The sequence below is a fragment of the Streptomyces sp. NPDC058534 genome, from assembly GCF_042717365.1.
Taxonomy (GTDB): domain Bacteria; phylum Actinomycetota; class Actinomycetes; order Streptomycetales; family Streptomycetaceae; genus Streptomyces.
Genome location: NZ_JBHXNW010000009.1, coordinates 1 through 48727 on the forward strand (window position 1 = coordinate 1; position 48727 = coordinate 48727).

The 48727-nt window shown below is 70.1% G+C and carries 40 protein-coding genes, 2 pseudogenes and 1 riboswitch; of the genes and pseudogenes, 33 read left to right on the forward strand and 9 right to left on the reverse strand.

From position 1 onward, the window contains the following. Positions 1 to 705 precede the first annotated feature (705 nt). The 9 genes and pseudogenes from ACFWR9_RS07255 to ACFWR9_RS07295 form a co-directional block, all read left to right on the forward strand. Positions 706 to 3234 (forward strand): Pls/PosA family non-ribosomal peptide synthetase, encoded by a 2529-nt coding sequence (locus ACFWR9_RS07255; RefSeq protein ID WP_383836868.1) that lies wholly within the window; start codon positions 706 to 708, stop codon positions 3232 to 3234. 73 nt (positions 3235 to 3307) lie between these two features. Beyond that, on the forward strand, positions 3308 to 6598 hold the full coding sequence (locus tag ACFWR9_RS07260) for an amino acid adenylation domain-containing protein (protein WP_383836871.1): 3291 nt from the start codon (positions 3308 to 3310) through the stop codon (positions 6596 to 6598). Between the two features lie 35 nt (positions 6599 to 6633). Next, a complete protein-coding gene (locus ACFWR9_RS07265) occupies positions 6634 to 7641 on the forward strand; it encodes a TauD/TfdA family dioxygenase (protein ID WP_383836874.1) in 1008 nt (335 codons plus the stop codon). Continuing rightward, complete coding sequence (sbnB, locus tag ACFWR9_RS07270; protein WP_383836877.1) at positions 7638 to 8726, forward strand: 2,3-diaminopropionate biosynthesis protein SbnB; 1089 nt, start codon at positions 7638 to 7640, stop codon at positions 8724 to 8726. The genes ACFWR9_RS07265 and sbnB overlap by 4 nt, the downstream gene beginning before the upstream one ends. A gap of 137 nt (positions 8727 to 8863) precedes the next feature. Then, positions 8864 to 9949 (forward strand): 2,3-diaminopropionate biosynthesis protein SbnA, encoded by a 1086-nt coding sequence (gene sbnA, locus ACFWR9_RS07275; RefSeq protein WP_383837193.1) that lies wholly within the window; start codon positions 8864 to 8866, stop codon positions 9947 to 9949. A 648-nt stretch (positions 9950 to 10597) separates the two neighbouring features. Further along, a complete protein-coding gene (locus tag ACFWR9_RS07280) occupies positions 10598 to 11137 on the forward strand; it encodes a YkgB family protein (protein WP_383836880.1) in 540 nt (179 codons plus the stop codon). A 311-nt stretch (positions 11138 to 11448) separates the two neighbouring features. After that, positions 11449 to 12744 (forward strand): molybdopterin-dependent oxidoreductase, encoded by a 1296-nt coding sequence (locus ACFWR9_RS07285; protein WP_383836883.1) that lies wholly within the window; start codon positions 11449 to 11451, stop codon positions 12742 to 12744. Then, a complete protein-coding gene (locus tag ACFWR9_RS07290; RefSeq protein WP_383836885.1) occupies positions 12741 to 13253 on the forward strand; it encodes a hypothetical protein in 513 nt (170 codons plus the stop codon). The genes ACFWR9_RS07285 and ACFWR9_RS07290 overlap by 4 nt, the downstream gene beginning before the upstream one ends. A gap of 49 nt (positions 13254 to 13302) precedes the next feature. Further along, a pseudogene (locus ACFWR9_RS07295) lies at positions 13303 to 13515 on the forward strand (trehalase-like domain-containing protein); the annotation flags it as partial. 197 nt (positions 13516 to 13712) lie between these two features. Here the strand turns inward: ACFWR9_RS07295 and ACFWR9_RS07300 are convergent. From ACFWR9_RS07300 to gcvT, 4 genes are all read right to left on the reverse strand, one after another. Beyond that, positions 13713 to 15080 (reverse strand): L-serine ammonia-lyase, encoded by a 1368-nt coding sequence (locus ACFWR9_RS07300; RefSeq protein WP_383836888.1) that lies wholly within the window; start codon positions 15078 to 15080, stop codon positions 13713 to 13715. A gap of 98 nt (positions 15081 to 15178) precedes the next feature. Then, on the reverse strand, positions 15179 to 16459 hold the full coding sequence (glyA, locus tag ACFWR9_RS07305) for a serine hydroxymethyltransferase (RefSeq protein ID WP_383836891.1): 1281 nt from the start codon (positions 16457 to 16459) through the stop codon (positions 15179 to 15181). 14 nt (positions 16460 to 16473) lie between these two features. Beyond that, entirely contained in the window at positions 16474 to 16851 is a 378-nt protein-coding gene (gene gcvH, locus ACFWR9_RS07310) for a glycine cleavage system protein GcvH (protein WP_122617587.1), read from the reverse strand. 110 nt (positions 16852 to 16961) lie between these two features. Further along, the gene (gene gcvT, locus ACFWR9_RS07315; RefSeq protein WP_383836894.1) at positions 16962 to 18095 is read right to left on the reverse strand and encodes a glycine cleavage system aminomethyltransferase GcvT; all 1134 of its coding nucleotides are present in this window, start codon (positions 18093 to 18095) and stop codon (positions 16962 to 16964) included. A gap of 160 nt (positions 18096 to 18255) precedes the next feature. Continuing rightward, positions 18256 to 18350, reverse strand: a riboswitch (glycine riboswitch). A gap of 178 nt (positions 18351 to 18528) precedes the next feature. On the opposite strand from gcvT, the gene ACFWR9_RS07320 reads away from it, so the two are divergent. The 9 genes from ACFWR9_RS07320 to ACFWR9_RS07360 all read left to right on the forward strand — a co-directional run bounded on the left by ACFWR9_RS07320 (position 18529) and on the right by ACFWR9_RS07360 (position 28590). Next, positions 18529 to 19197, forward strand: a complete 669-nt coding sequence (locus ACFWR9_RS07320) for an AAA family ATPase (RefSeq protein ID WP_383836897.1) — start codon at positions 18529 to 18531, stop codon at positions 19195 to 19197. 74 nt (positions 19198 to 19271) lie between these two features. Next, entirely contained in the window at positions 19272 to 20048 is a 777-nt protein-coding gene (locus tag ACFWR9_RS07325; protein ID WP_383836901.1) for an enhanced serine sensitivity protein SseB, read from the forward strand. Between the two features lie 319 nt (positions 20049 to 20367). After that, positions 20368 to 21165, forward strand: a complete 798-nt coding sequence (locus tag ACFWR9_RS07330; protein WP_383836903.1) for an enhanced serine sensitivity protein SseB C-terminal domain-containing protein — start codon at positions 20368 to 20370, stop codon at positions 21163 to 21165. Between the two features lie 315 nt (positions 21166 to 21480). Continuing rightward, positions 21481 to 22488, forward strand: coding sequence for an ABC transporter permease (locus ACFWR9_RS07335; RefSeq protein WP_383836906.1), 1008 nt, complete (start codon positions 21481 to 21483; stop codon positions 22486 to 22488). 71 nt (positions 22489 to 22559) lie between these two features. Then, complete coding sequence (locus ACFWR9_RS07340) at positions 22560 to 24353, forward strand: ABC transporter substrate-binding protein (protein ID WP_383836909.1); 1794 nt, start codon at positions 22560 to 22562, stop codon at positions 24351 to 24353. Positions 24354 to 24461: 108 nt separating this feature from the next. After that, positions 24462 to 25460: an ABC transporter permease gene (locus tag ACFWR9_RS07345; RefSeq protein WP_383836912.1), complete on the forward strand. Its 999-nt coding sequence runs from the start codon at positions 24462 to 24464 to the stop codon at positions 25458 to 25460. Then, positions 25457 to 26554: an ABC transporter ATP-binding protein gene (locus ACFWR9_RS07350; protein ID WP_383836915.1), complete on the forward strand. Its 1098-nt coding sequence runs from the start codon at positions 25457 to 25459 to the stop codon at positions 26552 to 26554. The genes ACFWR9_RS07345 and ACFWR9_RS07350 overlap by 4 nt, the downstream gene beginning before the upstream one ends. Positions 26555 to 26583: 29 nt before the next feature. After that, positions 26584 to 27855: an ABC transporter ATP-binding protein gene (locus ACFWR9_RS07355; protein ID WP_383836918.1), complete on the forward strand. Its 1272-nt coding sequence runs from the start codon at positions 26584 to 26586 to the stop codon at positions 27853 to 27855. Between the two features lie 75 nt (positions 27856 to 27930). Next, positions 27931 to 28590, forward strand: coding sequence for a trimeric intracellular cation channel family protein (locus ACFWR9_RS07360; protein ID WP_383836920.1), 660 nt, complete (start codon positions 27931 to 27933; stop codon positions 28588 to 28590). 4 nt (positions 28591 to 28594) lie between these two features. On the opposite strand, the gene ACFWR9_RS07365 is transcribed toward ACFWR9_RS07360, so the two are convergent. After that, a complete protein-coding gene (locus ACFWR9_RS07365; RefSeq protein WP_383836923.1) occupies positions 28595 to 29815 on the reverse strand; it encodes an erythromycin esterase family protein in 1221 nt (406 codons plus the stop codon). Between the two features lie 58 nt (positions 29816 to 29873). On the opposite strand from ACFWR9_RS07365, the gene ACFWR9_RS07370 reads away from it, so the two are divergent. Further along, on the forward strand, positions 29874 to 30614 hold the full coding sequence (locus ACFWR9_RS07370) for a TioE family transcriptional regulator (RefSeq protein WP_383836926.1): 741 nt from the start codon (positions 29874 to 29876) through the stop codon (positions 30612 to 30614). Positions 30615 to 30662: 48 nt separating this feature from the next. Continuing rightward, positions 30663 to 31517, forward strand: a pseudogene (locus ACFWR9_RS07375) (thioesterase family protein); the annotation flags it as partial. 51 nt (positions 31518 to 31568) lie between these two features. Here the strand turns inward: ACFWR9_RS07375 and ACFWR9_RS07380 are convergent. After that, positions 31569 to 32195 carry a TetR family transcriptional regulator gene (locus tag ACFWR9_RS07380; RefSeq protein WP_383836929.1) on the reverse strand — a complete coding sequence of 209 codons (627 nt, stop codon included), beginning with the start codon at positions 32193 to 32195 and terminating at the stop codon, positions 31569 to 31571. 103 nt (positions 32196 to 32298) lie between these two features. Between ACFWR9_RS07380 and ACFWR9_RS07385 the strand changes: the two genes are divergently transcribed. From ACFWR9_RS07385 to ACFWR9_RS07395, 3 genes are all read left to right on the forward strand, one after another. Further along, positions 32299 to 32466, forward strand: a complete 168-nt coding sequence (locus ACFWR9_RS07385; RefSeq protein ID WP_383836932.1) for a hypothetical protein — start codon at positions 32299 to 32301, stop codon at positions 32464 to 32466. A gap of 43 nt (positions 32467 to 32509) precedes the next feature. Beyond that, positions 32510 to 32785, forward strand: coding sequence for a DUF4190 domain-containing protein (locus tag ACFWR9_RS07390; protein WP_383836935.1), 276 nt, complete (start codon positions 32510 to 32512; stop codon positions 32783 to 32785). Between the two features lie 113 nt (positions 32786 to 32898). Beyond that, a complete protein-coding gene (locus ACFWR9_RS07395; RefSeq protein WP_383836938.1) occupies positions 32899 to 34068 on the forward strand; it encodes a cysteine desulfurase family protein in 1170 nt (389 codons plus the stop codon). Between the two features lie 96 nt (positions 34069 to 34164). Here the strand turns inward: ACFWR9_RS07395 and ACFWR9_RS07400 are convergent, their stop codons facing one another. Beyond that, entirely contained in the window at positions 34165 to 34905 is a 741-nt protein-coding gene (locus ACFWR9_RS07400; protein WP_383836941.1) for an N-acetylmuramoyl-L-alanine amidase, read from the reverse strand. A gap of 61 nt (positions 34906 to 34966) precedes the next feature. Here ACFWR9_RS07400 and mnmA point away from each other — a divergent pair, with 61 nt between their 5' ends. After that, positions 34967 to 36097 (forward strand): tRNA 2-thiouridine(34) synthase MnmA, encoded by a 1131-nt coding sequence (mnmA, locus tag ACFWR9_RS07405; protein ID WP_383836944.1) that lies wholly within the window; start codon positions 34967 to 34969, stop codon positions 36095 to 36097. 524 nt (positions 36098 to 36621) lie between these two features. Here the strand turns inward: mnmA and ACFWR9_RS07410 are convergent. Both ACFWR9_RS07410 and ACFWR9_RS07415 read right to left on the reverse strand, forming a co-directional pair. Continuing rightward, on the reverse strand, positions 36622 to 37401 hold the full coding sequence (locus ACFWR9_RS07410) for an alpha/beta fold hydrolase (RefSeq protein ID WP_383836947.1): 780 nt from the start codon (positions 37399 to 37401) through the stop codon (positions 36622 to 36624). A gap of 37 nt (positions 37402 to 37438) precedes the next feature. Continuing rightward, positions 37439 to 37762, reverse strand: coding sequence for a DUF427 domain-containing protein (locus ACFWR9_RS07415; protein WP_383836950.1), 324 nt, complete (start codon positions 37760 to 37762; stop codon positions 37439 to 37441). 90 nt (positions 37763 to 37852) lie between these two features. Between ACFWR9_RS07415 and ACFWR9_RS07420 the strand changes: the two genes are divergently transcribed. The 9 genes from ACFWR9_RS07420 to gatB all read left to right on the forward strand — a co-directional run bounded on the left by ACFWR9_RS07420 (position 37853) and on the right by gatB (position 48617). Beyond that, on the forward strand, positions 37853 to 38392 hold the full coding sequence (locus ACFWR9_RS07420) for a TIGR00730 family Rossman fold protein (protein ID WP_383836953.1): 540 nt from the start codon (positions 37853 to 37855) through the stop codon (positions 38390 to 38392). Between the two features lie 18 nt (positions 38393 to 38410). Then, on the forward strand, positions 38411 to 39109 hold the full coding sequence (locus ACFWR9_RS07425; RefSeq protein ID WP_383836956.1) for an SDR family oxidoreductase: 699 nt from the start codon (positions 38411 to 38413) through the stop codon (positions 39107 to 39109). A gap of 30 nt (positions 39110 to 39139) precedes the next feature. Further along, entirely contained in the window at positions 39140 to 40150 is a 1011-nt protein-coding gene (locus ACFWR9_RS07430) for a methionine synthase (RefSeq protein ID WP_383836959.1), read from the forward strand. A gap of 9 nt (positions 40151 to 40159) precedes the next feature. Further along, entirely contained in the window at positions 40160 to 42364 is a 2205-nt protein-coding gene (gene ligA / locus ACFWR9_RS07435) for an NAD-dependent DNA ligase LigA (RefSeq protein ID WP_383836962.1), read from the forward strand. 257 nt (positions 42365 to 42621) lie between these two features. Beyond that, entirely contained in the window at positions 42622 to 44859 is a 2238-nt protein-coding gene (locus tag ACFWR9_RS07440; RefSeq protein WP_383836965.1) for a putative bifunctional diguanylate cyclase/phosphodiesterase, read from the forward strand. Between the two features lie 196 nt (positions 44860 to 45055). Next, a complete protein-coding gene (gene gatC, locus ACFWR9_RS07445) occupies positions 45056 to 45352 on the forward strand; it encodes an Asp-tRNA(Asn)/Glu-tRNA(Gln) amidotransferase subunit GatC (protein WP_003973500.1) in 297 nt (98 codons plus the stop codon). A 5-nt stretch (positions 45353 to 45357) separates the two neighbouring features. Further along, on the forward strand, positions 45358 to 46851 hold the full coding sequence (gene gatA, locus ACFWR9_RS07450; RefSeq protein WP_383836968.1) for an Asp-tRNA(Asn)/Glu-tRNA(Gln) amidotransferase subunit GatA: 1494 nt from the start codon (positions 45358 to 45360) through the stop codon (positions 46849 to 46851). Next, complete coding sequence (locus ACFWR9_RS07455) at positions 46848 to 47087, forward strand: hypothetical protein (protein WP_383836971.1); 240 nt, start codon at positions 46848 to 46850, stop codon at positions 47085 to 47087. The genes gatA and ACFWR9_RS07455 overlap by 4 nt, the downstream gene beginning before the upstream one ends. Positions 47088 to 47102: 15 nt before the next feature. Continuing rightward, positions 47103 to 48617, forward strand: coding sequence for an Asp-tRNA(Asn)/Glu-tRNA(Gln) amidotransferase subunit GatB (gene gatB, locus ACFWR9_RS07460; RefSeq protein ID WP_383836975.1), 1515 nt, complete (start codon positions 47103 to 47105; stop codon positions 48615 to 48617). The last annotated feature ends 110 nt before the right edge of the window (positions 48618 to 48727 follow it).

Consider the following 48727-nt stretch of genomic DNA (forward strand, 5'->3'; position numbering starts at 1 on the left):
TGTGCTCGTCGGAGACGACGTGCACCTGGCTGCCCAGGGCTTCCATCATCAGCCGGGTGGTCAGGTTGCAGCGGGAGTCCGTCACGCAGACGAACGGCATGAACCGGCGCAGCCGGCTGTCGCACGCTCCGCGGGGGGGCGGCCGGGCTACCCGGTGACGCACCCACACACTGTTGGCGCACGACACATCGCTTCGTGGCCTGAGGACATCGCCGCATCCGCGGTTCGGCCGCTATGTGTCGCAGGGCAGAGGACTCTCGGGCCAGCCCTCAAGCGCCCCATCGCCCGCAATTCTGCCTGGGCCGACGGCCTGTCCTTGCTTACGGGTTCGCACATGTCGACCAGGCAGTGGAGAGTCCAGCCGCGACTTTGGAAACAGCGTGGCTGTCCTGCCGCGCGGCTCTACTCACCCATAAGCAGTAACAGCGCCTGGACCACTCGCCCGGCGCCGAGGCCCGTGTAACTGCGCCTGCCGATGCCGTCACGCCCTCGGCTTGTGCTGCCGGCTCCGAGCCGAGTGGCGCCCCGACAGAGGACAAAGGAGACTGAAGCGGGATGTTTCGGGAGCGTGAATACGCGCTCCCGGCGTCCGAATTTCCCCGTCTGCTGCGCTGACTACTTGGCGCTGGGCGCGGCGCTTCGGCGACGAATGCGGGGCTTCGGTCGCATCGGCCGGTGATGATCACGCCTTTTCAAGGAGCCCGCATGCTGGAGAACCCTGCCGAATCCCTGACGGCTGTGCCGGACCGACCGTCGAAAGACATCGAACGGATCTTCGCCGAGGTGCTTGCGGATGTTGTGTGCGTCGAGCACGTATCGGTCGACAACCATTTCTTCGATGACCTTGGCACCAACTCACTGGTGATGGCGAAGTTCTGTGCACGCGTCAGGAAGCGGGCGGACTTGCCTGCAGTGTCGATCAAGGACATTTACCGCTACCCCACGATCCGCGGTCTGGCGGCGGCGCTCACCGACACCGCCACCCACGGAACCGTTTCCGCACCCGCACCCGTCAATCCGCCGGCCTCGGCACCGGCATCGTCGGAAGCGGTGACTGCCCTCGGTACGCGTCACTACACACTCTGCGGAATCCTTCAGTTCTTGCTTTTCCTGGGATATTCCTTCCTTGCTGGACTTGTTGCCGCCCGCGGCTATGCATGGGTGTCCGCCGGCTCGAATATGACGGAACTCTACCTGCGGTCGGTCATCTTCGGTGGGAGCGCCTTCGTCGGCGCATGCACTTTCCCGATCGCGGCGAAATGGATCCTTATCGGTCGGTGGAAATCACGCGAATTCCCGGTCTGGGGTTCCGAATATCTGCGCTTCTGGACCGTCAAGGTACTGCTCCACGCCAACCCGATGGTCTTCTTCGTCGGCAATCCCCTGTACGTGCTCTACCTCCGGGCCCTGGGTGCACGAATCGGCAAGGGTGTCACGATTCTCTCCCGCAGCGTCCCGGTCTGCACCGATCTACTGACGATCGGTGCCGGCACGGTGATCCGAAAGGAGTCGTACTTGCTCTGCTACCGGGCGCACGCCGGCCGTATCCAGACGGGCTCGGTCACCCTTGGTCGGGATGTGTTCATCGGTGAGAAGACCGTGCTCGACATCGGCACGTCGATGGGCGACGGGGCGCAGCTGGGCCATTCGTCCTCCCTGTACAGCGGCCAGTCGGTTTCGAGCGGTCAGCGGTGGCACGGGTCCCCGGCGCAGCGCACGGATCTCGACTACGTGAGGGTCCCACCTGCCAAGTGCGGCACCCTGCGGCGGGTCGGTTTCGGCCTCACCACGGTAGGTCAGCTGTTCTTCCTCGCTGTGCCGCTTGTCGTCGGAGCCCCGTACATTCTGCTGACGCAGGCTCCGGGGATGAGCGATCGGCTTTCCGGCGCGGCTGGGCTCGCGTCGGCGGCGCTTTACGTTGATGCGCTGATCGTGTCCTGTGTTGGATTCTTCGGCTTCGTCGTTGTTGGGCTTGTCGTTCTGTTCACCGTTCCGCGTCTGCTCCATCTGGTCATCAAGCCGGACAAGGTTTATCCGTTGTACGGTTTCCATTACTCGACACACCGGGCGATCGCACGCATCACCAACGTGAAGTTCTTCAAGTGGCTCTTCGGTGACAGTTCCTACATCGTTCATTATCTGCGCGGCCTCGGGTATGACCTGTCGCGTGTGGAGCAAACCGGGTCGAATTTTGGCACGGAGGTGCAGCACGAGACGCCGTATCTGTGCTCTGTGGGCAGCGGCACGATGGTCGCGGACGGCCTGTCGATCGTCAATGCCGACTTCTCGAGTACGTCTTTCCGTGTGTCCAGGGCCTCGATTGGGCGGCGCAACTTCCTTGGGAACAACATTGTCTATCCTTCGGGAGCCAGGACGGGTGACAACTGCCTCCTCGCGACGAAGGTGATGGTTCCGCTCGATGGGCAGATACGCGAGGGTGTGGGACTCCTGGGCTCACCGTGCTTCGAGATTCCCCGGTCGGTGGAGCGTGACTCCAGGTTTGATCACATGCGGACCGGGGACGAGATTTCCCGTAACCTCGCCGCCAAGAACCGCTACAACATCCGGTCGATGGTTCTCTTCCTGTTCGTGCGGTGGTTCTATGTCTTCGTTCTCACGGCTGTCGCTTTCGCGGATGTCGAACTGTATGGCTCCCTGGGATACTTGGCGGTCGCGGGGTTCCTGGTTTTCGGTCTGTTCTTCACCCCTCTCTATTTCGTGCTGGTGGAGCGTGCCATCGTGGCCTTCCGCGGGCTGCGACCACACCTGTGCTCCATCTACGACCCGTATTTCTGGTGGCACGAGCGCCTTTGGAAGGTGCCTGACGAGTACCTCAACGTCTTCAACGGCACCCCCTTCAAGAACGTGATCTGGCGGCTCCTGGGTGTTCGGCTCGGCAGCAGAGTCTTCGACGACGGCTGCTATCTGACGGAGCGGATGCTCACCACCATCGGGGACGACTGCACCCTCAATGCCGGGAGCAAGATCCAGTGCCACTCGCAGGAGGACGGCACCTTCAAGTCCGACCGCAGCACGATCGGCGACGGGTGCACGGTCGGTGTCGGCGCCCACGTTCACTACGGCGTGACGATGGGTGATGGCGCTGCGCTCGCTCCCGACTCCTTCCTTATGAAGGGCGAGGAGGTCCCGGAGCACGCGCGGTGGGGCGGAAACCCCGCTACGGAAATGAGAGAGGCCCCCGGGCAGCAGGCGGCGCCGGCCCGGCAGGTGTAGCAGGACCAGCCCGGTCGGCGGACGGTCTGGGCGACAGACATGGTGGCTACGGCAAGCGAGAGGGGACCGATCGATGGGAACGCGAGTGGATGGGGACCGGGAGTTCTGGCGCAGTGTGCTCGTCGCCGGCGGATCCACCACGATCCCCCGGTGGACGCTCCGTCCGACGGCGGGCATGGACGAACACGTGGCCACGGTCCCGGATGACGTCATGGACGCCTTGCGCCGGTTGGCGAAGGACCTCACGGTGCCGCTCGGCTCCGTGCTGCTGGCTACGCACGCCAAGGTCCTCGCCGCGCTGTCCGGCGAGCACGACGTCATCTCCGGTTACCTCGCCGATGAGGGCGGCCGACCGCTGCCCTGCCGGCTGACGACAGCGCCAAGGTCATGGCGGGCGCTGCTGGTGGGCACCCAGCGCGCCGTGTCGGAACTGCTGTCGCACAAGGACTTCCCGGTCGAAGAACTCATGCGGGAACTGAACCTGACCGAACCGTCTCTGGAAACCGTCTTCGATCCACGTGGCGCCTTCGATCCCGGTCCGACGGGCGTAGGGGCCTGTCCGGCCGGAGACACCGTGCTGTGGGTGGGGTTCTCGGAGCCCGGTGGCAACCCCACGCTGCGACTGCGATATCGGACCGATGTTCTCGACGCTGACTGCGCCGCCAGGATCGCCGGCTACTACCTCACCGTGCTCGCGCTCATCGCCGCAGACCCGGACGCCGAGCACGCGCGGCAGAGCCTGCTGTCCGCCGAGGAAGTCCGCTTCCAGCTCGAAGGCCTGGCCGGACCGCGCCGTGCCCTGCCGAACGCCCGGGTGCACGAGCTGTTCGAGCAGCGGGTGAGGGTACACCCGGATGCCGTGGCTGCCGTTCACGGCGACCGGCAATGGAGCTACCGGGAGCTCGACGCACGCGCCAACCAGCTGGGGCGAGCCTTGTTGGCGCGGGGGCTGCGGCGTGAAGGTGCCGTCGCGGTGGTGACCGAGAGGAACCTGGACTGGATGGCGGCCGTCCTCGCGGTGTTCAAGGCCGGAGGCGTGTACCTGCCCGTCGAGCCGCATTTCCCGGCCGATCGCATCGCGGCCATGCTCTCCCGCGCCGAGTGCGGGCTCGTGCTCACCGAACCCGGGAGCGCCGACTCGCTCGACCAGGCCCTGGAGTCGCTGCCTGGAGTCGCAAAGCTCCTCACCGGCACGGCGTACGACGAGGGCCATGCCGACGACGACCTGGGCATCGCCGTCGGACCGGACCAACTCGCCTACATCTACTTCACCTCCGGCTCCACGGGAGAGCCCAAGGGTGCGATGTGCGAGCACGCGGGCATGCTCAACCACCTCTACGCCAAGATCGACGACCTGGAGATCGACGAAGGGCAGGTGGTCGCCCAGACCGCCCCCCAGTGCTTCGACATCTCGCTGTGGCAAGCGTTGTCCGCACTCCTGGTCGGCGGGCAGACCCTCCTGGTCGAACAAGAGGTGATCCTGGACGTCCAGCGATTCGTCGACACGATCGAGCGTGGCCGGGTCGCTGTGCTTCAAGTCGTACCCTCGTACCTCGAAGTCGTCTTGACATACTTGGAACAGCACCCGCGCGAACTGCCTGGTCTGCGCTGTGTGTCCGTCACCGGTGAGGCTTTGAAGAAGGAGCTCACGCAGCGCTGGTTCGCGGCAGGACCCGACATCAAGCTGGTCAACGCGTACGGGCTGACTGAGACCTCCGACGACACCAACCACGAGGTCATGTCCCGGGCGCCGGACCGCGAACGGGTCCCGCTCGGTCCCCCCGTCAGCAACGTGCACGTCTATGTCGTCGACGAGCAGCTGTCACCGGTACCGCTCGGCGCCCCCGGGGAGATCGTCTTCTCCGGCGTCTGCGTGGGTCGTGGATACGTCAACGACCCTGACCGGACCCGGCAGGCGTTCATGCCCGATCCGCATCGCGCGGGAGCCCGGCTCTATCGCAGCGGCGATCACGGCCGCTGGCTGCCCGAGGGAAAGCTGGAGTTCCTCGGACGTCGTGACAGCCAGGTCAAGATCCGCGGCTTCCGAATCGAGATCGGCGAGATCGAGAACACCCTGCTGCGGGTGCCCGGTGTCCGCGACGGCGCGGTGGTGATTGCCGAGCGGCCCGACCGGAGCAAGCATCTTGTGGCCTTCTACTCAGCCCCCGGGTCGCTACCGGTCGAGGACCTGCGGGACCGGCTGAGTGAGTCGCTGCCGCAGTACATGGTGCCGTCGGCCTTCCACTGGCGCGAAGGACTGCCGCTGACCGCCAATGGCAAAATCGACAAGAGAGCCCTGACTGCGCTACTGGACGGCGAACTCCACGCGGACGAGGACTGCGAGGAAAGCCGCCATGCGCCGGATACGCCGACCGAGCAGCGCCTGGCGGTCGCCTGGACGCAGGTGCTCGGGATCCCGCAGGACCAGATCGATCGACGGGACCATTTCTTCGACCTGGGCGGCACATCGCTGTCTGCCGTGAAACTGGCGATCACCCTGGACCGCGTGGTGTCGCTCAAGGACGTGACCCGTCATCCGGTTCTCGCCGATTTGGCCGCGCTGGTTGACGGCAGGACCGATCGGCGAACCGGGCTGCTTCAGTCCCTGAGCGAACCGGATGATGCGCCGACCCGTGCCCTGGTGTGCTTCCCCTACGCCGGCGGCAACGCCGTGAACTTCCAGCCGATGGCCAGGGCGATGCGGGACAGCGGAATCGCTGTCCACGCCGTTGAGCTGCCCGGTCACGACTATGCCGCCGAGCGTGAGCCGTTCGTACCGATGGCGGATGTGGTGGCGCAAGTCGTCGCCGAGATCACCGGACGTCACCTGCCCGGAATCCTGCTGTGGGGTCATTCCTCGGGCGCGGCCTTCGCCCTGGAGACAGCCAGGCAGCTCGAAGAGGGTGGGGTCAACGTGGAGCGAGTCTTTGTCGGGGCGCAATTGCTCGGCACAGCCTCTGAACGACACGACGCCGCAACGGAGCTGACGAGGCGGAGCAGCGCAGAGATCGCCACGAAGCTGGGCGCGGACAGCGGCTACATCGGACTCCATGAGCTGGACGCGCAGCACGTCGAACATGTCAGTGATGCCTACCGGCATGACTGTGTGTCCGCACACCTCTATTTCGCGGACCTCCTCGACACTCCACCCTCGGCCAGGCTGTCCGCACCGGTCACCGTGATCGTCGCCACCGACGACCCGGTCACCGCTGATCACCAGCGGCGCCACCGCGACTGGGAGCTCCTCGCGGCACGCGTCGATCTCCACGAACTGGCGGAGGGCGGCCATTACTTCCTGCGCACGCGTCCGACCGAGACAGCACAGGCCGTGCTCCACGCCGCCGAACTACTGCCCTCTTCCTGAGCGGCACCCACAGCCGCCCACCGAAAGGAAACGAGATGCCCTCCACATCCCCGGCGTCGCCGCTCGACGACATCGAGTTCCTGCCCGGCCGGCCTCCGATACTGAGGACCGAGAACCCCGGCTCCGCGCCGAGCTGGGCAGCCAAGCACCGGGAGGCGCTACGCGCCGTCGTCGCCGAACACGGCTGCGTCCTGATCCGTGGCCTCGGGCTCCGTGACGTGGCCGGGACCAGCGCCGTCTTCGAGCGGCTGAGCACCGGGCTGATGACGGAGCGGGAGGCCTTCGCACCCCGACGGACCTACGCGGACCGTGTGTACTCCTCGGCGCAGTGGCCGCCGAACCAGCCGATGTGCATGCACCACGAACTGAGTTACACGATGGAAGTCCCCGCCCTGATGCTGTTCGCCTGCCTGACCGCGCCCGACGAGGGCGGGGCGACCGGAGTGGCCGACGCGGCGACCGTCCTGGAGCAACTACCCACCGAGTTGGCCGACCGCTTCGAGCGGGAGGGCTGGCTACTCACCCGCAGCTACAACGACGAGATCGGCTCGTCCGTCTCCGAGGCTTTCGGCACCGACGACCGGGGTGCCGTCGAGAGCTACTGCCGGGCCAACGCCATCGAGCTCGACTGGCAACCTGACGGCACGTTGCGCACCAGGCAGCTTCGGAGCGCCGTGGTACGCCATCCGATCACCGGTCGGCGCTGCTGGTTCAACCAGATCGCGTTCCTCAACGAGTGGACGATGGCCGCTGAAGTCCGCGAGTACCTGGTCGAGGTCTACGGCGCCGACGGGCTGCCCTTCAACACGCGCTTCGGCAACGGCGACCCGATCGGCGAGGACGTGGTCCAGCTGCTCAACAAGGTCTACGAGGCCAACACCGCACGCGAGCCGTGGCAGGCCGGCGACCTGATGCTCGTCGACAACATCCGCACCGCGCACAGCCGGGAGCCCTTCGAGGGGTCGCGCGACGTGCTCGTCGCTATGGCCGACCCGGTGCGACTCCCCGACCGCACGCCGACCTCCGAGGTGACCGCCCGATGACCATCAGCCGCCCTGCAGCCGCCGCCCCCACCGCCGTGCCGACGTCCGCGACAGCCGAGCCTCACGTCGTGCCGCCCTTCGCAGTGATCTCCGGTGTCCAGGTCCAGCAGGCGCTCCAGGGGCACGAGAAGCAGATCATCGAGTTGGTCGGAGCGGCCTACCGGCTGCATGGCGCCGGTGACTCGGTGAACCCTCCGTCGTACTTCCTGCGATTCCCCGATCGCCCGTCCTCCCGGATCATCGCGCTGCCCGCGTCGATCGGCGGAGACCTGCGGGTGGACGGCGTGAAGTGGATCTCCAGCTTCCCGGAGAACGTACAGGCAGGCATCCCGAGGGCGTCCGCCGTGCTGATCCTCAACGACCAGGACACCGGCTATCCCTTCGCCTGCCTGGAGAGTTCCATCATCAGCGCCACCAGGACGGCCGCGTCAGCGGCTCTGGCCGCAGATCAGCTCACCCGGAACCGGGACCGGCCCACGCGCATCGGGTTCTTCGGAACGGGCCTGATCGCCCGCTACATCCACACGTTCCTGGCCGGCAGCGGCTGGTCGTTCGACGAGATCGGCGTGCACGACCTCTCCGCCGACAGCGCGGCCGGGTTCCGCTGCTACCTCGAGCAGTCGGGCACCACAGGCCGGATCACGGTGCACGACAGCGCCGAGGGACTGATCCGCGGCAGCGACCTGGTGGTCTTCGCCACCGTCGCAGGTGCGCCGCACGTCAGCGACCTCGCGTGGTTCTCGCACAATCCCGTGGTTCTGCACGTGTCGCTGCGCGACCTCGCACCGGAGATCATTCTCGCCTCGGCCAACATCGTCGATGACGTCGAGCACTGTCTGAAGGCCAACACCTCCCCCCATCTGGCCGAGCAGCTCACGGGCGACCGCAGCTTCCTGCTGGGCACGCTGGACGACGTGATGGCCGGGCGGGTGACGCTGCCGGATGGCCGGCCGGTGGTGTTCTCGCCCTTCGGCCTCGGGGTGCTCGACCTCGCGGTCGGCAAGTACGTCTACGACGAGGTGGTCCGCTCCGAAGAACTGCACGTCATCGACGACTTCTTCCACGAACTGCGCCGGTACGGGTAACCGTCAGCGCCTTCAGCTCTGGCACCGGAAATCCGGCCGGGCCGGCGCCGTCCACGACGAAACCCGGACGCATGAGTCCACCCCGCGGCCTGAAGCACGGTTCCCAACGTGCCGATGCAGATGAGGAGAAGAACCTCGTGCCAGTCATATCGGCTCCCCACGCCTTCAACGAACCCGAGCTCTATGTCGACCTTCTGCCGACCTTCGGGCACTCGCTGTTCCTGAAGTGTGAGGGCTTCAATTTCGCCGGCTCGATCAAGCTGAAGGCCGCCGTCGAGATGGTGGAGGCCGCCGAGCGGGACGGACTCATCAAGCCGGAGTCGATCCTGGTCGAATCCTCGTCAGGCAACCTCGGCGTGGCGTTGAGCGTGATCGCGGCGAGCAAGGGCTACCGGTTTCTGTGCGTGACGGACTCCCGATGCAACCTGTCGACCAGGCTCCTGATGGAAGCACTGGGCAGCCGGGTGCACACCGTCGCCGACCTGGGTGCCAACGGCGGCTTCCTGGCCGCACGAATCGACCACGTCCGGGCGCTGTGCGCTTCCGACGACCGTTACGTGTGGCTCAGCCAGTACACGAATCCGAACAACTGGAAAGCGCACTACCGCAAGACGGCGCCGGAGATCGCCCGGCACTTCCCGCGCCTGGACGTCCTGTTCGTCGGCGTGGGCACTACCGGGACTCTGATGGGTTGTGCACGCTACTTCCGCCAGTGGCACCGGCCGGTGCGGATCGTTGCCGTGGACAGCGCAGGCTCGGTGATCTTCGGTGGTACGCCGGGCCGCCGCCTGATTCCCGGACTCGGCATGAGCATGCGTCCGCCGTTGCTCAACGAGTCCTACGTGGACGAGGTGATACACGTGGAAGAGACGGACACCGTCCGTGCCTGCCACCGGCTGGCCAGACGTGGGTTCCTGTTCGGCGGCTCCACCGGCACGGTCGTCAGCGGCGCCATGCGTTGGCTGGCCGACCACGAATCACGTGATCTGACAGCGGTGGCCATCGCTCCGGACCTCGGCGAGCGCTATCTCGACACCATCTATCAATCCAACTGGCTGCGGGATCTGTACGGCGAGAATGTACTCGACTTCGATGCCGCGACTGATGCTTCCTGGGCAGCCGGAGCTCTGCCAACGAGCCACGCAAGCCATCCAGGCCACCACCGGCAGACCAGCGACGGCGGCGGTGATCAGCATCATGGGCACCCAGACCGAGAAGCCTAGGTTGTACAACGCATCGTCTCAGGACCAGGTTCGGAGCCGGCTCAAGCAGCAGATCCGGAGTCGCCTGAACGGGAAGGGCAGACCGACTGGCGACTCGTGGCGCTCATGCCGGCCGAGCGCTGCCGTCTGCTGGCAGCTGTTCCCTGCCGCCGTCCTGCGCACCGTGACCACTCGGTGAACCGTTCCGATGGCGGCGCCACCAGGCCCGTGCTCGGCGCTGTCGCTACACGAGGCGCGGATACACGATGACGGGACAACCGGTACAAGACCGCGCCGGGCACTCGAAGTAGTCGCCCGCGCGCGTGATGAGCCGCACCTCGGGCCGGGCCGGGCGGCTGGTGCCGGGGGAAGCTCAGCACGCCGGCGCAGGCCGACGAGGCCCACACGCGGACCGTACTGGAGCGCTTCTCGGTGAGGCTCATGCTGCGCGACCGGGCCTTGGCGGTGCCCGGCGTGCAGTCGGCACGGCGCTTCTCGCGGGCTTGACGGTTGCGGGGACGCGGCGGGTGCCAGGTCTTCCTGAGAAGGCGTCCTGCTCCTGAAACTCCCGTTGGTCGTCATGGCGTACACCCGCAGCGCTCCGCCTTGCGGGGGTGGGCGGGCGGCGTAACGCTGGGTGCGACTGCCGGCTCCGGCGGAGGGAGGTTCATGGCCCTCGACCTCACTACCCGGCAGCTTCGGCGCCGCACGTATGCACTGCCGACATCCGATGGCCACGAAAGGACAATCATGGGAACACGACCCTCCACGTTGCAGTCCGTGGGCGCCTGGACTCTGCGCTCCGCGCTGGTGGGGAACCTCGTATGGATCGGGGCGCTCAAGTTCGAGGACTACGAGGTGGAGAACATCCATCCTCTGGTCTCGTCGAGTCCGCTGTTCTCGCCGCTCGTCAACAAGCTCGGCGAGCAGAAGACGGCACGACTCATCGGGGTGACGGAGATCGCGATCGGCTCGCTGATCGCGGCCAAGCCGTTCGCACCCCGAGCCTCGGCGCTCGGCAGCCTCGGGGCCGTTGGAATGTTCGCCACCACTCTCAGTTTCCTGGCGACCACGCCGGAGGCCTGGCAGGAGAACCGCAAGACTCCAAAGCTCTCCATGGTCGGGCAGTTCCTTCTCAAGGACACCGTGTTTCTCGGAGCTTCCCTTCTGACGCTCGCCGAATCGCTGCGAGCCGCCGGTCGCTCTTGACGCGACGTCGCCCGCCGTGCGGCCGGTTCCGGGCGACGCCGCGGTCTCACGGTGACAGATGACGCCGACACGCAGGATAGGGGTATATCATCCGATTTCATTCGTTACCTTCGGCTTCAATGAACCACTGAGGAGTCCACATGGGTGACGAAGACGGCAGGAATGACGAACCGCACCGGGCAAGTCCTCGCCCCGACGCCTCTCCGGGCCGGCGTCGGGACGAGGCGGGCGGCGCGACACCGGATGCGGGGCGTGAGCGGGGCGGTGGCCGAGGGTCGACGGCCCCGCCTGCCTCGGGTGGTGTGGGAGTGATGCTGAGCTCGGTGCTGCGGGAGGGGCCGCCGGCCGGGCCCTCCCGTCCGGAGTTCTGGCGTAGTCCGCTGCGGGGGCCGTGGCTGACATCGGTTCTGGGTGCGGTCCTGCTGGCCGGTATCACGGTACTGTTCGTGACCGGGCTGCTCTCCTATGCCGCTTACAACCCGGATCTGGCGCCCAGCAATGACCAGACCCCCGACAAGGGGTGGCTCGGCTTCTACCTGTTCCCCTGGCCGACAAGCCCGTACTGGCTGTACCGCCTCACGCAGGGCATCCATGTCACCCTCGGCATCGTGCTGATCCCCGTACTGCTGGCGAAGCTGTGGTCGGTGATCCCCCGGCTGTTCGCCTGGCCGCCGGTGAAGTCACTCAGCCAGGCGTTCGAGCGGCTGTCTCTGCTGCTGCTCGTCGGCGGCGCCTTGTTCGTGTTCGCCACCGGCGTGCTCAACATTCAGCTGGACTACATCTTCCCGGGCTCCTTCTACGTCCTGCACTTCTACGGATCCTGGGTGTTCATCGGCGCCTTCGTCGTCCACGTCGCCTTCCGTATCCCCCTGGTGGTCCGGACACTGCGCGCCCGCAGCATGGGGAAGGAACTGCGCACGCCGATCAGCCGCACGAAGCCGGAACCAGCCGACGAGACCGGCCTGGTGTCCCCGCGCCCGGCCGAGCCGACGATGTCGAGGAGGGGCGCCCTGGGCATGGTGGGCGCGGGTTCGCTGGTGCTGCTGGGGGTGACGGCGGGGCAGAGCGTCGGCGGGTGGCTGCGGGGCACGGCGCTGCTTGCGCCACGCGGTCAGGACCCGGGACCGGGTCCGAACGGCTTTCAGATCAACAAGACCGCGGCCGTCGTGGGCATCCGCGCCCGGGACATCGGCCACCAGTGGCGTCTGGTGGTTCGCGGTGGCGGCCGAGAAAGAACTCTCACCCGGGATCAGGTCCTGGCGTTGCCGCAGCACGGTGCGGCGCTGCCCATCGCCTGTGTGGAGGGCTGGTCCACGTCCGACCAGGAGTGGAGCGGAGTGCGGCTCGCCGATCTGGCCGCACTCGTCGGGTTCTCCGGCCCGCCACCGGGGGTGTTCGTCGAATCCGTCCAGCGAAGCGGGGCGTTCCGCTCGGCCGCCCTGCGCGACAATCAGGTCCGCGATCCGCGCTCGCTGCTGGCACTGCGGGTCAACGGAGCCGACCTGTCGCCGGATCACGGCTATCCGGCGCGGGTCATCGTGCCGGCCAACCCAGGGGTGCACAACACCAAGTGGGTCACCCGCCTCACCTTCGGGGAGAGGGTATGAAAGGGATCCGGGAGGTTTACGGGACGTCACCTCTGCACCTGCTGCTGGTGCTGTGTTCCTTCGCCCTCACCGTGTACGCGGGCATCCGTCTGCTCGACGGCGACACGATCGGCGTCCTCGTGTGGTTCGTCGGAGCCGCCTTCCTCCACGACCTGGTCCTGCTGCCCCTCTATACGGTCACCGACCGCGCCGCGCAGGCCCTACTGCGCCGTCGCGGGCAGAGTGCCCACAGCGACCGTCCCCGGCCGATGAGTGGACGGATCAACTACGTCCGGGTGCCCGTCTTCATCTCGGGGGTGCTGCTGCTGACCTGGTTCCCTCTGATTCTGGAGCGGGTGGGCCACTACACGGCGTACACCGCCCTGCAGGACAACGTCTTCCTGGGACGCTGGCTACTGATCACCGCCGCACTGTTCGGCCTCGCCGCCCTGTGGTTGCTGGCCAGTATGTGGTCGCGCCCCGCCCGGCCGAGTCCCAAGCCGCACCCGAACAGGGAACCCGCTCCGTGACCGCGGGATCCGAGACGCGGTGTGCGGTCCCGTTCGGCCAGGTGCTGTTGTGAGTACGCGTCCGATCAGTGACTACGCCCTGCTGTCAGACCGTCGTTCGGCCGCTCTGGTCGCTACCGATGGCTCCGTCGACTGGCTGTGTCTTCCTCGTTTCGACAGTCCGGCAGTCTTCGGTCGACTGCTCGACGAGGACGTGGGCCACTGGTCGATCCGCCCCACCGGCCCCGCTGAGGTCAGCCGCCGGTATGTGGAGGAGACCCTCTTCGGCTACCTCGCCCAGGCCGCGGCCACTCAGCCGGCACGCGGTGTGGATCTACAGGTGGCTTACCACCAGCACAGGATGACACCGGCACCCCGCTTGAAGCGTCCCAGGGAGGTTCCAGGGACTTTCCGCCGCGTAAGCAGGGAAGGCCCTGACAGCGCCGAAAGAAACGAACGCGCTGGTCAGGGCCTGGTCTCCTAACACTCGATGATGTTCACCGCCAGCCCGCCCCGCGCCGTCTCCTTGTACTTCACGGACATGTCGGCGCCGGTGTCCTTCATGGTCTTGATGACCTTGTCGAGGGAGACCTTGTGGGACCCGTCGCCGCGCATCGCCATCCGGGCCGCCGTGACCGCCTTCACGGCGGCCATGCCGTTGCGCTCGATGCACGGGATCTGGACGAGGCCGCCGACCGGGTCGCAGGTCAGGCCGAGGTTGTGCTCCATGCCGATCTCGGCGGCGTTCTCCACCTGCTCGGGGGAGCCGCCCAGCACCTCGGCGAGGGCGCCCGCCGCCATCGAGCAGGCGGAGCCGACCTCGCCCTGGCAGCCGACCTCGGCGCCGGAGATGGAGGCGTTCTCCTTGAAGAGCATGCCGATCGCGCCGGCCGCGAGGAGGAAGCGGACCACGCCGTCCTCGTCGGCGCCGGGGACGAAGTTGACGTAGTAGTGCAGGACGGCCGGGATGATGCCCGCCGCGCCGTTCGTCGGGGCGGTGACGACCCGGCCGCCGGCCGCGTTCTCCTCGTTCACGGCCATCGCGTAGAGGGTGATCCACTCCATGGCCAGGGCCTTCGGGTCGCCCTCGGAACGCAGCTTGCGCGCGGTGTTCGCGGCGCGGCGGCGGACCTTCAGGCCGCCGGGGAGTATGCCCTCGCGGGACATGCCGCGGTCCACGCAGGCCCGCATCACGCGCCAGATCTCCAGCAGGCCCTCGCGGATCTCGTCCTCGTCGCGCCAGGCCCGCTCGTTCTCCAGCATCAGGGCGGAGATCGACAGGCCCGTGTCCTGCGCAAGGCGCAGCAGCTCGTCGCCGGTGCGGAAGGGGTACTTGAGCACCGTGTCGTCGAGCACTATGCGGTCCGCGCCCACCGCGTCCTCGTCGACGACGAAGCCGCCGCCGACCGAGTAGTAGGTCTTGGTCAGCACTTCGGCGCCCTGCGCGTCGTACGCCCACAGGGTCATGCCGTTGGCGTGGTAGGGGAGGGTCTCGCGGCGGTGCAGGACCATGTCGTCGTCGTAGGAGAAGGCGATCTCGTGCTCGCCGAGGAGGCGGATGCGGCCCGAGGACCTGATCGTCTCGACGCGGTCGTCGGCCGTCTCCACGTCCACCGTGCGCGGCGAGTCGCCCTCCAGGCCGAGCAGCACCGCCTTGGGCGTGCCGTGGCCGTGGCCGGTGGCGCCGAGCGAGCCGTACAGCTCGGCCCGGACGGAGGCGACGGAGTCCAGCAGCTCCTCGTTGCGCAGGCGGCTGGCGAACATGCGGGCCGCGCGCATCGGGCCGACCGTGTGCGAGCTCGACGGGCCGATGCCGATCGAGAACAGGTCAAAGACCGAGATGGCCACGGGGGTCTCCTCAGAACGGGGGTGGTGCGGAGGGTGGTGCTTCGGGGCGGGGCGCCGGACTCGCTTGTGGCGGGCACGGCGCCCCGAACACGCGGTGTCTACTTGTTGTTCAGACCCGGGTACAGCGGGTGCTTGTCGGCCAGGGTCTTCACCCGGGCCGCCAGCGCCTCCGCGTCGGCGGCCCCGAAGGGAGAGGGCGCCTTCAGCGCCTCGGCGATCACGTCCGCGACCTCGGCGAAGTCCTCGGCCGTGAAGCCGCGGGTCGCCAGGGCCGGCGTACCGATGCGCAGCCCGGAGGTCACCATCGGCGGACGCGGGTCGTTCGGGACGGCGTTGCGGTTGACCGTGATGCCGACCTCGTGGAGGCGGTCCTCGGCCTGCTGTCCGTCCAGCTCGGAGTCGCGCAGGTCCACCAGGACGAGGTGGACGTCCGTGCCGCCGGTCAGGACGGAGACACCCGCCGCCTTCGCGTCGTCCCGCACCAGGCGCTCGGCGAGGATGCGGGCGCCCTCCAGCGTACGACGCTGGCGCTCCTTGAAGTCCTCGCTCGCGGCGACCTTGAAGGAGACGGCCTTGGCGGCGACCACGTGCTCCAGCGGGCCACCCTGCTGACCGGGGAAGACGGCGGAGTTGATCTTCTTGGCCAGGTCGGCCGTGGAGAGGATCACACCGCCGCGCGGGCCGCCGAGGGTCTTGTGCGTGGTGGTCGTCACGACGTGCGCGTGCGGGACCGGGTTCGGGTGCAGGCCTGCCGCGACCAGACCGGCGAAGTGCGCCATGTCGACCATGAGGTACGCGCCGACCTCGTCCGCGACCTTGCGGAACGCGGCGAAGTCCAGCTGACGCGGGTACGCCGACCAGCCGGCGACGATCAGCTTCGGTTTGGTCTCCTTGGCGAGGCGCTCCACCTCGGCCATGTCGACCTGGCCGTCGTCGCCGACGTGGTACGGGACGACGTTGTAGAGCTTGCCGGAGAAGTTGATCTTCATGCCGTGGGTCAGGTGCCCGCCGTGGGCGAGGTTCAGACCCATGATCGTGTCGCCGGGCTTGAGCAGCGCGAACATCGCGGCGGCGTTGGCCTGGGCGCCCGAGTGCGGCTGCACGTTGGCGTGCTCGGCGCCGAAGAGCGCCTTGACCCGGTCGATGGCGATCTGCTCGACCACGTCGACGTGCTCGCAGCCGCCGTAGTAGCGGCGGCCGGGGTAGCCCTCGGCGTACTTGTTGGTCAGGACCGAGCCCTGGGCCTCCATGACCGCGACGGGCGCGAAGTTCTCGGAGGCGATCATCTCCAGGGTGGACTGCTGGCGGTCCAGCTCGGCGTCGACGGCGGCGGCGACGTCGGGGTCGAGCTCGTGCAGGGGTGTGTTCAGAAGCGACATGCGTACGTGACTCCTCAGGCGCCCGCGAATGCGGTGTACTCGTCGGCGGAGAGCAGGTCGCCCGGCTCGTCCGTGACCCGGACCTTGAACAGCCAGCCGCCCTCGAAGGGAGCGCTGTTCACCAGCGACGGGTCGTTGACGACGTCCTCGTTGATCTCGGTGACCTCACCGGAGACGGGGGAGTACAGGTCGGAGACGGACTTGGTCGACTCCAGTTCGCCGCAGGTCTCGCCCGCGGACACCGAGTCGCCGACCTCGGGAAGCTGCACGAAGACGACGTCACCGAGCGCGTTGGCCGCGTGCTCCGTGATGCCGACCGTCGAGGCGCCGTCCTCGGCGGCCGACAGCCACTCGTGCTCCTTGCTGTAGCGCAGCTGCTGGGGGTTGCTCATGGCCTGAATTCTCCTGTACGCGGGTGACTGCTGATGAATGGGGGGACTGCTGACACTGTCGTTGAGCAGCAAGGACGCGCGCGGGGACCGGTGCCCCTCGCCCTCAGTGTCTAGTTCTGGCGCTTGTAGAAGGGCAGCGCCACGACCTCGTACGGCTCGTGGCTGCCCCGGATGTCCACGCCCACACCCTCGGTCCCCGGTGCCGCGTGCGCCGCGTCGACGTACGCCATGGCGATCGGCTTGCCCAGCGTGGGGGAGGGGGCGCCGGAGGTGACCTCGCCGACCACCTCGCCGCCGGCGACGGCCTGGTATCCGGCGCGCGGGACCCGGCGGCCCTCGGCGACCAGGCCGACCAGCACGCGGGGCGGGTTCTGCTCGGCCCTGGAGGCGGCCTCGGTCAGCGCGGCGCGCCCGACGAAGTCGCCCTCCTTCTCGAACTTCACCACCCGGCCGAGCCCGGCGTCGAACGGCGTCAGCGCGGTCGTCAGCTCGTGCCCGTACAGCGGCATGCCCGCCTCCAGACGGAGCGTGTCCCGGCAGGACAGGCCGCACGGGACGAGGCCGACGCCCTCGCCCGCCCCGGTCAGCGCCTGCCACAGCTCCACGGCGTGCTCCGGCTTCACGAACAGCTCGAAGCCGTCCTCGCCGGTGTAGCCGGTGCGCGCGATCAGCGCCGGGACGCCGGCCACCGTGCCGGGCAGGCCGGCGTAGTACTTCAGACCGTCCAGGTCGGCGTCGGTGAGGCTCTTGAGGATGCCCGGGGACTCGGGGCCCTGCACGGCGAGCAGCGCGTAGGCGTCGCGGTCGTCGCGCACCTCGGCGTCGAAACCGGCCGCCCGCTCGGTCAGCGCGTCGAGCACGACCTGGGCGTTGGAGGCGTTGGCCACGACCATGTAGTGAGAAGAACCGGCCGCGGCGTCCGCCAGCCGGTAGACGATCAGGTCGTCCAGGATGCCGCCGTCCTCGCGGCAGATCATGGTGTAGCGGGCGCGGCCCGGCTTCACGCCGCCGATGTTGCCGACCAGCGCGAAGTCCAGCAGTGCGGCGGCCTGCGGCCCGGTGACGGTGATCTCACCCATGTGCGAGAGGTCGAAGAGACCGGCCCGGGTGCGCACCGCGACGTGCTCGTCACGCTCGGAGGCGTAACGCAGGGGCATGTCCCAGCCGGCGAAGTCGGTCATCGTCGCGCCCAGCGCGCGATGGGTGGCGTCGAGCGCGGTACGGCGGGTTGTGGAACTGCTCATCGGTCGGTCGTCTCCCAGGACAGGACGGCACGGGCGAGGTCGGTCCTCCCCATCTGTCATCGGAACCTGAGAGGTTCGCCACGACCACCGGAGTACGGCGATCAGGGCTTGCACCTTGGGTGGGGCAGCCGACGAGCGGCGGCCCGCTTTTCAGATGTGCCTCGCCCGCGCGGTAACGGGGGCCTGAGAGATTCAAGGGAGGGACTTGCTCCTTCGGCGCCCCGGCGTGGCCGGGGACTCTCCCGCGCGGATTCAAACGGCCGGTATGCAGTTGGCGCCGCCATCATTGCACGACCGGCCGATTCGTGGCAGACCGTGATCTGTAACCGGCTTGTGGCAGTAAGCGAACGAAAACGCGAGACCAGCGCATTACCTTCTCTTTACACTCGACGGGGATGGGAACTCGTGAACCGCCCCAGGGGAGACGATCACGGTGAACAGGACCACGGCCTACGCCACGACCTCGGGTCTCGCGCTGTCCGAGCAGCCCGCCGCCCCGGCCCCGAAGCCGTGCGCCGAGCGGCCCGCGCCCGTCGTCCGCGACCTGCGGGACAGGGACGGGCACAGCCCGCGCGCCCTGCTCTTCGCACCCCGGGACCTGGTGGTGATCACCGGCCTGCCCGGCAGCGGCAAGTCCACCCTGATGGCGCGCACCGTGCGCGGCCCGCGCATCGACTCGCAGGACACCCGCGACCGCTGGGAGCGCCGCATGCCGGGCTTCCTGCCGTACGCGCTCTACCGCCCCCTGGTCCGCATCGCGCACTACGCGGGACTGCGCAGGGCCCTGCGCTCCGGCGAGGGCGTCGTCGTGCACGACTGCGGCACCCAGTCCTGGGTGCGCGACTGGCTGACCCGGGAGGCCCGCCGCCGCGACGGCACCCTGCACCTGCTGCTGCTCGACGTCGGCGTCGACCAGGCCCTGGCCGGCCAGCGCGAGCGCGGCCGCGGCGTCTCGCGGTACGCGTTCCTGCGGCACCGCGCGGCCAACTCCCGCCTGCTGCGCGCGGTGACCGGGGGCGCCCTGCCCGCCGGCTGCACCTCGGCGATCGTCCTGGACCGGGCGGCCGCGGACACGCTCCGCCGCATCGCCTTCACCGGATGACGGACCGCGGGCCGCTGGGCCGAACGGGTTAGCCTTTCCAGCCAGGACAGCGGTACCAGGCAGGCGGTAGGCAGATGGACTTCCCCGGGTTCCCGGCACAGGCACACCCCCACCCGCACGGCGGTTGGCCCGGCAACGAGCTGGAGGAGGTGCTCTCCGCCTCCCTCGGCATACCGGGCGCCGGCGGCCGGATCGTGGAGGTGCTCGGCCGCAGCTTCCTCTGGGTCCCCCTGCCGAACGGCGGCGGCCCGCAGAGCGGCCCCCTCGACCTGCCCTCCCTGGAGATCGACGGCCAGGCCTACGTGCCGGTGTTCAGCTCCGAGGAGCAGCTCCGCCAGGTCGCCGGGGAGCAGATGGCGTACACCGTCGCCCCCGCCGCCGAGTTCGCCCGCGGTCTGCCCCCGCAGGTCGGCATCGCCGTGAACCCGGACGGCGTGGTCGGCATCCCGCTGCCGCCGCCGGCCGTGGCCGAGCTGTGCCGGGCCGGCCGCACCCAGCTGGACGGGCCCGCGTCCGGCGGCCGGGTCCGCCTCTTCGAGCCGGACTGGCAGGACGACCCGGTGGACTTCCTGGCCGCGGCCTCCGCCGAGTTCGCCGCCACCGGCGTGGTGCGCACCGCCCGCCGCTGCCTGGCCGCCGTCGAGACCGCCGACCCGACCCTGTTCGTCGGCGTCGAACTCACCCACTGGGAGGGCGACGCCCGAGCCCTCCCCCTGGAGGCCCTGACCCGAGCCCTCACCAAGTCTCCCCCGAACTGGCAGGTCAACCTGCTCCTCCTGGAAGCAGCCCAGGACCCGGTCTGCGACTGGATGCGCGAGAAGGTCCGCCCCTTCTACCAGCAGGACTTCTGATCGCCGGTGAGTGAAGCGCCCCGTCGGGGGCGCGGGGCTGTGACATGTGCGGCTCCGCCGCGTGGGCGCGACCAGCCACAACGGCGCCGCACCCGCCAACGGACAGACCCCCCGAGCTCATAGGCGCCCCCTCCCCGCGGAGCCTTAGTCTGATCGCCGCTGAGGGGCAGCCACCCCAGGGGCGCGGGGAACTGCGCGACCAGCCACAACGCACCCGCACCCGCCAACGACCCCAGCCCCCCGAGCTCATAGGCGCCCCCCACCCCGCGGAGCCTTAAGCTGTTTCCACGACCGGGAACTTCCAGAAAGGGCCACAAACGTGAGCGCCAGCGGCACCACGACCGGGCAGGTCGAGCACATGCTGCGCCAGGTGACGCCCGGGCGCTACGACGCCTACGAGGCCCTGCTGCGCGCGCTCGCCACCCCCACCTCCGGCCAGGTCTGGATGCTGCTGTGGCAGGGCCAGGCCGGCTCCCCGGACGCCCAGTACGGAAACATGGAGGTCAAGGGCTACGGCTACGCGCCGTGCGTCACCTCCGCCCAGGAGCTGTCGGCCAGCGGCTGGAACAGGTCGTACGAGGTGGTCGACGGCCTGGAGGCGGCCCGCGCCCTCTACCCGGACCACTTCGGCCTCTGGCTCAACCCGCACGCCCCCGGCGGCGGCGTCGGCGTCCCCTGGCCGGACCTGCGCCGGATCGCCTCCGGCCTGGACCGCCAGCCCGCCGGGCCGCTGCGCCTGTCCGAACCGGCCATCGAGATCCCCCAGTTCTACGCCCTGCTCACGCAGAACGCCCACCGCACCCCGGCGGTCCGCGCGCTGCGCCGCGCCTGGGTGCAGCCGACGCTGGGGGCGCCGTATCTCGCCATCGGTCTCGACGTCTACGACACCTCCCCGCCGGCCGTCGACGCGGTGCGCGCGATGATGCAGCAGTCCGTCGGCGCGGTGCCGGACGGGCTCCCGGTGTCGACGGTGGCGATGACCGACGCCCACGACCCGGTCGCCATGTGGCTGCGCGCCCACGCCCGTCCGTTCTACGACCGCGAGGCCCATGCCCCCGCCCCCGCCCAGGCGCCGGTGGGCGGGTACGGATACCCTCCGGCCGGCGGCCGGTACTGACGGTCGCCGGTCCGGCCCTCGGGGTGGCCGGTGGCGATCTTCGCGCGTAGATCAGGGCGCAAAGCGAGGCCCTGTCCCCTCTGTCCCAACTCATCCGCGTCCGACCCTCGTTACCCACTGTCCGGATAACGGAACACCTCGACCAGCATCACGGTTACGCATCCATTCACCGTCAAGTCTGGCTACAGATCGCCAAAGCGTTGAAGACTCCCGCAATAGGGGGTGGATGCTCGCCCCTTTGTACGACGGACGGATCACGCCGCTACAGCGGCAAGTGCGGGCCGGCTACCGCCGGTTGAGAGGGGTCCCTGCCAGATGACGGCACCATTGCACGAGCCGACCGCGGAAGCGGCCCCGAGTGCTGCCGAGGAAGCGGCGGTTGCCGGCGCCGAAGCCAAGGCGGTACAGGGGCGTTCCCTGGGCAGGATCGCCTGGGAGCGCCTGAAACGGGACAAGCTCGCCCTGACGGGCGGCGTCGTGGTGCTCGTCCTCATCGTGATCGCGGTGCTCGCGCCCGCGATCACCGCCCTCTACGGGCAGGATCCCAACGCCTTCAACGAGGACAAGATCGACCCGCTGTTCGGCACGCCCACGGGGTCCCTGGGCGGGATCAGCGGCGAGCACTGGCTGGGCGTCGAACCGGTCAACGGTCGCGACGTCTTCGCCCGCATCGTCCACGGCTCCCGGATCTCCCTGCTCGTCGGCTTCCTGTCCGCGATCGTCGCCGTGATCCTCGGAACCGTCCTGGGTGTGCTCGCCGGCTTCTTCGGCGGCTGGGTCGATGCCCTGATCAGCCGGGTCATGGACGGCCTGCTGGCCTTCCCCCAGCTGCTCTTCATCATCGCGCTGGTCTCGGTCATGCCGAACGAGATGCTGGGACTCAGCGGCACGGGCGTGCGCCTCTTCGTGATGATCCTCGTCATCGGCTTCTTCGGCTGGCCCTACATCGGGCGCGTGGTGCGTGGCCAGACGCTCTCCATGCGTGAACGGGAGTACGTGGAGGCGGCCCGGTCCCTGGGGGCCGGACGCTTCTACATCCTGTTCAAGGAACTGCTGCCCAACCTGGTGGCCCCGATCATCGTGTACACGACGATGATGATCCCCACCAACATCCTCACCGAGGCGGCACTCAGCTTCCTGGGCGTGGGCGTCAAGCCGCCCACGTCGTCCTGGGGGCAGATGCTCTCGAGCGCGATCGACTACTACCAGTCGGATCCCATGTACATGGTGATCCCCGGTGTGGCGATCTTCATCACCGTTCTTGCCTTCAACCTCTTCGGTGACGGCGTACGCGATGCGCTGGACCCGAAGGGCTCCCGCTGACCTGCCGTACCGGCAAGCGAACCCGTGGCACCTGCACGGGGTCTCTCATCTAATCCGGAGGATCCGAGATCGTGACTACCCAACGCACCTCAGGGCGGCGCAAGCAGGCTTTGGCCGCTGCCGCAGTGGTCGCCGCGCTGCTGACCACGGCGGCGTGCGGCGGCGGTGACAGCGACGGCGGGGGATCGAAGAACGGCGCGGCCGGCTTCGACGCCGCGAACAACAAGGTCGCCCAGGCCGACCTCGCCAAGAAGGGCGGCGAGCTGAAGTTCGCCAGCACGCAGGACGCCGACTCGTGGGACACCACCCGCGGCTACTACGGCTTCATGTGGAACTTCTCCCGCTACTACTCCCGCCAGCTCGTCACGAACACCCCCGCCCCGGGTGAGAAGGGCGCGGGCGTCACCCCCGACCTCGCCACCGACGTGGCCAAGGTCTCGGACGACGGCAAGACCTACACGTACACCCTGCGTGACGGCGTCACCTGGGAGGACGGCAAGCCGATCACCTCCAAGGACATCAAGTACGGCATCGAGCGCGTCTGGGCGCAGGACGTGCTGTCCGGCGGTCCGACGTACCTCAAGGAGGTGCTCGACCCGGAGGGCAAGTACGAGGGTCCGTACAAGGACAAGTCCGCGGACAAGCTGGGTCTGAAGGCGATCGAGACCCCGGACGACAAGACCATCGTCTTCAAGCTGCCGCAGGCCAACTCGGACTTCGAGGAGATGCTCGCGCTGACCTCGGCGTCCCCGGTCCGCCAGGACAAGGACACCAAGTCCAAGTACGGTCTGAAGCCGTTCTCCTCGGGCCCGTACAAGTTCGAGTCCTACAACCCGGGCAAGGACCTCACCCTGGTCCGCAACACCGAGTGGAAGCAGGACTCGGACCCGGTCCGCAAGGCGTACCCGGACAAGATCACGATCAAGTTCTTCAGTAACGCCAACGAGCTGGACGCGCGTCTGATCGCCGGTGACTACGACCTGGACCTGGCCCAGACCGGTCTGTCGCCGCAGGGCCGCAGCACCGCCCTGAAGAAGCACAAGGCCAACGTGGACAACCCGGTCTCCGGGTACATCCGCTACGCGGTGTTCCCGCAGAGCGTGAAGCCCTTCGACAACATCCACTGCCGCAAGGCCGTGCTCTACGGGGCCGACCACGTGTCGCTCCAGACCGCGCGCGGCGGCCCGCAGGCCGGTGGCGACATCGGCACCAACATGCTGCCGCCGTCCGTGCCGGGCTCCGAGGGTCAGAAGTACGACCCGTACGAGATGGCCGGTGCCAACAAGAAGGGCAACGTCGCCAAGGCCAAGGAGGAGCTGAAGGCCTGCGGTAAGCCCAACGGCTTCAAGACCACCATCGCGGTCCGCAACAACAAGCCGGTCGAGGTGGCCACCGCCGAGTCCCTCCAGGCGTCGCTGAAGAAGGTCGGCATCACCGTCGGCATCGACCAGTACGACGGCTCGCAGACCGCCGGCATCATCGGTAGCCCCACCAACGTGAAGAAGAAGGGCTACGGCATCATCATCATGGGCTGGGGCCCGGACTTCCCGTCGGTCCAGGGCTACGGTCTCCCGCTGTGGAACAGCGACTACATCCTCGAGAGCGGCAACAACAACTACGCGCTCATCAAGGACAAGGAGATCGACGGCCTGTTCGACAAGTACGTCACCACGCTGGACGACGCCGGCAAGGCGGACATCGCCAAGCAGATCAACCACAAGGTGATGGAGGGCGGCTACTACCTGCCCTTCGTCTTCGAGAAGTTCCTCAACTGGCGCGGCAGCCGGCTGGCGAACGTCTACACCTCCGACGGCTACAGCGGGATGTACGACTTCGTCAACCTCGGCCTGAAGTCCTCGAAGTAACCGGTACACCCGCCGTACGGCACGAAAGGCAGGTGAAGGCCGGCGCGGCGTGACCGCGGGCCGCCGGACGACCTCCGGCGGCCCGCGATCCGCGGCGGGCCGTAAGCTGTGCTCGCTTACCTCATCAGGCGGCTGTTCGCCGCCGCAGTGATGCTCGTGGTCATCATCCTGGTGGTCTTCGGCATCTTCTTCCTCGTCCCCAAGTGGGCGGGCGTCGACATCGCCACGAGCTTCGTGGGCAAGCAGGCCGACCCGGCCTCCGTCGAGGCGGTGCGGCAGAAGCTGGGTCTGGGCGACCCGGTCTTCGTCCAGGCCTGGGAGTTCTTCAAGGGCATCTTCGCGGGCCGGACCTACTCGGGCGGCGGGGACGTCACCCAGTGCTCCGCCCCGTGCTTCGGCTACTCCTTCCGCAGCGAACAGGCCGTGTGGCCGGTGCTGACCGAGCGATTCCCGGTGACCCTGGCTCTCGCGCTCGGTGCGGCCGTGCTGTGGCTGATCTTCGGTCTCGCGGCGGGCGTGCTCTCCGCGCTCAAGCGGGGCACCCTGTGGGACCGCGGTGCGATGGTCGTCGCGCTCGCGGGTGTCTCCCTCCCCATCTACTTCACCGGTCTGCTCAGCCTCGCGATCTTCTCCCACAGCCTGGGCTGGATCAACGCGGAGTTCGTCCCGCTGGACGAAAGCCTCTCCGGCTGGTTCGGCGGCATGATCCTGCCCTGGGTCACCCTGGCCTTCCTGTACGCCGCGATGTACGCCCGGATCACCCGGGCCACCATGATGGAGATCCTCGGCGAGGACTACATCCGCACGGCGCGGGCCAAGGGCCTCAAGGAGCAGGTCGTCATCCGCAAGCACGCGATGCGGTCCACGCTGACGCCGCTGCTGACCATGCTCGGCATGGACCTCGGCGCCCTCATGGGCGGCGCGATCCTGACCGAGACCACGTTCAGCCTCCCCGGCCTCGGCCAGAAGGTGCTGGACGCGATCCAGAACCAGGACCTGCCATTTATCCTGGGCGTCGTCCTGATCACTTCTCTCGCGGTGCTGATCGCCAACCTCGTCGTGGACGTCCTGTACGCCGTGATCGACCCCCGAGTGAGGCTCGCATGACCGACCTCAGCAAGAGCGGAGCAGCCGTGGGCGAGCCCACCGGCACCTCGCCCGCGCCGAGCGCCTTCCTGGAAGTACGCGACCTCAAGGTGCACTTCCCGACCGACGACGGCCTGGTCAAGTCCGTCGACGGGCTCTCCTTCCAGCTGGAGAAGGGCAAGACCCTCGGCATCGTGGGCGAGTCCGGCTCCGGCAAGTCGGTGACCTCGCTCGGCATCATGGGCCTGCACACCGCCGGCCAGTACGGCAAGCGCAAGGCACGGATATCCGGCGAGATCTGGCTGGACGGCACCGAGCTGCTCTCCGCCGACCCGGACCACGTGCGCAAGCTGCGCGGCCGTGAGATGGCGATGATCTTCCAGGACCCGCTGTCCGCGCTGCACCCGTACTACACGATCGGGCAGCAGATCGTGGAGGCGTACCGCATCCACCACGACGTGGACAAGAAGACCGCCAAGCGCCGCGCCGTGGAGATGCTCGACCGGGTCGGCATCCCGCAGCCGGACAAGCGGGTGGACAGCTACCCGCACGAGTTCTCCGGCGGTATGCGCCAGCGCGCGATGATCGCGATGTCGCTGGTCAACAACCCCGAACTGCTCATCGCGGACGAGCCGACCACCGCCCTGGACGTGACCGTCCAGGCGCAGATCCTCGACCTGATCCGGGACCTGCAGAAGGAGTTCGGCTCCGCGGTCATCATCATCACCCACGACCTGGGCGTCGTCGCCGAACTGGCCGACGACCTCCTGGTGATGTACGGCGGCCGGTGCGTCGAGCGGGGCCCGGCGGAGAAGGTGTTCTACGAGCCCCGGCACCCCTACACCTGGGGCCTGCTCGGCTCGATGCCGCGGCTCGACCGCGACCAGCAGGAACGCCTCATCCCGGTCAAGGGGTCCCCGCCCTCCCTCATCAACCTCCCGTCCGGCTGCGCCTTCAACCCGCGCTGCCCGTACGCGGACGTGCCGGGGGACGACGTCACCCGCACGGTCCGCCCGGAGCTGACCGAGGTCGGCGGCAAGCACTGGGCCGCCTGCCACATGTCGCAGGAGCAGCGGGAGCGTATCTGGACCGAAGAGATTGCGCCGAAGCTGTGAGTGACAAAGCGAAGGCAGAGGACACAGCGGTGACCATCCCCGCACAGACCAGCGGCACCACCCTCACCAAGGACGCCGCCCCCGGCGAGACCCTGCTGAAGGTCACCGGGCTGCAGAAGCACTTCCCGATCAGGAAGGGCCTGCTCCAGCGCCAGGTCGGCGCCGTCCGCGCCGTCGACGGCATCGACTTCGAGGTCCGCTCCGGCGAAACCCTCGGCGTCGTGGGCGAGTCGGGCTGCGGCAAGTCGACCATGGGCCGGCTGATCACCCGGCTGCTCGAACCGACCGCGGGCAAGGTCGAGTTCCAGGGCAAGGACATCACCCACCTCGGGGTCGGCGGGATGCGTCCGCTCCGCCGCGACGTGCAGATGATCTTCCAGGACCCGTACTCCTCGCTGAACCCGCGCCACACCATCGGCACGATCGTCAGCGCCCCCTTCAAGCTCCAGGGTGTCGAGCCCGAGGGCGGGGTCAAGAAGGAGGTGCAGCGGCTGCTGTCGGTGGTCGGTCTCAACCCCGAGCACTACAACCGCTACCCGCACGAGTTCTCCGGCGGCCAGCGCCAGCGCATCGGCATCGCCCGCGCGCTCGCGCTCAACCCGCAGCTGGTCGTGGCCGACGAGCCGGTGTCCGCGCTGGACGTGTCGATCCAGGCGCAGGTCGTCAACCTGCTCGACGACCTGCAGACCGAGCTGGGCCTGACGTACGTGATCATCGCGCACGACCTGTCCGTCGTCCGGCACGTCTCGGACCGGATCGCGGTGATGTACCTCGGCAAGATCATGGAGCTGGCCGACCGCGACCTGCTCTACAAGACGCCGATGCACCCGTACACCAAGGCCCTGATGTCGGCGGTGCCGATCCCGGACCCGGCGCGCCGCGGTCTCAAGAGCGAGCGCATCCTGCTCAAGGGCGACGTGCCCTCGCCGATCGCGCCGCCGAGCGGCTGCCGCTTCCACACCCGGTGCTGGAAGGCGACGCAGGTCTGCACCACCACCGAGCCGCCGCTCAAGGAGCTGCGGCCTGGCCAGCAGGTGGCCTGCCACCACCCGGAGAACTTCGAGGACCAGGCCCCGCAGGACGTCGTCCTGCTCACGGCCGCCAAGGAGGCCGCGGAGCTGGTGTCGGAGGACGCCCTGGCGGAGTCGGCGGCGACCTCGGCGGCCGTGGCCGCGGAGGTCGAGGCGATCGCCGAGGCGGACGACGAGGCGGCCACCCCGGCCACCACTGAGGCCACTGAGGCCACTGAGGCCACTGAGGCCACCGAGGCCGACGAGGAGCCTCCCGCCAAGGAGAAGTGACCCGTCCGCCGACGAGCCCCCGCCCTCATGCGTGATGCGTGAGGCGGGGGCTCGTCGGCAGGTGAGAATGGCCGGGTGTACGAGGAACTCTTCAGCCCCACCGTCCAGCACACGCTCGAACTGATCGGCATCTTCGTCTTCGCCATCTCCGGCGCGCTGCTGGCCGTGCGCAAGAACTTCGACGTGTTCGGCATCGCCGTCCTCGCCGAGGTCACCGCACTGGGCGGCGGGCTGTTCCGGGACCTGGTCATCGGGGCGGTGCCGCCCGCGGCGTTCACGGACCTCGGGTACTTCATCACCCCGCTGCTCGCCACGGTGCTGGTCTTCTTCCTCCACCCCCACGTGGAGCGCCTCCAGACCGGCGTGAACATCTTCGACGCGGCCGGGCTCGGCCTGTTCTGCGTCGCCGGCACCACCAAGGCGTACGACTACGGGCTCGGCCTGACCGCCTCCGCCTGTCTGGGCCTGGCCACCGCGGTCGGCGGCGGCGTCCTGCGCGACGTACTCGCCAACGAGGTGCCCTCCCTCCTGCGCTGGGACCGCGATCTGTACGCCGTCCCGGCGATCGTCGGCTCCACGATGGTCGCCCTGTGCATCCGCTACGAGGCCCTCACCCCGTTCACCATTGCACTCGCGGTCATCACGGCCTTCGTCCTGCGGCTGCTCGCCCTGCGCTTCCACTGGCGGGCTCCCCGCGCCTGGAACCGGCGGTCGACGGTGATGGAGGGGGAGTGAGCCGTCAGGGCCTGTCCGGCATGTCCCTGTCCGGCATGTCCTTGATGAAGACGACGCCGTCGATCGTCTCCAGGTGGGCGGGGTCGAGCGGGGCGTAGCCGAACCAGGGCGACACCCGGGGCGCGGGCCGCGTGTCGCCGAGGGCGGACGCCAGCCGTCCGGCGTCCACGACGCAGCGGTCCTCCGGGAGCGCGTACAGGTGGCCTTCGAGGGTGTCCGGTGGCGGGGTGTCCACACCCTGGTGGCGGATCGTGCCGAGGGCCGTGGCCACGAAGGCGTACTCCTCGCCGAGCCGGGCGCTCACCAGCGCACCGGCGCTCCACCACTCCACCGGCCCCTGCCACATGCGCATCGTGCTCTTCTCGCGCTGGAGGTGGGAGTTGTGGGCGTGGACCAGCACCCGGCCGCGCTCCGCGAGCGCGAGGAGGTTGCCGGCCATCATCCGGTCCCGTACGCCCAGCAGCCGGTTCATCCGGGCCGGGGAGGCGTCGGCCATCCAGCGGTGGTAGTCCAGCAGGCCGGTCGCGGTACGCCCGTTCAGCCGCGCCCGGTCCCAGTCGTCCGGCGAGGCCGTCGCGAGAAGGTGCGGCGTCTGCTCGTCGAAGAGTGCCACCAGGTCGTCGGCGAGCGCCCGCAACTCCCCGGCCTCTGCAGACCGCCCCACGGAACGGGCCGGGTCCGTCATCGCTTCGGGCTCGGTCCACCGGCTGTCGGCGCCGAGCAGGCGGTCGAGCGTCCGCGCGGTGCAGGGGAGCAGGTCGGGGTCGACGCGTGCCGACAGGTGGTCGTGGAGCGCGGTGAGGGCCCGCCGGGGGCTCGCGGCGCCGGTGATCTCCAGCGGGCCGTCGAAACCGGCGAAGCGGACTTGCTCGGCCGGGGGCCGGTCGTCGTTGTACGCGCGCATCCAGCGCACGAGTTCACGGTTGGCGGGGGAGGCGCCGAGGCCGTGGCTGAAGCCGTGCTCCATCGCGTCGTCGAGCGTGCCGGTGCCCGAGGTGACGTAGTCGTCCACGACCAGGCCCGCCAGGCAGTCGCTCTCGATCGCGAGGGTCCGGTAGCCCTCCTGTTCGACGAGCTGCCGGAAGAGGTCGGTGCGCACGTCGAGGAGGGCGTCCTCGCCGTGGGTGGGCTCGCCCAGGGCGAGCACGCGGGGCCGGGCCGGGAGCATGCCCATGACGGCAGCGGCCTCGACGGGCAGGGCGGTGTCCTTGATGCCAGTAGCCATGCCTTCAACGCTATCGCTGAACTTTCGGTTGAGACTTGGCCGCGATACTGTCCGCTGCGTGGCGCACAACCTTCAAAGCAGAGGAAGGCTCAGGCCTGTCGACCTGGCCCGCGGGCACGGTCTGTCCACGCAGGCGGTCAGGAACTACGAGGAGGCCGGCATCCTTCCGGCCGCCGACCGTACGGCCCACGGCTACCGCACCTACACCCCGCTGCACGCGCGGGCGCTGGACGCCTTCCTCGCCCTGCTGCCCGGTCACGGCCACCGGACGGCGACCTCGGTCATGCGGGCGGTGAACGAGGGTGCGGTGGACGAGGCGTTCCGGCTGATCGACGAGAGTCACGCGCAATTGCTCGACGACCGGCGGACCCTGGAGGCCGTCGAGGGCGCGCTGCGGGACCTCGGGCCGGGGTCCGGTGGCACCGCCACCGTGACGTCCGCGTCCGAGGGCAGGTTCATCGGGCCGCTCGCCCGGGAGCTGGGCATCCGGCCCGCGACCCTGCGCAAGTGGGAGCGTGCCGGGCTGGTGCGCCCGGAGCGCGACCCGCTGACCGGCTACCGGGTCTACGGCGAGGCCGACGTGCGGGACGCCAAGCTGGCCCACCAACTCAGGCGGGGCGGCTACCCGTTGGCACGGATCGCGCCGGTGATCGAGCAGGTGCGGTCGGCCGGGGGGCTGGAGCCCCTGGAGGCCACCCTGCGCGACTGGCACGACCGCCTGTCCGCCCGCGGCCGGGCGCTGCTGGCCGGGGCCGCGGAACTGGAGGCGTACCTGCGGGCGCGGGACGAGCAGGCATGAGAAGCAGAAAAGCTACCGCTTAGTAGTTCTCTGTTGTACCGTGCAGCCATGCCAGAAGCAGCCTCCGCCCCGGCCGTACCGGCCACCATCGGCGACAGCGAGTTCGACCGGGACACCCACGTCACCCGGCGCGCCCCCGGCGTCTACGACATCGACCTCTCCGCCGGCTGGACGATCATCAACGCCGTCAACGGCGGCTACCTGCTGGCCGTCCTGGGCCGCGCCCTGGGCGACGCCCTCCCGCACCCGGACCCCTTCACCGTCTCGGCGCACTACCTGACCGCCTCCCGGCCGGGCCCCGCGGTCGTGCGCACCGAGACCGTCCGCGCGGGACGCGGCCTCTCCACGGGCCAGGCCTCCCTCTTCCAGTACGACGACGAGGGCAACGAGGTCGAGCGCATCCGTGTCCTCGCCTCCTACGGCGACCTCGACACGCTGCCCGACGACGTCCGCACCTCCGCGAAGCCGCCCGCGATCCCCCCGGCCGAGCACTGCTTCGGCCCGGAGGACGGCCCCGCCCCCGTCGACGGCAGCTCCGCCATCGCCGACCGGCTGAAGCTGAAGCTCGACCCCGCCACGCTGGGCTGGGCGCTCGGGCAGCCCTCCGGCCGGGGCGAGATGCGCGCCTGGTTCGGGCTGGCCGACGGCCGCGACGCCGACCCGCTCTCGCTGCTCCTCGCGGTGGACGCGCTGCCCCCGACCGCCTTCGAGATGGGGCTGAAGGGCTGGGTGCCGACGGTCGAGCTGACCGTGCACGTGCGGTGCCGCCCGGCGCCGGGCCCGCTACGGGTCTCCATCACCACCCGTAACCTCGCCGGTGGCTTCCTGGAGGAGGACGGCGAGGTCTGGGACAGTGCCGACCGCCTGGTCGCCCAGTCCCGCCAGCTGGCGCGGGTCCGGCTCCCCAGTCCCGCGCCACGTCGGCCGCCCGGCGTTCTGTTCACGGCGGTTCGGTCAGTCCAGCCAGTGCCGGCGGCCGACGCTGATCAGCCGCAGTTGCCGCGTCGCCGTCTCCGCGGCGCGCCTGCGCTCCTCCTCGGTGGCATCCAGTGCCTCCAGGAACAGGGATGCCGTGATCAGCATCTGGTCGACGTAGAGGCCGGCCAGCATCCGCAGGTCCGCTTCGCTCCAGCCCGCCGACTCCGCGTCCTTGGCCAGCTCGGCCTGCACCTCCTCGGCGAACCGGGCCAGTTGCTCCCGTATGGCCTCACGCACCGGCTGCACGCCGCCGTGCCGCTCCCGGGCGATGAATCGGACGTGCGCCGGGTGCGCGGCCACATGTCCGGCGATCAACTCGACCGCGCGGGCGATGCGTTCGTCGCTGCCCTCGGCCGGTGACACCGTGGTCCGGATCATCGGTTGCAGGCTGCCCAGCGCCTCCTCGACCAGTGCCACCCCCAGATCCGCCGTGGAGCGGAAGTGCCGGTAGAAGGCGGTCGGGGCGACGCCCACGGCGCGGGTGACCTCGCGCAGACCCAGGCTGCTCAGGCTCTGCTCCTCCAGCAGCCCGAGCGCCGCGTCCAGGAGCGCCTGCCGGGTCTTGCGCTTCTGGGCCTGCCGAACGCCGGGAGTGTGACTCATACCATGCAGTTAACAACTGTTCTCTGGAATTGAAAAGCCGTGCGGCGCGCTAGACTGAGTAGTCAGTGAACAACTGTAATCAGAGATTGGGGGGATCCGCACCATGATCTTTCTCGTTGTCGCACTGCTGCTCCTCGGTGTGGTGCTGGGCACCGTCGCCCACGCGCCGCTCACCGTCTCCGTCGCCGTCGGCCTGGTCATCGCAGTCTGGCTCGGCGTCTTCGCCATCCGCGAGCGGTACGGCCGCCGACGGAGCACCTCAGCCCACTGAAGCCCACTGACGCACGGACCCGAAGCCCAGTAGGGAGAACCTCATGCAGCTCACCGCACCGGCCACCCGCTCCGCCCGCCGCACCGGCATCCGGGACACCGACGGCATGGCCGTCGCCTCCTTCGTCCTCGGCCTGCTCGGCCTGCTCGTCCTCAACGTCTTCCTGGGCCCGATCGCCATCGCCCTGGCGTCCGTCGCCCTGTGGCGCGGCACCGCCCGCCGCGGCCGGGCCCTCCTCGGCCTCGGCCTGGGCATCGCCGACCTGCTGGTCCTGGCGGCGTTCATGGCCACGGACAACACGATGTCGTGGAGTCTGTGAACCGGCACCCGGCCCGCGCGACCGTGCGCGCGAACGGTCCACGGGGCCGCGCGCGGAAGAAGCCAACCTTGCTCTGAGGCCGGGCACAAGTGCCCCGTAGAATCGGCCTCACCATGGCTTACCTCGACCACGCCGCGACCACCCCGATGCTTCCCGAGGCGGTCGAGACACTCACCGCGCACCTGGGCGTCACCGGCAACGCCTCCTCGCTCCACGCGTCCGGCCGCCGCGCGCGGCGCACCGTCGAGGAGGCCCGCGAGACCCTCGCCGAAGCGCTCGGCGCCCGCCCCAGCGAGGTGGTGTTCACCTCCGGCGGCACCGAGGCCGACAACCTCGCCGTCAAGGGCCTGTACTGGGCCCGGCACGACGCCGACCCGGCCCGCACCCGGGTCCTGGCCAGCCCCGTCGAGCACCACGCGGTCCTCGACGCCGTCCACTGGCTGGGCGAGCACGAGGGCGCGCGGGTCGAGTACCTGCCCGTGGACGCCCACGGCCGCGTGCACCCCGACACGCTGCGCGAGGCCGTCGCCCGCAACCCCGACGACGTCGCCCTCGCCACCGTCATGTGGGCCAACAACGAGATCGGCACGATCCTGCCGGTCCGTGAACTCGCCGACGTGGCCGCGGAGTTCGGTGTACCGCTGCACGCCGACGCGGTCCAGGCCGTCGGCCAGATCCCGGTCGACTTCGCCGCCTCCGGGCTCGCCGCGATGACCGTTTCCGGCCACAAGATCGGCGGCCCCTACGGCATCGGCGCGCTGCTGCTGGGCCGCGAGTACACCCCGGTGCCCGTCCTGCACGGCGGCGGCCAGGAGCGCCACGTCCGCTCCGGCACCCTCGACGTCCCCGCCGTCGCCTCCTTCGCGGTCGCCGGACGCCTCGCCGCCGAGCAGCGCGAGTGGTTCGCCCGTGAGATCGGCGCCCTGCGCGACGACCTGGTCGACGCCGTCCGTACGGCGGTCCCGGACGCGATCCTCGGCGGCGACCCGGCACGGGAGGGGCGCCTGCCGGCCAACGCCCACTTCACCTTCCCCGGCTGCGAGGGCGACTCCCTGCTGCTCCTGCTCGACGCCCAGGGCATCGAGTGCTCCACCGGCTCCGCCTGCACGGCGGGCGTCGCCCAGCCCAGTCATGTCCTGCTGGCCACCGGCACCGACCCCGACCTGGCCCGCGGCACCCTGCGCTTCTCCCTCGGCCACACCTCCACGGAGGCCGACGTGGAGGCACTCGGCAAGGCGATCGGCCCCGCGGTGGAGCGGGCGCGGGCGGCCGGGCTGACGTAGGCCACCGGCCTGGGGGGCGTTCTACGCACCGGACCCGGACGGCGTTCTACGCACCGGACCCGGACGGCGTTCTACGCGCCGGACCGGGACGGCGTTCTACGCGCCGGACCGGGACGGACGGGACGACGGGGTGCTCGTGGCCGCCCGGCGGACCAGCTTCATGTACCGCTCCCAGTCCCAGTGCGGCCCCGGGTCGGTGTGGTCGGTGCCCGGCACCTCCACGTGGCCGATGATGTGCTCGCGGTCCAGGGGTATCTCGTACCGCGCGCAGATCCCCGCCGTCACGCGCGCGGAGGCGGCGTACATCGCGTCGGTGAAGTCCTGCGGGCGGTCCACGAAGCCCTCGTGCTCGATGCCGACACTGCGTTCGTTGTAGTCGCGGTTGCCCGCGTGGTACGCCACGTCCAGTTCGCGGATCATCTGGGTGACGCGGCCGTCCTGGCCGACTATGTAGTGCGCGGCCGCCTGGTGCCCCGGGTCCTGGAACGCCTTCACCGCGCTGTCGAAACTGCCCTGGGTCACATGCACGATCACCATGTCGACGCCGAAGTCGTCCGGCCGGTCCGCCCGCCGCCAGTTCTCGTCCGACGCGGCCACCCAGCGCGCACCGGCGTAGTCGACGACACCCTCCTCGCGGGGCCGCTCGACGCCCGGCACCCGCCACCACAGCCGGGCCAGGTCGTCGCGGGCCAGTACGGCCGTGCCCACGGCCGCCGCGGCACCGCCGACGATCAGCGCGCGCCGGCCGATCCGCCGGTCCGCGTCGCCGGACCGGCCCGCGGACCCGCCGGTGGACCCGCTCGTGGACTCATTCGTGGATTCGTGCTTCGCCCCCATGCGATCTTCAACGCATACTCGCGCGCTCCGGTTCCCGCCCTCCCCGTACTCTGGAGGGGTTATGACTGACACCCCGCAGCGCACCCGTCCCCTTCGCGTCCTCGCCGCCATGTCGGGCGGGGTCGACTCCGCCGTCGCCGCCGCCCGCGCGGCCGAGGCGGGGCACGACGTGACCGGCGTCCACCTCGCGCTCTCCGCGAACCCGCAGTCCTTCCGCACCGGCGCCCGGGGCTGTTGCACCATCGAGGACTCGCGCGACGCCCGCCGCGCCGCGGACGTCATCGGCATCCCGTTCTACGTGTGGGACCTCGCCGACCGCTTCCGCGAGGACGTGGTCGAGGACTTCGTCGCCGAGTACGAGGCCGGCCGCACCCCGAACCCGTGCCTGCGCTGCAACGAGAAGATCAAGTTCGCCGCGCTGCTCGACAAGGCGCTGGCCCTCGGCTTCGACGCCGTCTGCACCGGCCACTACGCCAAGGTGATCCTGCGCGAGGACGGCGTCCGCGAACTGCACCGCGCCTCCGACATGGCCAAGGACCAGAGCTACGTCCTCGGTGTGCTGGACGACCGGCAGCTCGCCCACGCGATGTTCCCGCTCGGCGACACGCTCACCACCAAGGACGAGATCCGCGCGGAGGCCGAGCACAGGGGGCTGGCGGTGGCCAAGAAGCCCGACTCGCACGACATCTGCTTCATCGCCGACGGCGACACCCAGGGCTTCCTCGCCGACCGCCTGGGCCGCGCCGAGGGCGACATCGTCGACGAGGCGGGCAACCGGCTCGGCACCCACGAGGGCGCCTACGGCTACACCATCGGCCAGCGCAAGGGGCTCAGGATCGGCACCCCGGCCCCCGACGGCAAGCCGCGCTACGTCCTGGACATCTCGCCCGTGGACAACACGGTCACGGTCGGCCCGGCCCAGGCCCTCGACGTCGACGCCCTCCGCGCGATCAAGCCCCGCTGGTGCGGCGCGGCCCCCGTCGGCCCCGGCACCTACACGGCCCAGCTGCGCGCCCACGGCGGCGAGACCGAGGTGCGGGCCGAGCTGGTCGACGACGCGCTGGACGTGTCCTTCGCGGAGCCGGTGCGCGGCGTCGCCCCCGGCCAGGCGATCGTGCTGTACGACGGCACGCGCGTGGTGGGCTCGGCGACGATCGCGTCCACCACGCGTGCGACCGCCGGCGCGGCCTGAGCGCGGGGCCCGTCGTCCGGGCCGGGGCCGCGGGAGTCGACGTGACCGGTCGGCGCCGGTGAGCGGGGTCCGGCGCAGCGGTCCGGTCCGCTCCCTGGAGAACGCGGCGAACGGCTCACACTGCTCGTCCTCGCCCCCGGCCGCGACCCTGTGCCGGTCGTCCCCACGTCGGCGGCCCCCGGCGCGGCCGTCCGGCGAGGAGGCCGGAGTCGACGCGGAACCCGTCGGGTACGTCCAGTCCGGCCCGCCTGCAGAGCTGCGCGTGCGGCCGAGCGGCGGAGGAGAGCGCCGGCGCGATGGGGTCCCGGCGCGCGAGCGCGGTCGGGCGCGGGGGAGCCGGTAACCGACGCCGGCGCGGCGGACGTGTCTGCCGGACCCCGCGGCCGCGGCACGCGCGATGGGGTCCCGGGGCGCGAGCGCGGTCGGGCGCGGGGGAGCCGGTAACCGACGCCGGCGCGGCGGACGTGTCTGCCGGACCCCGCGGCCGCGGCATGATCCGGACGACGGCCCTGGGTCCGCCGGGCTCACCGCCCCAGGAACTCCGTCAGCACCGGCGCCAGTACCCCCGGCTCCACCATGTGGGCCTGTCCCGCCACGGTGCCGTAGGTGCCGCGCGGTGCCGCGTCGGCGACCGCCCGGGCCGCCTCGTGCCACCAGGCGTCGCTCGCGCCGCCCGCGAGGGCCAGCAGGGGAGCGGTGATCGAGGCGATCCGGGCCTCCGGGACCCGGCTGTCACCCATCACCGCGTCGTCGTACGCCAGACTCGGCGCGACCGACTCCATGCCCGCCCACATCGGCGACTGCCGGGCGCCCCGGATCATGTCCTCGCCCAGGCCGGTGCGGCGCAGGAACAGCTCCACCGCGTCCCCGCGCCTGTCCTTGCCGAGCGCCTCGGCGAGCCCCTCGGTGTACTCCTCGGCGGACCGCGCCGCGGCGTCGTCCATGGCGTACGGCACCTCGTACACGGCGACCCGGCGCACCGGCAGCCCGCTCGCCGCCGCCCGGAGCGCCAGCGCGCCGCCCGACGACATGCCGTACAGGCACGCCTCGCCGCCCACCGCCTCGATCAGGGCGGCCAGGTCCTCGATCTCGCGCTCCACCGCGTAGGGCGGCGTGTCGCCGCTCCCGCCGCGGCCCCGGCGGTCGTACACGGTGACGTCGAAGCGGTCCGACAGCTCCGCGGCCAGGGGTGCGGTCGTGGCGCCCGTCGACATGGCGCCGCTGACGAGGACGACCGCGGGTCCCCGCCCGGTGCGTTCGTAGGCGATGCGCGTGCCGTCGCGCGAAAGGGTGTTCTTCTCCATGTCTGTGCAGACTGCCCTAAAGCGCGCGATTAATCGCTCAGGACACCTCGACGTCGTAGAAGCAGAGGTGGTCCTTGATCTCCGCCACCTCCGCCTTCGGGTCCGGATACGCCCAGACCAGGTCCGCCGCCTCGGGCAGCGACCAGTAGGACGCGTCGCCCTTGAAGGGGCAGTGCGTCCGCGTGCCGGAGGGCGTCAACAGGTCGAGCCGTACGTCCTCGGCCGGGATGTAGAAGCGGTCGGGGCAGCCCGTCTCGTGCAGGACCAGCGCCTTGTCGCTCTCCGCCAGGACCTGGCCGCCGTGCACCGCGCGCACGTGCCGGTCGCTCGGCTCCACGGTGATGATGTGTCCCTTGGTCACGATCGTCCTCCTCGGACAGTGGGTTCGGTCAGTTCAGCGCGTCCGGAAGCCGGGTTCTTCCCCGCCGCGCGCCGAACGTACCGTTGCCCCATGAACATCTGCGTCTTCCTCTCCGCCGCCGACCTCGACGCGCGCTACACCGGCCCCGCGAAGGAGTTCGCCGAACTCCTCGGCAAGGGCGGCCACACCCTGGTCTGGGGCGGCTCCGACGTCGGCCTGATGAAGGTGGTCGCCGACGGCGTGCAGGAGTCCGGAGGGCGACTGCTGGGAGTCTCGGTGGACTTCCTGGCCGCCAAGGCGCGCGAGGGCGCCGACGAGATGGTGATCGCGGGGGACCTCGCCGAGCGCAAGCGGCTGCTGCTGGAGAAGGCCGACGCCGTGGTGATCATGGTCGGCGGCACCGGCACGCTCGACGAGGCGACGGAGATCCTGGAGCTGAAGAAGCACGGGCACACCGACAAGCCCGTCGTCCTGCTCAACACGGCCGGCTTCTACGACGGCCTCAAGGAGCAGTTCCGCCGCATGGAGGACGAGGGCTTCCTGCCCCGCCCCCTCACCGAGCTGGTCTTCTTCGCCGAGGAGCCGGTCGGCGCGCTGGCCTACCTGGAGGAGAGCCAGGGCATCGAGTAGGCCACCGGTGGTGCGAGCATGACGGGCATGGCTACACATGTGATCACCGGAGCGGGCTCCGGCATCGGCGCGGCCGTCACCCGCCGCCTGCACGAGCGCGGCGACGACGTCGTCCTGCACGCGCGCGACGCGGGCCGCGCCAAGGAACTCGCGGCCGCCTACCCCGGTGCGAAGACGCTGGTCGGCGACCTGGCCGACCCGGAGAAGCTCTCCTGGGCCTTCTCGCACCAGACGCTGCCCGACCGCGTGGACTCGCTGCTGCACATCGCCGGAGTCGTCGACCTCGGCCCGGTCGGCGACCTCACCCCGAAGACCTGGCGCCACCAGCTGGCCGTCAACCTCATCGCCCCCGCCGAGCTGACCCGCCTCTTCCTGCCCCAGCTCCGCGTCGCCCAGGGCCAGGTGCTGTTCGTCAACTCCGGTTCCGGCCTCAACGCCCACGCCGGCTGGTCCGCCTACGGCGCCTCCAAGCACGGCCTCAAGGCGCTCGCCGACGCCCTGCGCCAGGAGGAGCACGCGAACGGCGTCCGCGTCACCTCGGTCTACCCCGGCCGCACCGCCAGCCCCATGCAGGCCAAGGTCCACCAGCAGGAGGGCAAGGAGTACGACGCGTCGAAGTGGATCGACCCCGAGTCGGTCGCCACGACGATCCTGACGGCCCTCGACCTCCCGAGGGACGCGGAGATCAACGACCTGACGGTGCGCCCGGGAAGGTGACGGCGACGGGGGGTTCCGTAGGCTGCTGCGGTGAGTGAAAACAGCCAGTCCAGGTTCGGTCCCGCCACGGGCGTCGGCTCCCTCCCGGGAGACGACGCCCGCGAGGCCGTCAAGACCGCCACCGGCACCTTCGAGGACTTCCCCTTCCTCCCCGAACTGCCCGCCCGCGGCCCCGGCGCCGACATGATCGGCCGCACCGCCGGGATGCTCGTCGAGCTGTACGCGCGCGTGGAGCCCAGCGGCTGGCGGCTGGGCGACCGGCCCGGACGGGACACCAAGCGGGCCCGCGCCTGGCTCGGGGAGGACCTCGACGCCCTGGAGGAGTTCACCCAGGGCTACCAGGGGCCGCTCAAGGTCCAGGCCGTCGGCCCGTGGACACTCGCCGCCGCCCTCGAACTCCGGGGCGGCGAGGCGGTCCTGTCCGACGCCGGCGCCTGCCGCGACCTCGCCGCCTCGCTCGCCGAGGGCCTGCGCCTGCACCTGGCGGAGGTACGGCGCCGCGTACCCGGCGCCCGTGTCGTGCTCCAGCTCGACGAACCCTCGCTCACCGCCGTCCTGCGCGGCCAGGTGCGCACCGCCAGCGGCTACCGCACCCACCGGGCCGTGGACCGCCAGCTCGTCGAGGCCACCCTGCGCGACGTCGCCGGAGTCCAGGGCGGCGGCGACCCCGTCGTGGTCCACTCCTGCGCACCGGACGTCCCCTTCGCCCTGCTGCGCCGGGCGGGCGTCGCGGGCGTCTCCTTCGACTTCTCGCTCCTCACCGAGCGTGACGACGAGGAGATCGGCGAGGCGGTCGAGTCGGGCACCCGGCTCTTCGCCGGTGTCGTGCCCGGCACGGACACGGCATTGTCAGACCCTGCCGGTAGCGTCATGGGTGTCAGGACGCTGTGGCGCAGGCTGGGGCTGCGGCCGGAGCTGCTCGCGGAGGCGGTCACCGTCACTCCGTCGTGCGGACTCGCGGGCGCTTCCCCCGCGTACGCCCGCCGGGCCCTCGCCCAGTGCGTCCGGGCGGCGAGATCCCTCGCGGACAACCCAGAGTAACGGGAGGACATGACGGTGGCCGGCGACAAGCAAGCGGAGACGACAAGCGTGCCCGCGGAGGCGCGCGAGAAGCACGCGCGGCTCGCTGAGCAGATCGAGGAGCACCGCTTCCGGTACTACGTGAAGGACGCCCCCGTCGTCAGCGACGCGGACTTCGACCGGCTGCTGCGCACCCTGGAGGAGCTGGAGGAGCGCCATCCTGAGCTGCGCACCCCCGAGTCCCCGACCCAGAAGGTCGCCGGCTCCTACGAGACCGAGTTCACGGCCGTCGCGCACCCCATGCGCATGCTCTCCCTCGACAACACCTTCAACGACGAGGAACTGGCCGCCTGGACCGAGCGCATCGCCAGGGAGCTGGGCGAGCAGGAGTACCACTTCCTGTGCGAGCTGAAGGTCGACGGACTCGCCGTCAACCTCACCTACGAGCGCGGCCGCCTCGTCCGCGCGGCCACCCGCGGCGACGGCCGCACCGGCGAGGACATCACGCCCAACATCCGCACCATCGCCGAGATCCCCGAGCGCCTGGGGGGCGACAAGGTCCCCGACCGCGTGGAGATCCGCGGCGAGGTCTACTTCCCGATGGAGAAGTTCCAGGAACTCAACGCCCGGTTGAACGAGGCGGGGGACAAGCCCTTCGCCAACCCCCGCAACGCGGCGGCCGGTTCCCTGCGCCAGAAGGACCCGCGCGTCACCGCCACCCGCCCGCTGCACATGGTGGTCCACGGCATCGGCGTCCTGGAGGGCTACTCGGGCATGACCCGCCTCTCCCAGGCGTACGACCTGCTGAAGACCTGGGGCCTGCCCACCTCCCCGCACAACAGGGTGGTGGACAGCCTCGACGGCGTACGGGAGTTCATCGCGTACTACGGCGAGAACCGGCACTCCGTGGCGCACGAGATCGACGGAGTCGTCGTCAAACTCGACGAGATCCGCCTCCAGGGCCGGCTCGGCTCCACCGCCCGCGCCCCCCGCTGGGCCATCGCCTACAAGTACGCGCCGGAGGAGGTCAACACCAAGCTCGTCGACATCAAGGTCGGCGTCGGCCGCACCGGCCGGGTCACGCCCTACGCGCAGGTCGAGCCGGTCACCGTGGCCGGCAGCGAGGTCGAGTTCGCCACGCTGCACAACCAGGACGTCGTCAGGTCCAAGGGCGTGCTCATCGGCGACACCGTGGTGCTCCGCAAGGCGGGCGACGTCATCCCGGAGATCCTCGGGCCGGTCGCCGACCTCAGGGACGGCGGCGAGCGGGAGTTCGTGATGCCGGCGAAGTGCCCCGAGTGCGGGACTCCGCTGAAGGCGATGAAGGAGGGCGACATCGACCTGCGGTGCCCCAACGCCCGTACGTGCCCGGCCCAGTTGCGTGAGCGTGTCTCCTACCTCGCGGGCCGGGAGTGCCTGGACATCGAGCACTTCGGCGGTGTCGTGGCGGCCGCGCTGACCGGGCCGCTGGAGCCGGCCGAGCCGCCGCTGGTCGACGAGGGAGACCTCTTCGACCTCACCGTCGAGAAGCTGCTGCCCATCAGGGCGTACGTCCTCGACCAGGACAGCGGACTGCCCAAGCGCGACCCGAAGACCGGCGAGGAGAAGATCGTCACGGTCTTCGCCAACAAGGAGGGCGAGCCGAAGAAAAACACCCTCGCGCTGCTCGGGCACATCGAGGAGGCCAAGACCACCCGCCCGCTCGCCCGCTTCATCAACGGCCTGTCCATCCGGCACGTCGGGCCCGTCGCCGCACAGGCCCTGGCCCGCGAGTTCCGCTCGCTCGACCGCATCGAGCAGGCCACCGAGGCGGAGTTGTCGAACACCGACGGCGTCGGCCCGATCATCGCCACCGCCCTCAAGGAGTGGTTCGCCGAGGAGTGGCACCGCGAGATCGTGCGCAAGTGGAAGGCGGCCGGAGTTCCCCTGGAGGACCGGTCGAGCGGCGAGGACGAAGGCCCGCGCCCGCTCGAAGGGCTCACCGTCGTGGTCACCGGCACCCTGGAGAACTTCACCCGCGACGGCGCCAAGGACGCCCTCCAGAGCAGGGGTGCCAAGGTGACCGGATCGGTGTCCAAGAAGACGTCGTTCGTCGTGGTCGGTGACAACCCCGGGTCGAAGTACGACAAGGCGATGCAACTGAAGGTGCCGGTTCTGAACGAGGACGGTTTCACCGTCCTGCTCGAACAAGGAGCCGAAGCGGCGGCCGACGTCGCACTTTCGGCTGAGGAATAGCGGTTGAAGGCCACCCGATCGGCGCATATCAGATGCATGAGGGTGGCCGGGTCGCATTCGGGCAACCGTTGACGACCGGTGCCCCTGGAAGCCTTCCGCGGCCTACTGTTGAGGTGTGCACCTGCCGGGCCCAGCCGCGGTCGGTGCATCCCCCTGCCGCGAGGGACAGGGGCAGGGTCTTCCAACGCGGAGCCGTTGATGGTGGTCGAGGCGGGGACCGCGTGGCGTGGGCACCGCAGGCTGTGAGAGGGACGGGAATGGAACCGACCGAGAGCGCTGCCGCGGGCTCACGGCCGCGCCTGCGTCGCATGGTGGACGCGTGGCACGCGGGCCGGTGGGTGGGGCAACGCGCGGGTGGTGCCCCGTATCCCGCGGCGAGCGCCCGCGGGCCGGTGCCGTCGTCCCCGGGCCACGCCCCCGACCTGTCCGACGCCGAGGGTGAACGGCACCTGTCCTGGCCCGCGTTGCCCGCGGCCATCGTCGCGGCCGCCGCCTTCGTGCTGGGCGCCGGGTTCTACCGGGCGTTCGCCGACGGCCACGCCCTCTTCCCGGCCGGCACCGCCGGCTGGTCCCTGGCCGTGCTGGCCGGCATCGTCGTCGGCCACCTCGTCATGCTCGGCCGCTCCCGCTGGTGGGGCGGCACCGGCTCCGGCGCCGCCCTCACCCTCGCCGTCCTGCTGCTGTACGGCTGGATTCCGGCCGGCCTGGTCAGCCTCACCGTCGTCGTCCTGGTCGGCATAGCCCGCCGGGGCCGCTGGCGGCAGGGCGTCCTGCACGGCGCGGTGGACATCCTCGGCGTCGCCGCGGGTGCCCTGCTGCTGGGCGTCTGCGGCTCCGTACCGTCGGTGGAGAAGCCCTGGGACCCCAACACCTGGGGCGTGTACGCGGCACCCAAGGTGGTGCTCGTCGCCGCCGCCTATCTCGCCGTCACCCGCGCCCTGTTGTGGTACCTCCAGGCCCCCCGCGCCGGCCTGCCCACCGTCGCCCGCACCGCCCTGGTCAGACAGGGCCTGGTCGCCGTCGCCCTGCTCGGCATCGCCCCGCTGATCTGCGTCGTCGCCGTCGCCAAGCCGCTGCTGCTGCCGCTGTTCGCCATCCCGCTGATCGCCCTCGACTCCACCCTGTGGATCGCCCGCGCCCGCGCCGAGGAACAGCTCCGCGACCCCCTCACCGGACTGCCCAACCGGCAGTGGCTCCTGGAGCGGACCTGGACCGCGCTGGACGACGCCGAGCGCATCGGCGCCCGCGCCGCCCTGATGCTGATCGACCTCGACCGCTTCCGTTCGGTCAACGACACCCTCGGACACCTCGCCGGCGACCGGCTACTGCTCCAGATCGCCGACCGGCTGCGGCAGGCCCTGCCGCGCGGGGCGGAGGCCGCGCGGCTCGGCGGCGACGAGTTCGCCGTCTTACTGCCCGTCGCCGACTCCACCACGTCGGCGACCCGGATCGCCCGGGGCCTCGTGGCCGCGCTCAGCTCCCCGATGGACCTGGACGGACTCACCCTCGTCCTGGAGGCCAGCGCCGGCGTCGCCGTCTTCCCCGACCACGCGCTGGACGCCGAAGGACTGCTGCGCCGCGCCGACGTGGCGATGTACCAGGCGAAGCGGGACCGTACGGGCGTGGAGGTCTACGAGTCCAAGCGGGACTCCAACACCCCGGACCGCCTCGGCCTGCTGGGCGACCTGCGCCGCGCCCTGGACGCCCACGAGGTCCAGCTCCACTACCAGCCCAAGGTGCGCTTCGACGGACAGGTCGCCGGCCTGGAGGCCCTGGTCCGGTGGGTGCACCCCGAGCGCGGCAAGGTCCCGCCGGACGAGTTCATAGCGATCGCCGAGTCCTCCGGGCTGATGCCCCACCTCACCGAGTACGTGCTGGAGACGGCGCTCGCGCAGGTCGCCCAGTGGCGCTCCCAGGGCCTCTTCGTGCCGGTCGCGGTCAACGTCTCCCCGCGCGACGTCCACACCCCCGGCTTCGCGGGCGCGGTGGCCGCCCGGCTGGCCCGGCACGGAGTCCCCGCGGGAGCGCTCCAACTGGAGATCACCGAGCACGTACTCCTCGAGGACCCGCAGCGCGCCGCCGACACCCTCAACGCGCTGACCGGGCACGGCGTGAAGATGTCCCTGGACGACTTCGGCACCGGCTACTCCTCCCTCGTCCACCTGCGCAGGCTCCCGGTCAGCGAGCTGAAGATCGACCGCTCGTTCGTGGCCCGGCTGGCCGTCGACGCCGAGGACGCGGCCATCGTGCGCTGCACCGTCGACCTCGCGCACTCGCTCGGTCTGCTCGTCGTCGCCGAGGGCGTGGAGGACGACGAGACCTGGGAGGGCCTGCGCGACCTGGGCTGCGACGCCGTACAGGGGTGGCTGGTCGCGGCGGCGATGCCGCCGGAGGAGACGACGGCGTGGCTGCGGGCGCGGGGGTCGCGGGGGTGGCAGCGGCCCGCGCCGGCGCTGCCGGCTGCCGCCGGGGAGGACCAGGGGCGGGTCGGGTAGGCGCCACGTACGGCCGCCGACCGTCTGCGGCTTCGTTGTGGCTGGTCGCGCCCGCGCGGCGGAGCCGCAGATCGGCACAGCCCCGCGCCCCTTCGGGGCGCTGAGGGAAACCGTTTAACGACCACCCGCCCGCGCCCCATAGGATTGGGCCAACCGACTTGCCCGAAGAACACACACTCACCCAGAGGAACGCTGCATGCCTGGCATCACGCGCGAGGAGGTCGCCCACCTCGCCCGGCTGGCGCGTCTGGAGCTGAAGCCCGAAGAGCTAGAGCACTTCGCGGGACAGCTCGACGACATCATCGGCGCGGTCGCCCGCGTCAGCGAGGTCGCCGACCAAGACGTACCGCCGACCTCGCACCCGCTCCCGCTGACGAACGTCATGCGGCCGGACGAGGTCCGTCCGTCGCTCACGCCCGAGCAGGCGCTCTCCGGCGCCCCGGCCCAGGAGCAGCAGCGTTTCAAGGTGCCGCAGATCCTGGGGGAGGAGTAACCGCCATGAGCGACATCATCAGGCTCACCGCGGCCGAGATCGCCGCGAAGATCGCCGCCGGCGAGCTGACCGCCGTCCAGGTCACCGAGGCCCATCTGGCCCGCATCGAGGCCGTCGACGAGAAGGTGCACGCCTTCCTGCACGTCGACCGCGAGGGCGCGCTCGCGCAGGCCCGCGAGGTAGACGCCAAGCGCGAGCGCGGCGAGCAGCTCGGCCCGCTGGCCGGCGTGCCGCTCGCGCTGAAGGACATCTTCACCACCGAGGGCATCCCGACCACCGTCGGCTCGAAGATCCTCGAAGGCTGGATCCCGCCGTACGACGCGACCGTCACCAAGCGTCTGAAGGCCGCCGACGTCGTCATCCTCGGCAAGACCAACATGGACGAGTTCGCCATGGGGTCCTCCACGGAGAACAGCGCCTACGGCCCGACCGGCAACCCCTGGGACCTCACCAAGATCCCCGGCGGCTCCGGAGGCGGCTCCTCCGCCGCCCTCGCCGCCTTCCAGGCCCCGCTCGCCATCGGCACCGACACCGGCGGCTCCATCCGCCAGCCCGCGTCCGTTACCGGCACGGTCGGCGTCAAGCCGACCTACGGCGGCGTCTCCCGCTACGGCATGGTGGCCTTCTCCTCCTCCCTCGACCAGGGCGGCCCCTGCGCCCGCACGGTCCTGGACGCGGCCCTGCTGCACGAGGTGATCGCCGGGCACGACCCGATGGACTCCACCTCCGTCGACGCCCCGGTCCCCGCGGTCGTCGAGGCCGCCCGCAACGGCTCGGTGTCCGGCATGCGCGTCGGCGTCGTCAAGCAGTTCCGCGGCGAGGGCTACCAGGCCGGCGTCATCCAGCGCTTCGACGAGTCCGTCGAGCTGCTGAAGTCGCTGGGCGCCGAGATCGTCGAGCTGGACTGCCCGTCCTTCGACCTGGCGCTGTCGGCGTACTACCTGATCGCGCCCTCCGAGTGCTCGTCCAACCTCGCCCGCTTCGACGGCCTGCGCTACGGCCTCCGGAGCGGCGACGACGGCACGCACTCCGCCGAGGAGGTCACCTCCCTGACCCGCGAGGCCGGCTTCGGCCCCGAGGTCAAGCGCCGCGTCATGCTCGGCACGTACGCCCTGTCGAGCGGCTACTACGACGCGTACTACGGCAGCGCCCAGAAGGTCCGCACCCTCATCACGCGGGACTTCGAGAAGGCGTTCGAGCAGGTCGACGTGATCGTCTCCCCGACGACCCCGACCACCGCCTTCCCGATCGGCGAGCGCGCCGACGACCCGATGGCGATGTACCTGGCCGACCTGTGCACCATCCCCACCAACCTGGCGGGCAACGCGGCCATGTCGCTGCCCTGCGGCCTCGCCCCCGAGGACAACCTGCCGGTGGGTCTGCAGATCATCGCCCCCGCCATGAAGGACGACCGGCTGTACAAGGTCGGCGCCGCCGTAGAGGCCGCCTTCGTGGAACAGTGGGGCCACCCGCTGATCGAGGAGGCACCGTCGCTGTGAGCGCACTGACCAAGGCAAAGGGCTTCAAGAAGTCCCGGTCCGGCCTGTACGTCTCGATGGCCACGTCGGCGTTCGGCGCCGTCGGGGTCTACAAGCAGATCAAGAAGGCTCGCGGTGACAGCGACACGCTGCGCCTGCTCGACGCCGTCGTGACCGGGGCCGCGGTCGTCACCAACCTCGCGATTCTCTACCGCGAGCTGAAGCGGCTGGGCGACGACGACGTCCTGCTGGGCTGAGAGGGAAGTTTCACCGTGACCACCACGACCGACCTGGTGTCGTACGAGGACGCGCTGGCGTCGTACGACCCCGTCATGGGCCTTGAGGTCCATGTCGAACTCGGCACCCGCACCAAGATGTTCTGCGGCTGTTCGACCACGCTGGGCGCCGACCCGAACACCCAGACCTGCCCGGTCTGCCTCGGCATGCCCGGCGCGCTCCCGGTCGTCAACGCGACCGGCGTCGAGTCGGCGATCCGGATCGGTCTCGCGCTGAACTGCGAGATCGCCGAGTGGTGCCGCTTCGCCCGGAAGAACTACTTCTATCCGGACATGCCGAAGAACTTCCAGACCTCCCAGTACGACGAGCCGATCGCCTTCGACGGCTACCTCGACGTGCAGCTGGAGGACGGCGAGACCTTCCGCGTCCAGATCGAGCGCGCCCACATGGAGGAGGACACCGGCAAGTCGACGCACGTCGGCGGCGCGACGGGCCGTATCCACGGCGCCTCGCACTCCCTCCTCGACTACAACCGCGCCGGCATCCCGCTCATCGAGATCGTCACCAAGCCGATCGAGGGAGCGGGCGAGCGCGCCCCCGAGGTCGCCCGGGCCTACGTCCGTGAACTGCGCGAGCTGATCCGTGCCCTCGGCGTGTCCGAGGCCCGCATGGAGATGGGCCAGATGCGCTGCGACGTCAACCTGTCGCTGCGCCCGCACGGCCGGGAGAAGTTCGGCACCCGCAGCGAGACCAAGAACGTCAACTCACTGCGTTCCGTGGAGCGCGCGGCCCGCTTCGAGATCCAGCGGCACGCCGCCGTACTGGGCGACGGCGGCACGATCATCCAGGAGACCCGCCACTTCCACGAGGACACGGGGTCCACCACCTCCGGCCGCGTGAAGGAGGAGGCCGAGGACTACCGGTACTTCCCGGAGCCCGACCTGGTGCCCGTGGCCCCCACGCGCGCGTGGGTCGAGGAGATCAGGTCCGCCCTGCCCGAGCTGCCGCTGGTGCGTCGCAGCCGGCTCCGCGCGGATTGGGGCATCTCGGCCACCGACATGCAGTCGATCCTCAACGCCGGTGCGCTGGACCCGATCGTCGCCACGATCGACGCCGGCGCCGACGCGACCTCCGCCCGCAAGTGGTGGATGGGCGAGCTGGCCCGCAGCGCCAACGAGTCCGGCAAGGCGCTGGACGAGCTGACGATCACCCCGCAGCAGGTCGCCCGGCTCACCGAGCTGGTCGCGAAGGGCGACCTGAACGACAAGCTGGCCCGCCAGGTCATCCTCGGCGTCCTCGCCGGTGAGGGCACGCCGGACGAGGTCGTCGACAAGCGCGGCCTGAAGGTCGTCTCCGACGAGGGCGCGCTGACCACCGCCGTCGACGACGCCATCGCCGGCAACCCGGGCGTCGCGGACAAGATCCGCGGCGGCAAGGTGGCCGCGGCCGGCGCCCTGGTCGGCGCGGTCATGAAGGCGACCCGGGGCCAGGCGGACGCGGCCCGCGTCAAGGAGCTGATCCTGGAGAAGCTGGGCGTGGCCGAGGGCTGAGCACCGTACACCGAGAGCCCTGGGGGGGGGCGCCCCCCCCCCCGCGGCCCCCCCCCGCGGGGGTTTTTTTTAAAAACCCAAAAAAACCCAAAACAAAAAAAAACCGGGAA

Excerpts from the sequence above, each read along its gene's own strand:
- ACFWR9_RS07255 (WP_383836868.1), top strand. The coding sequence starts at position 706 with ATGCTGGAGAACCCTGCCGAATCCCTGACGGCTGTGCCGGACCGACCG.
- ACFWR9_RS07260 (WP_383836871.1), top strand. The coding sequence starts at position 3,308 with ATGGGAACGCGAGTGGATGGGGACCGGGAGTTCTGGCGCAGTGTGCTC.
- ACFWR9_RS07265 (WP_383836874.1), top strand. The coding sequence starts at position 6,634 with ATGCCCTCCACATCCCCGGCGTCGCCGCTCGACGACATCGAGTTCCTG.
- sbnB (WP_383836877.1), top strand. The coding sequence starts at position 7,638 with ATGACCATCAGCCGCCCTGCAGCCGCCGCCCCCACCGCCGTGCCGACG.
- ACFWR9_RS07280 (WP_383836880.1), top strand. The coding sequence starts at position 10,598 with ATGGCCCTCGACCTCACTACCCGGCAGCTTCGGCGCCGCACGTATGCA.
- ACFWR9_RS07285 (WP_383836883.1), top strand. The coding sequence starts at position 11,449 with ATGCTGAGCTCGGTGCTGCGGGAGGGGCCGCCGGCCGGGCCCTCCCGT.
- ACFWR9_RS07290 (WP_383836885.1), top strand. The coding sequence starts at position 12,741 with ATGAAAGGGATCCGGGAGGTTTACGGGACGTCACCTCTGCACCTGCTG.
- glyA (WP_383836891.1), bottom strand. The coding sequence starts at position 16,459 with ATGTCGCTTCTGAACACACCCCTGCACGAGCTCGACCCCGACGTCGCC.
- gcvH (WP_122617587.1), bottom strand. The coding sequence starts at position 16,851 with ATGAGCAACCCCCAGCAGCTGCGCTACAGCAAGGAGCACGAGTGGCTG.
- gcvT (WP_383836894.1), bottom strand. The coding sequence starts at position 18,095 with ATGAGCAGTTCCACAACCCGCCGTACCGCGCTCGACGCCACCCATCGC.
- ACFWR9_RS07325 (WP_383836901.1), top strand. The coding sequence starts at position 19,272 with ATGGACTTCCCCGGGTTCCCGGCACAGGCACACCCCCACCCGCACGGC.
- ACFWR9_RS07335 (WP_383836906.1), top strand. The coding sequence starts at position 21,481 with ATGACGGCACCATTGCACGAGCCGACCGCGGAAGCGGCCCCGAGTGCT.
- ACFWR9_RS07350 (WP_383836915.1), top strand. The coding sequence starts at position 25,457 with ATGACCGACCTCAGCAAGAGCGGAGCAGCCGTGGGCGAGCCCACCGGC.
- ACFWR9_RS07365 (WP_383836923.1), bottom strand. The coding sequence starts at position 29,815 with ATGGCTACTGGCATCAAGGACACCGCCCTGCCCGTCGAGGCCGCTGCC.
- ACFWR9_RS07380 (WP_383836929.1), bottom strand. The coding sequence starts at position 32,195 with ATGAGTCACACTCCCGGCGTTCGGCAGGCCCAGAAGCGCAAGACCCGG.
- ACFWR9_RS07385 (WP_383836932.1), top strand. The coding sequence starts at position 32,299 with ATGATCTTTCTCGTTGTCGCACTGCTGCTCCTCGGTGTGGTGCTGGGC.
- ACFWR9_RS07390 (WP_383836935.1), top strand. The coding sequence starts at position 32,510 with ATGCAGCTCACCGCACCGGCCACCCGCTCCGCCCGCCGCACCGGCATC.
- ACFWR9_RS07395 (WP_383836938.1), top strand. The coding sequence starts at position 32,899 with ATGGCTTACCTCGACCACGCCGCGACCACCCCGATGCTTCCCGAGGCG.
- ACFWR9_RS07400 (WP_383836941.1), bottom strand. The coding sequence starts at position 34,905 with ATGGGGGCGAAGCACGAATCCACGAATGAGTCCACGAGCGGGTCCACC.
- mnmA (WP_383836944.1), top strand. The coding sequence starts at position 34,967 with ATGACTGACACCCCGCAGCGCACCCGTCCCCTTCGCGTCCTCGCCGCC.
- ACFWR9_RS07410 (WP_383836947.1), bottom strand. The coding sequence starts at position 37,401 with ATGGAGAAGAACACCCTTTCGCGCGACGGCACGCGCATCGCCTACGAA.
- ACFWR9_RS07420 (WP_383836953.1), top strand. The coding sequence starts at position 37,853 with ATGAACATCTGCGTCTTCCTCTCCGCCGCCGACCTCGACGCGCGCTAC.
- ACFWR9_RS07425 (WP_383836956.1), top strand. The coding sequence starts at position 38,411 with ATGACGGGCATGGCTACACATGTGATCACCGGAGCGGGCTCCGGCATC.
- ligA (WP_383836962.1), top strand. The coding sequence starts at position 40,160 with ATGACGGTGGCCGGCGACAAGCAAGCGGAGACGACAAGCGTGCCCGCG.
- ACFWR9_RS07440 (WP_383836965.1), top strand. The coding sequence starts at position 42,622 with ATGGAACCGACCGAGAGCGCTGCCGCGGGCTCACGGCCGCGCCTGCGT.
- gatC (WP_003973500.1), top strand. The coding sequence starts at position 45,056 with ATGCCTGGCATCACGCGCGAGGAGGTCGCCCACCTCGCCCGGCTGGCG.
- gatA (WP_383836968.1), top strand. The coding sequence starts at position 45,358 with ATGAGCGACATCATCAGGCTCACCGCGGCCGAGATCGCCGCGAAGATC.